The organism is Thalassoglobus sp. JC818, assembly GCF_040717535.1.
In the GTDB taxonomy this organism is placed as follows: Bacteria; Planctomycetota; Planctomycetia; order Planctomycetales; family Planctomycetaceae; genus Thalassoglobus.
The window spans coordinates 531371-589041 of record NZ_JBFEFI010000003.1; the positions used below are offsets into that span (position 1 = coordinate 531371).

The 57671-nt window shown below is 52.9% G+C and carries 47 protein-coding genes (2 of these 47 running past the window's edge); 23 read left to right on the forward strand and 24 right to left on the reverse strand.

All coding sequences use genetic code 11. The features are described from left to right. From AB1L42_RS09945 to AB1L42_RS09970, 6 genes are all read left to right on the forward strand, one after another. Positions 1-2566: the 3' portion of a hypothetical protein gene (locus AB1L42_RS09945; RefSeq protein WP_367054003.1), read on the forward strand. 92 nt of this gene lie to the left of the window's left edge; the window shows 2566 of its 2658 coding nt (coding positions 93-2658); its start codon lies beyond the left edge, outside the window; it ends in the stop codon at positions 2564-2566. A 216-nt stretch (positions 2567-2782) separates the two neighbouring features. Continuing rightward, positions 2783-3073, forward strand: a complete 291-nt coding sequence (locus AB1L42_RS09950) for a DUF4404 family protein (protein ID WP_367054006.1) — start codon at positions 2783-2785, stop codon at positions 3071-3073. 127 nt (positions 3074-3200) lie between these two features. Further along, a complete protein-coding gene (locus tag AB1L42_RS09955) occupies positions 3201-3920 on the forward strand; it encodes a methyltransferase domain-containing protein (RefSeq protein ID WP_367054009.1) in 720 nt (239 codons plus the stop codon). Positions 3921-4179: 259 nt separating this feature from the next. Further along, positions 4180-4881: a 5'/3'-nucleotidase SurE gene (surE, locus tag AB1L42_RS09960; RefSeq protein ID WP_367054012.1), complete on the forward strand. Its 702-nt coding sequence runs from the start codon at positions 4180-4182 to the stop codon at positions 4879-4881. Between the two features lie 209 nt (positions 4882-5090). Continuing rightward, on the forward strand, positions 5091-7790 hold the full coding sequence (locus AB1L42_RS09965; RefSeq protein ID WP_367054015.1) for a DUF1553 domain-containing protein: 2700 nt from the start codon (positions 5091-5093) through the stop codon (positions 7788-7790). Between the two features lie 77 nt (positions 7791-7867). After that, complete coding sequence (locus AB1L42_RS09970) at positions 7868-9307, forward strand: DUF1501 domain-containing protein (protein WP_367054018.1); 1440 nt, start codon at positions 7868-7870, stop codon at positions 9305-9307. Between the two features lie 39 nt (positions 9308-9346). Here the strand turns inward: AB1L42_RS09970 and AB1L42_RS09975 are convergent, their stop codons facing one another. The 4 genes from AB1L42_RS09975 to AB1L42_RS09990 form a co-directional block, all read right to left on the reverse strand. After that, positions 9347-10525, reverse strand: a complete 1179-nt coding sequence (locus AB1L42_RS09975) for a VCBS repeat-containing protein (protein ID WP_367054021.1) — start codon at positions 10523-10525, stop codon at positions 9347-9349. 66 nt (positions 10526-10591) lie between these two features. Then, positions 10592-10819, reverse strand: a complete 228-nt coding sequence (locus tag AB1L42_RS09980; RefSeq protein WP_367054024.1) for a hypothetical protein — start codon at positions 10817-10819, stop codon at positions 10592-10594. A 185-nt stretch (positions 10820-11004) separates the two neighbouring features. Next, on the reverse strand, positions 11005-13140 hold the full coding sequence (locus AB1L42_RS09985; RefSeq protein WP_367054027.1) for a BatA domain-containing protein: 2136 nt from the start codon (positions 13138-13140) through the stop codon (positions 11005-11007). A 44-nt stretch (positions 13141-13184) separates the two neighbouring features. Continuing rightward, the gene (locus AB1L42_RS09990) at positions 13185-14123 is read right to left on the reverse strand and encodes a DUF58 domain-containing protein (RefSeq protein ID WP_367054029.1); all 939 of its coding nucleotides are present in this window, start codon (positions 14121-14123) and stop codon (positions 13185-13187) included. 207 nt (positions 14124-14330) lie between these two features. Here AB1L42_RS09990 and sucD point away from each other — a divergent pair, with 207 nt between their 5' ends. The 4 genes from sucD to AB1L42_RS10010 all read left to right on the forward strand — a co-directional run bounded on the left by sucD (position 14331) and on the right by AB1L42_RS10010 (position 17270). Continuing rightward, positions 14331-15236: a succinate--CoA ligase subunit alpha gene (sucD, locus tag AB1L42_RS09995; RefSeq protein ID WP_367054031.1), complete on the forward strand. Its 906-nt coding sequence runs from the start codon at positions 14331-14333 to the stop codon at positions 15234-15236. A gap of 78 nt (positions 15237-15314) precedes the next feature. After that, the gene (locus AB1L42_RS10000) at positions 15315-15737 is read left to right on the forward strand and encodes an EamA family transporter (RefSeq protein WP_367054035.1); all 423 of its coding nucleotides are present in this window, start codon (positions 15315-15317) and stop codon (positions 15735-15737) included. A gap of 80 nt (positions 15738-15817) precedes the next feature. After that, positions 15818-15946 carry a hypothetical protein gene (locus tag AB1L42_RS10005; protein WP_367054038.1) on the forward strand — a complete coding sequence of 43 codons (129 nt, stop codon included), beginning with the start codon at positions 15818-15820 and terminating at the stop codon, positions 15944-15946. 4 nt (positions 15947-15950) lie between these two features. Further along, positions 15951-17270, forward strand: a complete 1320-nt coding sequence (locus AB1L42_RS10010) for a fatty acid desaturase (protein ID WP_367054041.1) — start codon at positions 15951-15953, stop codon at positions 17268-17270. A gap of 21 nt (positions 17271-17291) precedes the next feature. On the opposite strand, the gene AB1L42_RS10015 is transcribed toward AB1L42_RS10010, so the two are convergent. The 4 genes from AB1L42_RS10015 to AB1L42_RS10030 all read right to left on the reverse strand — a co-directional run bounded on the left by AB1L42_RS10015 (position 17292) and on the right by AB1L42_RS10030 (position 20392). Continuing rightward, on the reverse strand, positions 17292-17963 hold the full coding sequence (locus AB1L42_RS10015; RefSeq protein ID WP_367054044.1) for a hypothetical protein: 672 nt from the start codon (positions 17961-17963) through the stop codon (positions 17292-17294). Positions 17964-18013: 50 nt separating this feature from the next. Next, a complete protein-coding gene (locus tag AB1L42_RS10020; RefSeq protein WP_367054047.1) occupies positions 18014-18565 on the reverse strand; it encodes a hypothetical protein in 552 nt (183 codons plus the stop codon). A 53-nt stretch (positions 18566-18618) separates the two neighbouring features. Next, positions 18619-18804 (reverse strand): CPXCG motif-containing cysteine-rich protein, encoded by a 186-nt coding sequence (locus AB1L42_RS10025; RefSeq protein ID WP_367054050.1) that lies wholly within the window; start codon positions 18802-18804, stop codon positions 18619-18621. 97 nt (positions 18805-18901) lie between these two features. Next, on the reverse strand, positions 18902-20392 hold the full coding sequence (locus AB1L42_RS10030; RefSeq protein ID WP_367054053.1) for an alpha/beta hydrolase-fold protein: 1491 nt from the start codon (positions 20390-20392) through the stop codon (positions 18902-18904). A gap of 303 nt (positions 20393-20695) precedes the next feature. Here AB1L42_RS10030 and AB1L42_RS10035 point away from each other — a divergent pair, with 303 nt between their 5' ends. Next, positions 20696-21028, forward strand: coding sequence for a hypothetical protein (locus AB1L42_RS10035; RefSeq protein ID WP_367054056.1), 333 nt, complete (start codon positions 20696-20698; stop codon positions 21026-21028). Between the two features lie 648 nt (positions 21029-21676). Continuing rightward, positions 21677-22228: a sigma-70 family RNA polymerase sigma factor gene (locus tag AB1L42_RS10040; protein ID WP_146507405.1), complete on the forward strand. Its 552-nt coding sequence runs from the start codon at positions 21677-21679 to the stop codon at positions 22226-22228. A gap of 226 nt (positions 22229-22454) precedes the next feature. On the opposite strand, the gene AB1L42_RS10045 is transcribed toward AB1L42_RS10040, so the two are convergent. Next, positions 22455-22976: a hypothetical protein gene (locus AB1L42_RS10045; RefSeq protein ID WP_367054060.1), complete on the reverse strand. Its 522-nt coding sequence runs from the start codon at positions 22974-22976 to the stop codon at positions 22455-22457. A gap of 594 nt (positions 22977-23570) precedes the next feature. Here AB1L42_RS10045 and AB1L42_RS10050 point away from each other — a divergent pair. Further along, the gene (locus AB1L42_RS10050; protein WP_367054063.1) at positions 23571-24923 is read left to right on the forward strand and encodes a HEAT repeat domain-containing protein; all 1353 of its coding nucleotides are present in this window, start codon (positions 23571-23573) and stop codon (positions 24921-24923) included. 75 nt (positions 24924-24998) lie between these two features. Here AB1L42_RS10050 and AB1L42_RS10055 read toward each other — a convergent pair whose 3' ends face one another. From AB1L42_RS10055 to AB1L42_RS10085, 7 genes are all read right to left on the reverse strand, one after another. Continuing rightward, entirely contained in the window at positions 24999-25958 is a 960-nt protein-coding gene (locus AB1L42_RS10055) for an aldose 1-epimerase (protein ID WP_367054067.1), read from the reverse strand. A gap of 37 nt (positions 25959-25995) precedes the next feature. Beyond that, complete coding sequence (locus AB1L42_RS10060; RefSeq protein ID WP_367054070.1) at positions 25996-26976, reverse strand: hypothetical protein; 981 nt, start codon at positions 26974-26976, stop codon at positions 25996-25998. Between the two features lie 292 nt (positions 26977-27268). After that, a complete protein-coding gene (locus AB1L42_RS10065) occupies positions 27269-28384 on the reverse strand; it encodes a BON domain-containing protein (protein ID WP_367054073.1) in 1116 nt (371 codons plus the stop codon). A 346-nt stretch (positions 28385-28730) separates the two neighbouring features. Continuing rightward, positions 28731-29570: a uroporphyrinogen-III synthase gene (locus AB1L42_RS10070; RefSeq protein ID WP_367054076.1), complete on the reverse strand. Its 840-nt coding sequence runs from the start codon at positions 29568-29570 to the stop codon at positions 28731-28733. A gap of 791 nt (positions 29571-30361) precedes the next feature. Continuing rightward, entirely contained in the window at positions 30362-32302 is a 1941-nt protein-coding gene (locus tag AB1L42_RS10075; RefSeq protein ID WP_367054079.1) for a sigma-54-dependent Fis family transcriptional regulator, read from the reverse strand. 118 nt (positions 32303-32420) lie between these two features. Next, complete coding sequence (locus tag AB1L42_RS10080) at positions 32421-33152, reverse strand: RsmE family RNA methyltransferase (protein WP_367054082.1); 732 nt, start codon at positions 33150-33152, stop codon at positions 32421-32423. Between the two features lie 102 nt (positions 33153-33254). Beyond that, complete coding sequence (locus AB1L42_RS10085; protein ID WP_367054085.1) at positions 33255-34769, reverse strand: efflux RND transporter periplasmic adaptor subunit; 1515 nt, start codon at positions 34767-34769, stop codon at positions 33255-33257. Positions 34770-35404: 635 nt separating this feature from the next. Between AB1L42_RS10085 and AB1L42_RS10090 the strand changes: the two genes are divergently transcribed. The 4 genes from AB1L42_RS10090 to AB1L42_RS10105 all read left to right on the forward strand — a co-directional run bounded on the left by AB1L42_RS10090 (position 35405) and on the right by AB1L42_RS10105 (position 40235). After that, a complete protein-coding gene (locus tag AB1L42_RS10090) occupies positions 35405-36199 on the forward strand; it encodes a phytanoyl-CoA dioxygenase family protein (protein WP_367054088.1) in 795 nt (264 codons plus the stop codon). A gap of 53 nt (positions 36200-36252) precedes the next feature. Further along, positions 36253-37116: an ATP-dependent sacrificial sulfur transferase LarE gene (larE, locus tag AB1L42_RS10095; protein WP_367054091.1), complete on the forward strand. Its 864-nt coding sequence runs from the start codon at positions 36253-36255 to the stop codon at positions 37114-37116. Positions 37117-37340: 224 nt separating this feature from the next. After that, a complete protein-coding gene (locus tag AB1L42_RS10100; protein ID WP_367054094.1) occupies positions 37341-38702 on the forward strand; it encodes a hypothetical protein in 1362 nt (453 codons plus the stop codon). Then, positions 38703-40235 (forward strand): hypothetical protein, encoded by a 1533-nt coding sequence (locus tag AB1L42_RS10105; RefSeq protein WP_367054097.1) that lies wholly within the window; start codon positions 38703-38705, stop codon positions 40233-40235. Here AB1L42_RS10105 and nadC read toward each other — a convergent pair. The 3 genes from nadC to AB1L42_RS10120 all read right to left on the reverse strand — a co-directional run bounded on the left by nadC (position 40204) and on the right by AB1L42_RS10120 (position 45320). Next, on the reverse strand, positions 40204-41124 hold the full coding sequence (nadC, locus tag AB1L42_RS10110; protein ID WP_367054100.1) for a carboxylating nicotinate-nucleotide diphosphorylase: 921 nt from the start codon (positions 41122-41124) through the stop codon (positions 40204-40206). The genes AB1L42_RS10105 and nadC overlap by 32 nt on opposite strands. A gap of 188 nt (positions 41125-41312) precedes the next feature. Continuing rightward, on the reverse strand, positions 41313-42191 hold the full coding sequence (locus AB1L42_RS10115) for a B12-binding domain-containing protein (RefSeq protein WP_367054103.1): 879 nt from the start codon (positions 42189-42191) through the stop codon (positions 41313-41315). Between the two features lie 252 nt (positions 42192-42443). Then, positions 42444-45320 (reverse strand): serine/threonine-protein kinase, encoded by a 2877-nt coding sequence (locus tag AB1L42_RS10120; protein WP_367054106.1) that lies wholly within the window; start codon positions 45318-45320, stop codon positions 42444-42446. 656 nt (positions 45321-45976) lie between these two features. Between AB1L42_RS10120 and AB1L42_RS10125 the strand changes: the two genes are divergently transcribed. Beyond that, on the forward strand, positions 45977-46705 hold the full coding sequence (locus tag AB1L42_RS10125) for a metallophosphoesterase family protein (protein ID WP_367054109.1): 729 nt from the start codon (positions 45977-45979) through the stop codon (positions 46703-46705). A 127-nt stretch (positions 46706-46832) separates the two neighbouring features. Then, complete coding sequence (locus AB1L42_RS10130) at positions 46833-47834, forward strand: NAD-dependent epimerase/dehydratase family protein (protein ID WP_367054113.1); 1002 nt, start codon at positions 46833-46835, stop codon at positions 47832-47834. 40 nt (positions 47835-47874) lie between these two features. On the opposite strand, the gene AB1L42_RS10135 is transcribed toward AB1L42_RS10130, so the two are convergent. The 3 genes from AB1L42_RS10135 to AB1L42_RS10145 form a co-directional block, all read right to left on the reverse strand. Then, complete coding sequence (locus AB1L42_RS10135; RefSeq protein ID WP_367054116.1) at positions 47875-48462, reverse strand: metal-dependent hydrolase; 588 nt, start codon at positions 48460-48462, stop codon at positions 47875-47877. Positions 48463-48529: 67 nt separating this feature from the next. Next, the gene (locus AB1L42_RS10140; RefSeq protein WP_367054119.1) at positions 48530-48781 is read right to left on the reverse strand and encodes a hypothetical protein; all 252 of its coding nucleotides are present in this window, start codon (positions 48779-48781) and stop codon (positions 48530-48532) included. Continuing rightward, positions 48778-49236, reverse strand: coding sequence for a hypothetical protein (locus AB1L42_RS10145; protein WP_367054122.1), 459 nt, complete (start codon positions 49234-49236; stop codon positions 48778-48780). Before AB1L42_RS10145 ends, AB1L42_RS10140 begins: the two co-directional genes overlap by 4 nt. Positions 49237-49447: 211 nt before the next feature. Between AB1L42_RS10145 and AB1L42_RS10150 the strand changes: the two genes are divergently transcribed. From AB1L42_RS10150 to AB1L42_RS10160, 3 genes are all read left to right on the forward strand, one after another. Next, positions 49448-51373, forward strand: a complete 1926-nt coding sequence (locus AB1L42_RS10150) for a prolyl oligopeptidase family serine peptidase (protein WP_367054125.1) — start codon at positions 49448-49450, stop codon at positions 51371-51373. A gap of 128 nt (positions 51374-51501) precedes the next feature. Continuing rightward, positions 51502-52254 (forward strand): hypothetical protein, encoded by a 753-nt coding sequence (locus AB1L42_RS10155; protein WP_367054128.1) that lies wholly within the window; start codon positions 51502-51504, stop codon positions 52252-52254. Continuing rightward, positions 52251-53018 carry a lysophospholipid acyltransferase family protein gene (locus AB1L42_RS10160; RefSeq protein WP_367054131.1) on the forward strand — a complete coding sequence of 256 codons (768 nt, stop codon included), beginning with the start codon at positions 52251-52253 and terminating at the stop codon, positions 53016-53018. The genes AB1L42_RS10155 and AB1L42_RS10160 overlap by 4 nt, the downstream gene beginning before the upstream one ends. On the opposite strand, the gene AB1L42_RS10165 is transcribed toward AB1L42_RS10160, so the two are convergent. Then, complete coding sequence (locus AB1L42_RS10165) at positions 52943-54124, reverse strand: tetratricopeptide repeat protein (RefSeq protein ID WP_367054134.1); 1182 nt, start codon at positions 54122-54124, stop codon at positions 52943-52945. The genes AB1L42_RS10160 and AB1L42_RS10165 overlap by 76 nt on opposite strands. Positions 54125-54329: 205 nt before the next feature. Between AB1L42_RS10165 and AB1L42_RS10170 the strand changes: the two genes are divergently transcribed. Continuing rightward, complete coding sequence (locus tag AB1L42_RS10170) at positions 54330-56348, forward strand: hypothetical protein (protein WP_367054137.1); 2019 nt, start codon at positions 54330-54332, stop codon at positions 56346-56348. A gap of 139 nt (positions 56349-56487) precedes the next feature. Here AB1L42_RS10170 and AB1L42_RS10175 read toward each other — a convergent pair whose 3' ends face one another. Next, positions 56488-57671, reverse strand: partial view of a hypothetical protein gene (locus AB1L42_RS10175; protein ID WP_367054140.1) — the 3' portion only. Its footprint extends 379 nt past the window's final position; only the last 1184 of its 1563 coding nucleotides appear in the window; its start codon lies off the right edge, out of view; the stop codon is at positions 56488-56490.

The following is a 57671-nucleotide window of genomic DNA, read 5'->3' on the forward strand; positions in this document are numbered from 1 at the left end:
GACCCAAATGGATGAACTCGATCGAAAGGAGCGGAGCGTCTCGGAGGCGTTGTCTCTTCTGGCGGACCGGGAAAGTACGCTCGCAAAACGCACCCGAAGTCTGGAAGTCCGCGAACGCGCACTCATCACTGCGGAGCAGCGATCGAGTGAAATTCTAAAGCTCGCCAAAGTTCTACAGGCGAAAGAGAACGAGATTGCTTCCGAGAAGAAGAATCTTGAAATCCAGAAGGTTGAACTTCTCGATTCTCATAAGCGTCAGGTCGCAGAGAGTCTACGCGAACTCGAAGAGAAGTTTCAGCAACAACAATCGGCCGCAGAAGAGCAACTCGATCAACAGCGACGCCAGCTCAATGATCGTGAACAGTTTCTCCAACGTGAGCGCGAAGAGCATCTCAAATCGTCTTCAGCGTTTCGGCTCGAAATGGAGCAGCAGCGGGCTGACCTGCTGAGCGAACACGAGCGAATTCTCGCGGAAAAACAAAGGGAACTCGAAACCGAGTTTGGGCAGAGAGTTGCGAAACAAGAGCAAGAACTCCAACGCTCAAGGTTCGAGTGCGAACGAGACACGGCTGAACTGAAGCGACAGCAAGCAGAGCATCAACAGGCTGTTGAGAAGTTTCGGGACGAGTCTGCCTCTCAACGGGCCAAGCTGGTTGAAGACCACGAAACGCAACTCGCCCATCATCGTCGTCTTCTTGAAACCGAGTTTGCAGAGAAGCAGTCTGCTGCAACTCAAGAATTAGCCAAAGAGCGTGCGCGACTTCAGTTTCAACGAGAAGAGATCGAAGCGGAGTCCGATCGTCATCGACAGGCAGTCGCACAATGGGAGAAAGAATCTGCTGAGCAGCGAACTGCCTGGGAAGCAGCATGCGATCGCCAAATCGCTGAAGAGAAAGAGAAGCTAGAAAGCGAGTTCGAGGAACTTCGGTCAGAGTTCGCGAAGCGACACGGGGAAAAAGAGAGTCATCTCGCCGAGCGAGAACTTCAGTTCGAACGGGATCGTGAAGACTTTCAGAAAGCGGTCAGTGAGTGGGAAGCAGAGTCCGCAAAGCAGCGCGAGCAACTGGAAACGCTTCGCGCTCACCAACTCGAAGAAGTTCGTCAGGAAGTTGAAAAAGAATTCGAGCGACGACAACTGGAACTCGATCAATTGCAAGCGTCGATTGCCGACGAGCGTCAATGCTTCGAACAGGAGAAAACGCAGTGGGCTGCGAATCTCAAACAGCGAGGAAAGTCATTTGAAGCGGAACTGGAAGCACGTCGCCACGAACTGGAAGACTTTGCAGCCTCACAGCTGCAAGAGTCTCAGCTGCAACTCCAATTCGAACGAGTCCGATTGAATCAGGAGAGGAACGACCTCAACGCTGAGACAAAGAGGTTTCAGCAGACGCTCAATCAACAGCGCATGGAACTCAACGAAGAACTCAAGTCATTGCGAATCGAGTTTGACAAGAGTCTCGAACAGAAAGAAAGCGAGTTCAACGACCAGCAGCGAGCCCGTCGAGAAGAACTGTTTGACGAAGTGCGACGGCATAAGAAGGATGTCGAAGATCAGCTCAAAGCCGAACGAGAACAACTCGAACAGACCACTTCGAAACTCAATGCGGACCGTGAGCGATTCCGATCTCACGTTGATGAAGCGATGGCTCGTCTGGCAGAAGAGGAGCAACTTCAGCGAGTCAAGACGGAGCAGTTCCGAACTCAGAAAATTGCTGCCCTCGATCTGCGAGAACAGCAATTGCAGCAGCGAGAGATCGATTTCAAAAAGCGGACAACGCTTCACGAGAGCCACTTGGATCGCGTGCGAAGAGAGTTAGAAACTTCCAAAGCCAAGCTGGAACAGACCCGTCAGAAGCAGATGATCTGGCGTGAAGAAGTCGAACAGGGAATTCGCCTGCGTTTAAGTCAAATGCGGCGCTATCGCGACGTGATGTCCCTCAGAGAACAGTCACTCGATCAGGAACGGGAAGAGTTTTCGGAGAGTCGCAGGAAAGCAGAATTTGAACTGGCGGAAGGTCGCAAGATGTTGGCCGAAGAACGATTTCGGTGGCTGCAGCAGAAAGCGATTTCAACAACAAAACTTCAAGAACTCGACAGCGAAATTCACGATGAGTATCGAACCGTTCAGCAACTGATCAGCCAGTTCGTTGAGCTAACGGCTCCGGAATCGGAATATGGAGCGAACGCCTCAAGTTCTCTGTTCGCCGATTCTGTTACGAGTATTCAGATTTCAAACCTGTTCGAGCGGCTTCGCGAAACACATCAACTGATCCAGCATCGTATCGAACACTCAACAATTTCAGAGACCGACGAAACCGATCAGTCGTCGACGTTCGAAGCTGTGTTCGAAGATCTCTCACAGCAAGTGGAATCAGTTCGAATGCGAGAGGAAGAGTTGGCATCTGCTCGTGAGCAATGGCTGGCTGATCGTCACAAGGCTGAGCACGTCATTCGCGAGCTTGTGATTCAGCTGGAATCTGCACTCGATCAGATCGAGCAATTCGAACAGCAAGCTGAGGGTGGACAGCTTCACTTGGGGCCGGTGCGAGGCCAAAACGTCGCCTGATTTGCATACTCGGCGACTTTGCTTTGTCGTGAGTTCTCTTATCGCTGCCAATTCCGCTCGGCTGAGATGAATTCCCGAAGCTCGTTCGAAACTCCTTCGAATAGCCAAGCAACTGAGACGTTTCGACAATGTCGATGAGTTCGCAGCATGCCGAAACTCGACGAAATGATGATCAGTTCGTTACGATAATTTGACGGCATTAACGAGATTGGAACTATGGAACGCAAGCGACTGATCGAAACCCTGAACGAATTGCACCAGGAACTGGCAAATTCGCGGGAAGAGGTCGATCCCGAAACTCAGGCACTCTTGAAACAGCTCTCTTCCGACATTGATCGGATTTGTGCAGCGGAAACTGAGGAGCAACCGGAGCCTGTCAGCTCGTCGAAGCAGGAAAGCATGATCGACCAGCTTCTCGGTCTGACTGATGAATTCGAAGAATCGCATCCGCGCCTGGCAGAAATCGTGGGTCGAGTTGCCAGCGCACTGAGTCGCATTGGAATTTAGTCCTTTTGCGTGAACCCTCTGTGCACGTCTGACCTCTTTCGTTGTGATGAGTGTTCGATTGCTCACGCGAGGCTACCAATCGCGTTGAGAATTTCCTTGAATCACAACAACAGGGCAAGTGGAAGCCATGCGACCCAAATCTTCTGTCGAAGACATTCGTGCTCGTTTTGATGCTGATGTCGAGCGGTTTTCCAATCTTGAAACCGGCCAGTCTGCGACGGTCGATGCTGTTATTTCGCTCGACTTGATTGCGCAAGCTGCTGCGGCAGTCACACCGGAAGCATCGTCCCTGCTTGACTTAGGTTGCGGGGCCGGAAACTTCTCTCTGCGATTGCTCGACACAGGAGTTCCGATTCGCGAGGTCACATTGATTGATCTCAGTCAGCCGATGCTCGATCGAGCTGTCGAACGAATCCGGTCCTCTCACTCATCGCAGGTATCAACTGAACAGACTGACTTGAGAGAGTGGTCGTTTCCACAGCGGCAGTTTGATGTCGTTCTGGCAGCGGCGGTTCTGCATCACTTGCGATCTGAAGAGGAATGGAAAGCGACGCTCAAGAAGATCTTCGACTCGCTTCGCCCCGGCGGTTCGTTTTGGATTTTCGATTTGGTCAAGTACCAATCGGCTGCTGTCCATCAATTGATGTGGGCACGATACGGTGACTACCTGACCCAACTCAAAGATGCGGAGTATCGAGATCACGTCTTCGAATACATCGAAGTCGAGGACTCCCCCCGGTCTCTTCCCGAGCAGTTGTTCTGGCTCCGCGAAGCCGGTTTCGAGTCGATCGACGTTCTTCACAGCAACACCTGTTTCGCTGCCTTTGGCGGTGTTCGTCCGCTCTGAGCCCCATCAAAGTCACTGAGCTTGCGAAGCTTTTCCGACGCTCCGGAAGTGGTTTGTTGAAGAAGCTTCGTCTGACTGCCTTTTGGTGATCAAGACGACCAGTTCGCAGCTTCACTTCGTGTTTGATGAGGAAATCGTAAATGAACGGAATCGGATTCATTGAAGTGACGTGAAATTCTCGTTTCTTGTTCTTGTCCAATGAGCGGAAGCAGCAAGAATCGCGAAGAGCGATCAATGCAACAAACAGCTGGAGTGAGCGGTGAAGTTTCTGATTTCCAATGATGATGGTTTTGATGCAGAAGGAATTCTGGCACTTAAAGAGGCTGCGAGTTCTTTCGGGCAAGGGGCGATTGTTGCTCCGGATCAGGGTTACTCGGGCTGCGGACATCGCGTGACGGACAAGGCGCCGATTCGTGTCGATTCCCGATCAGACGACTTGCATGTCGTTTACGGGACGCCTGCAGATTGCACTCGCCTGGGATTAGTGAAACTCGTTCCGGACCCGGATTGGGTCCTCTCCGGAATCAATCATGGAGGAAATCTTGCTGGCGATATTTTCATGTCTGGAACTGCTGCGGCAGCGCGAGAAGCAGCAATCTCTGGAAAGAAGGCGATAGCCTTTTCACAGTACATCAACCTCGAAGTCAGTCCGCCGAACTGGGAACGGACAACGCTGTGGACCCGTCATGTGCTGAATGTGCTCTTTGACAAAGAATTGAAGCCGGGGCAATTCTGGAACGTCAACTTTCCCGCACTCCCTGCAGGGGATGTGACTCCTGAAATCGTCTTCTGTCGACACGATACAAGTCAGGTCGATCTGACGTACGAGTGGACCGCTGAAGGGGCAATGTATCGAGGAATATATCGCGAGAGAGGACGTCGACCCGGTTGTGATGTTGATGTTTGTTTCTCGGGGAAGATTTCGGTCACACGAATTCAATTGGATGCGAGCGCTGAGTAAGTGCTTCGCCCTGATCGTCAACGATCCCGGTTCGACCGGTCGATGGTTTGAAGACAATAGACCGCAGAGTCGGGAGAATCGTTGATGTCGAGCTGATTGAGGAATCGATTTTTGCGTTTGGGTTTCAATTCGACCGTTTCGACTGATAGAGTGGAACTAGCAATTTCCTTCGGAAGGCGCTCCCTCCTGCGACGAGATGGTTCCTCACCATGCGAAACTCCACGCTGTCCCTCCTGACGTGTTTTCTCTCACTGGTCTGCCAAGCAGCCTCCGCACAAGTTGATTACCTCGATGAGATCAAACCGATCTTCACTGAGAAGTGCATCAGCTGTCACGGTGCGTTGAAGCAGGAAGGGGGACTCCGGCTCGATACTGCCCGAGCGATCATTCAAGGGGGAGACTCCGGAGAGATCGTTATCGCGAAAGTTCCGGACGAGAGCGAACTTCTGGCACGTGTCGAAGCGGAAGAAGACTATCTGCGAATGCCTCCCGAAGGTGAAGGAGAGGCTCTGAGCGCGGAGCAAATCACCGCCCTGAAGAAGTGGATTCACGAGGGGATGCCAGCCCCGGAAGATGAACAAGGGCAAGCTTCTCCGGAGAGTCATTGGGCTTATCAACCGATTCTCCGACCGGACATTCCTGAAGCTGATACCGATGCAAACTCACATCCCATCGACCAGTTTCTGGCTGCGAAACGAAGCGAAGTCGGGGTCAAGACAGTTGCCCCTGCGGATGCCTTTACTCTTCTCCGACGCGTTTCCCTCGACTTAACCGGGCTTCCGCCGACTCCGGAACAACAGCAGCAGTTCCAGCAAAGCTTTTCTCCGGAAGCTTACGAGTCGGTCGTCAATCAACTTCTCGAAAGCAAACATTTCGGAGAACGTTGGGGACGTCACTGGATGGACGTCTGGCGTTACAGCGACTGGGATGGATACAAGAATCAACTGCGCGGAAGCCAACGGCATCTATGGCATTGGCGAGACTGGATCATCGAGTCATTGAACGCCGACAAGGGCTACGACCAGATGATCACCGAGATGATCGCTGGTGATGAGTTGTATCCCGAACAGCCTGAAATCCTCCGGGCGACTGGCTTCCTCGCGAGAAATTATCATGTCAGCAATCGCAACATCTGGCTCGACTCAACGGTTGAGCACACCGCGAAAGCGTTTCTCGGGCTGACGATCGCATGTGCTCGCTGCCACGATCACAAATACGATCCCGTGTCGCAGACGAGCTATTACTCGATGCGGGCGATCTTCGAGCCGATCAATGTTCGAACCGACCGTATCGCTGGCCAGCCCGATCGTAGCAAGAACGGGATTCCCCGCATCTATGACAAGGACCTCGAGGCTGAGACGTTCCTGTTCATCCGAGGCGACGAACGCCAACCGGATGAATCGACTTCGATCATTCCAGACGTTTTCAACTCGTTTGAGATTCCGTTTGATGTGACTTCGGTAAGTCTCCCCGCGACCGCTTCTGTGCCAGCTTTGATTGAAACTGTTGAACAAGAAGACATGGCGCGGGCCGATACAAAACTCGAGAAAGCCCGCGAAAGGCTGGAGCAGTTTGAACACATCGAACCGACTCCAGCGACGGCTGAGTCTCCTAGGATCGAACCATCAGTTCCCGAGTTCCCTCAGAAGCTTGACGATGACCATCTTGAGGCGAGCTACGCCGCTCGGGCTGCAGACTGGGAGCGACGATCACTGAAAGCACGTTACGACGCCGAGAAAGCCAGGATCGACGATGAATCATCAGAAGCTTTCAAGAGCCTCGCCAGTCTCGCTGCTCAAATTGAACGACGATCCGATGCAGCTCAAGCCAGATTAAAGACGTTCCTCGCCTGGCGGAAACTTCAAAAATCCGAGAAAGAAGAGAAGCAGGAAGCGAAGGACAAGCTCGTCAGTGAACTGAACAAAGCGAGGGAAGAAGAGCGACAGAAGATCAGCGATCTTGCGAAAACGGACGCGAAGTTCACTCCCGTAGGCGAACACTATCCGGAGACCAGCACCGGTCGCCGAACTGCTCTCGCGAAATGGATCACCCATCCTGACAATCCGCTGACCGCACGCGTCGCTGTGAATCATGTCTGGTTGCGTCACTTCGGATCTCCGTTAGTTGAAAGTCCCAGCGACTTCGGGCTGCGAGCACCTCTTCCGGTTCATGCAGAACTGCTGGACTGGCTGGCGAGTGAGCTGATTGAGTCCGGGTGGAGCATGAAGCATCTGCATCGCCTGATTGTCACTTCCGATGCCTATCAGCTCGCATCAACTGACGATCAGGATGTGTTGGCAGAAAATGCAGCGATTGATCCGGAGAACGCATGTTTTTGGAAAGCAAACATTCGAAGACTTGAAGCGGAAATCATTCGTGACTCGATGCTTTTCGTCTCGGGGCAACTCGATGAGTCTCTCGGAGGGCCGGAAATTGCACACGGTGAAGGTGAAGAAGTCTTCCGGCGCAGCGTGTACTTTCAGCATGCCTACGAAAAACAGATGTTGATGATGACGATTTTCGACGCAGCCAACCCTGCGGAATGTTATCAGCGCTCAACAAGCATCATTCCTCAACAGGCTCTCGCTTTGTCGAACTCGTCTTTAACACAGTCAGCGTCGAAGCATCTGGCGATCAAACTCCAAACCCAAGAACTTGATCGAGATGAATTTATCAACGCTGTCTTCGAGAGTGTTCTGTGTCGACCGTGTTCTGAGGAAGAACGCGAAGCGTGTCGAGGATTCCTCGAAAGACAAGCGAGCTTGCTCAGAGATCAAGATGCGCAATCCGATGATTCGGTATCCGAGTCGACTGAGAAGGAGAAGGCGGACGTCGATGTTGCTCTCAGAGCACGACAGAGTCTTGTCCATGTTCTGTTGAATCACAACGACTTCGTTTCTGTTCGATAGTCAGCCTGCAAAACCAGACACAGCAGTCGATGTCGCGCCACACTGATTGAGTCAATTTGTTTCCGGGAGCGTAAAGTATGAATGCCGAAACACTCGCTCGACGAGCTTTCCTGCAAGACATGGGGCTCGGTTTCGGGAGTCTCGCACTGGCAGCTATGACTGCAGAGGAAGCTTTGTCTGCAGAGAAGCTGACTCAACTTGCTCCGCGTGCGAAGAGTGTCATCTGGCTGTTCATGATCGGCGGGACGAGCCATATGGAATCGTTCGATCCCAAGCCGGCGCTCAACAAGTATTCGGGCAAGACGATCGATGAAACTCCGTATGCGGATGTGCTGAAGTCGCCGTTTCTGGACAACGAACGGGTCGTCGCTTTCGATCCGAACAACGGCTTTATTCGAAACGAGATTTATCCTCTGCAGGTCGGATATCAAAAGCGAGGCGAGAGCGGGCTGGAAATCAGCGACTGGTGGCCGCACGTGGCTGAGTCTGCTGATGACTTATGCCTCATTCGTTCGATGTGGACTGAAGACAGTAACCACGGGGCGCAGCTTCAATTTCATACCGGTCGACATCGCGTCGATGGATTCTTTCCAACCGTTGGAGCATGGGCCAACTACGGGCTCGGCTCGCTGAACGATAACCTTCCGAAGTTCGTGGTGATGGGAGATCCGGTTGCGGACTGCTGCGGAGGGCAGGAAGCTCACCGGGCAAATTACCTTGGGCCGCAGTACGACGGAATTCCGCTCAACATCGATCCGAATGACCCGTTGCCGTATGCGACGCCTCCCAAAGGTGTCAGTCCGGAGGAACAAAAGAGCGAGTTCGAACTTCTGCGACAACTCAATGGCTTAACGGCAGCGTCCTATCCGGGCGATGAAGCGATTCGCGCGAGAATGCGATCGTATGAGCTTGCGTTTCGGATGCAGACAGCTGTTCCGGAAGTCGTTCGATTCGTCGATGAAACCGAAGAAACTCAGCGTCTCTATGGATTTGAAGATCCTAAAGCCAAAGACTTTGGCCAGAAAATGTTGACAGCCAGACGGCTCGTCGAACGTGGAGTGCGCTTCGTTCAGGTTTATCACGGAAGCAACGGAGGGGCTGGCCGTTGGGATGCTCACAAAGGTCTGAAGTCGAGCCATACCAACTTGTGTCGAGAAGTTGATCAACCAATCGGCGGGCTCTTGAAAGATCTCAAACAACGCGGGCTGCTGGATGAAACGCTCGTCGTCTGGGGTAGTGAGTTCGGCCGGACTCCCGGTTCTCAGCACTCAGATGGCCGCGATCATCATCCTTATGGCTTCACGGTTTGGATGGCTGGTGGAGGAATTAAGGGCGGAATCGCACACGGCAAGACTGATGAAATCGGCTTCCATGCCGTTGAGAATCGCCACTATGTCACCGACATCCACGCGACAGTTCTCAGGCAACTCGGTCTCGACCATCGGTCACTCGAGATCCCCGGTCGAAAGCGGTTGGAGAAAGACTTCGGTCACGTCATTGACGAGGTCATTGCTTAGGACGTGCTTCGAAAATCTCGGGAGAAAACAGAGCGAAGCTCATTCGCTCATGCGGTTTTCGTACCAGACGACGTTCTTGCTCGCCTGACCAGCCACAACGAGATCGACGTCACCGTCTCCGTCCATATCGATGGACCGGATGTCGTAAGCTGCCTGGGCGTCGTCGAGTTGATGAGTTCGAAAACTTCCTGAGCCATCGTTTTCGAACCATGCTGTCGTCATGGAATCTTTCGCGCATGTCGCTGCATCAATGTCTCCATCCCCGTCGAAATCGGCGATCGCCAGACAATGAGGAGCGATTTGTTCATCTCCGAAGTTTGTACGTTTCATGTCTGGGCCAGCAAACCAGCACAGCCCGCTGCCGTGTCCGCGCGATGCCAACACGTCGTTTTTTCCATCTCCATTCACATCAACGACGAACAGATTTGTGGCGCCGGGTTCATCGTCTGAGATCAGATGCTTTGACCAGCCTTTGGTTGTCGGATCATCAGGAGCTTCCCACCATGCGAACCAGTCGCCAGATCCCGGTTCTGCCATTGGTCCCCCTTTTGCTCCAGTGAGAATGTCCGGTCTTCCGTCGTGATTGACATCGCCGAGTCCCAAATAGTGACTGAGGCCGGGGGCATCCTGATTTGCCGGGATGTAGCGCTTCCAGGGTTGACCTGTTTCGACTCCGATGCGGTCATACCAAACCACAGATTCCGGAAATTCTCCGACTGGTTGAGCGCTGTTCGCGATTAGATCAGCGTGACCGTCAAGGTTGACGTCACCCACGAGAAGGCCATGAATTCCATGAACCTGATCATCGACCAGATGCCACTTCCACTCGCTGCGAGCTTCAGCTTTGTTTTCGGAAGAACTGTTGTATCCGGGATTCTCAAGCCATGCAATGAGTCCGGGATTGTACCGGGCGCAGATGTAATCGAGATCGCCATCCTGATCGACATCCATTGCTTCTGAATGGATGCACTGCTGCATTCGATTTTCATAGAGAACGACGTGTGTCCAGTCGGGTGCGATGTGCAAGTGAACCTGGCCGCTGCTGTGGCTGATCACATCGACAAGTCCATCACCAGTAAAGTCGCCAGCGATGGCCGTCTGACAATTCCCGCCCTCGTAGATGGTGTGTTTGATCCAGGCAGTTGGATCGCCTGCAAGCACAGGTGAAAGAAGAGTGAGCCCGAAAACAAAAGAGACAAGAAGTGTCAAGAAACGCATGGATGTCCTCGCGAGCAGAAGGGACCGCACGCCGGCGAAAAGTTCGCCGGCGGGTCACCTATCTGACTACAGCGAAGAGCGAATTTCAACCATGGCGAACAGTGCGCTGGCAACTCCGGATGCAATCGTCAAGCTGGTTGCAATCGTTTGTTTGAGATAGCTGGCAGGTTCGGATTTGGTGATCGCTGGTCGTTTTGGAATACTGCGTCGAACGCGAGAGGGTTTACCGCGAAGGTCGTTGCATAGACCTTCCAGAAAAGGTAACCCCACATGGAGGTCAGGTGATATAGTCATCGGTCTCTCCGAGTTTGGTGAGTGGTGGAGGGGACGAACACAAACGCTTTCGTCCTACACTCTCAATCGGAATCCCGTGAGCTCCTGATGCAATCTTCAGAATAGAGAAGCGGCGGAATCTGCAGATCGCACGACGACTTTGATTGCTGGGGGCTTGCTGTCAATTGGACCAGCTGAACCACCACTTATGACTGTGTCGAGAAAACTGATCGTCCCGAACGGCGCTGCATCGATCCGGAAATAACGGATTCAAGGATCAGCACGATCAGGGCAGCCAGTAACAGCCATTGCCAGAGACGCTGTCGTGATTCAAGTTCCCGGTTCATCAGCTGACGACTGCTCTCCGGGTTCTCTTCTTCTGCAAGAAGTGCGATTGTGGCGGAGGATATCGGAAGACCGGCTGCTTCAAGAGATTCGAAGGCGACCAAGTCGATTCGCGATTCATCGGGATGCAGGTTGATCGCAATTTCGTGGGCGTTGCCTTCGTTGAGATCAGCTTCGGACTCGGCAAATTTTCCGATTCCAGCCTTTTCCAACACGAACGGAGAATCGTTGGTCACACGGATCGGAGCGTCTTCCGGTTCCTGAAACCAGATTTCAGAGTGTGGCGATTTCAGCAGCGCAGGAGTCAGCGAATCTCCGACGTACAGCTGCGGTTGCTCTTCGACTCGGTTCTCGAGATGTTCAAGAAGCCCATTCATGAGCGGAACGAATTTGCTCCACACAGCCAAATCACTTTCGTCTCTTCCCCAACCGGCAGTCATTAGAATGAGTTGCCTGTTGCCAATCTCCATCAGAAACGGTTCCCCGTCTTCAAAGCTGAGGAGTGCCCGTGCATCCGGAAACGAGTTTGGATCGAATGATCGAAATCCATAGAACCTGACTTTGGTGAAATCGGCGTAACGTGGATCATCGAACGGGGAGAGAGCAGGATGAGTCAGGTCAACTTCTCCAATCATCGCGTAGTCTTCGGGCGTGATCTCGGTGACCGGGCTGGGGGAAATTTCGAGCAAATCATAAATCTGCATCCCCTGCTCGACTGACGTGGCGACGAAGATTGCTGGACGCCCAGATTGAATTGAATCCCGCAGCCAATGGATCTGTTCTTCGTCGCAGTTGGTGCCGATGAGCGTCAGAGTGATTGCGGGATCGTTGACATCGGGAACAGCGTCGAGGCTGTCCCAGTCCGTGATTGTGACTTGTCGCGTCGACGTGGAAGGAAAAATCGGTTCGACAAAGAAGCTCAACCCTTCCGGGCCGCTTGCGTCCGGATCTCCGAAATACAAGATCTGGACATTCCCCGGAGCGACAGGCGCGACATAGCTGACGTTGTCGAACTCAACGTCGTCACCGGTGAGAAGCAGTCGATGCTGGGCGAGACCATCGGGGATTTCCGGAGCACGAACGACTTTCGACTGACCGGGCGGAACGTAAACACGAGTCTTCGACGGAGAGATGTCACTAATGGAAGCTTCCAAACTCTCGAGCTGATCTCGATCCCATTGGAGGTCGAACGTTTCACTCTGAGCGTTCTTGGAGGATTGAACACGCAGGCGAAGATCTTTGTCGGCGGTGTTCGTGGCAGAGATCACATGAGCTGTTGCGTTGGTGAGTGCGTTTTCGAGTTCAATGATCCGGGGCTCGATTTCCACACCTTCTGGCCATTCATAGCCGCGGAGAACTTCCCAGTGACTCCCTTCCTGAAAATCTGAAACGACGACGATCTGGCGTCGGGAAATCTTCCGCTCGCTGTTTTGAGCGAGAAGATCGGCCGCATAAATCAGAGCGTTCCCCAACTCGGTTCGTCGTTGAGTCGGTTTGAGTTCAGACAGCTTTTCTTCGGCGGTCGACTGGCGATTGCTGGCGGGCAGCTCCTGCCAGTCCTCGAAGCTGATGAGCGAATTGGCTTGTTGGTCAAACGCGATGAGACTCACCGAATCGCTGGCGGAGACTGAATTCAGGAGCTCGTTCACTTCTTCGACCGCACGCTCCCATTGATCTGTGTGGCTCATGCTGGCTGAGGTATCGATCAAAATCGCCACACGCCTGCCGACATCTTCCTGAGCGAGAGACTCCTGATGTGAGCGAAAAAACGGTCGTGCAAAAGCGAATGCCAGCAGGCACAGCGCAAGCCCGCGAAGCAGCAGCAGGAGTAAATTGTCGAGCCGGCTGCGCTTGGTCATCCGCGGAGGCGACTGCTCAAGAAACATCAGGCTTCCGAAAACCTGCCGACCTTGTGGAGTTCTCCGGATCAGATGAAACACGATCGGAAGCGTCACAGCCAATCCGGCCAGCAGGTAAAGCGGAGTCAGGAAACTCATGGAGACCTTCCGTTCAGTCTGTTCTCAAATCCGTCTTGGAATCGTCATTGCCGTCGAGTTTGAGTGACGCGCAACCGCGTTTCCAAAAAATCAAGCATCGCGACTTCCAATGGGGAATCTGTTGTGAGGCGAGAAACATAAATTCCGAGTCCGTCACAAATCGCGGAGACCTGATCGAGGTGTTCCTGGAGTCGTCGTTGATACTGCGACCGCGCTTGCTCTGGATCGACGAAAAGTTCCTGTCCGGTTTCTGCATCGAGAAAAACAGCAGGTTGATCGAAGTCGAAACTCATCTCGGCGGGATCGAGAACCTGAAAGACAACCACTTCATTTCCGCCCGCCCGTAAGTAACCGAGGCGAGACTGCAAAATGTCGACGTTCGTCAGGAAGTCCGACATCACAACGAAGAGCCCACGCTTACGAACTCGTTCGGCTGCTTCCTCCAAAGCTGCATTGATTCCTGAAGACGTTCCCTCGGGAGCAGATTCCAAACTGGTCAAGAGTCTGCGGAGTTGGCCCACTCGAAAACGGGCGGGGATGAATTCATCGACCTTGTCGGAAAACCGGAGCAGCCCAACAGCGTCTCGTTGCTGAGTGAGGAAGTATGCCAGCGTCGCAGCGAGTGTTTTGGCGTAGTCTTCCTTGGAGTATCCGAGCGATCCGTACGTCATCGAACGAGAGTTGTCGACGATGAGATGGCACCGAAGGTTGGTTTCGTCCTCGAACCGTTTGATGTAATACCGGTCAGAGCGGGCATAGAGACGCCAGTCGAGATACCGCAAATCGTCTCCTGAGGAGTATTGCCGGTACTCTGTAAATTCTACTGAGAACCCATGATATGGGCTGCGATGGATTCCGTTCATCAGCCCTTCGACGACAGATTTCGCGCGCAACTCGAGCGACTTGATCTGCATCAATGACTGGGAGTCGATATAAGACGGGGGAGGATACGGACGCGGCGCGGAACTCGAAGAACTGGGCATAGCCACACTCTCCTCGACAGGGCTTCATCAGGTCTTCACTATTGTAATGACTCCACAATTGATCCGCGAACCGATCGAACTCTTTCCGTCGCTTCCGTCCGGGTGATGACTCCTCTAAACTGCCAGTGCACTCGAGTTTCTGAGGAGCGTATTCTCAGGGATTAATCGCGCTGATTTGTATCCAGTACCCCAAGTTCAAGCGAATCCATGGCTATTCTCGTCGACAAAAATACCAAGATCATTACTCAGGGAATCACCGGTCGAGCGGGACTGTTTCATTCTCAGAAGTGTCGCGAGTACGCTACAGAACACCGTCCGGGCGAGTCTGTCCTCGTCGGCGGAGTGACTCCTGGAAAAGGGGGCGAGGAAGTCGACGGATTTCCTGTCTACGATTCCGTTGCGAAGGCAATGGCTGAAACCGGAGCGAACACCTCTCTGATCTTCGTTCCGCCTCCGTTCTGTGCTGACGCCATCATGGAAGCCGCCGATTCGGGAATCGAGTTGATTGTCGCCATCACCGAAGGCATTCCTGTGCTGGACATGGTGCGCGTGAAGAAGTTCCTGGCCACCAAACCTAACTCACGCTTGATCGGACCAAACTGTCCAGGAATCATCACTCCCGGAGTTGCCAAGATCGGCATCATGCCGGGCTACATTCATCAACCCGGTTCAGTCGGGCTGATCAGCAAGAGCGGAACCCTCACCTACGAAGCAGCCTGGCAGCTCGGAAACATCGACCTCGGGCAATCGACCGCAGTCGGAATCGGTGGCGATCCTATCATTGGAACGACCTTCATCGATCTGCTTGAAATGTTCGAAAACGATCCGGAAACCAAATCGATCTTGATGATTGGCGAAATCGGTGGAGACGCCGAAATTCAGGCGGCGGAATACATTCAAAGCAACGTCACAAAACCAGTCGCTGCGTTCATCGCTGGTAAGACAGCCCCTCCTGGCAAACGCATGGGACACGCTGGCGCCATTATCTCCGGCGGAAGCGGAACCGCTGAGGAGAAGATCAACGCTCTCGAAAAAGCCGGTGTCGAAGTGGCAGCCAGCCCGGCGGACATGGGATCTGCGATGAAGCGAGCCATCGAAAAGCACAACTCGTAGCATCGCTTCGGTTTCCAACCGAGAATCCCGGTCGTGAGTCGTCCACTGATTTTATTCAATGAGTGGAGGAGTACCGAATTGGATCGATGGGTTGTTGATGCGATTCTGGCGATGTTGTTTGCCGGTGTGACGGCAGTGATCGCAAAACAGGGACTCGAAGGCATCTCGAGTGAGCTGGGGCTTGTCGTTCGAACACTGTTTGTCCTAGTGTTCGTGATCTCGATTTGGTTTCTTCGCGTCCCGGTGCGGGATGTGAAGTCGATCACGTGGTCGCATGTGTCGTGGCTGGGGTTCTCTGCGGTCACGACTGCTCTTTCCTGGCACTTCTATTATCGAGCCATCCAGGACGGAAAAGTTTCGACTGTGGCAGTCATCGATAAGGGAAGTTTCATCGTCGCTGTGCTGCTCGCCTGGATGATTCTCGGCGAGCACGTTTCTGTGCAGACGATGATTGGGACGACGCTGATTTTCGCCGGTCTGGTCATCGTGGTACTTCAGTAAAAGTTTCACTTTCACGGAGGACGTTTGCATCTCCGTGGATGGAATTCCACGACAAGGCACTTGACGGACCGGGTTCAAACATGCAGACTCGGTACACAACACTCAATGAGGAAGTTGAGGCTGATTCCCTTGTTCCCAGCCTCTCCATGATCGCGACAGCGTGGGGCTTACCTGTTGCAGCGACATTAAAAAAGTTGCGTCGATATTGAGTCGATGCGTTCTCTCCTCAACAAACATCACCCCTTCGAGATCGGTCTAACTGACATGGAATCGGTGAGCGCGACGAAACCTGCGGACACAAACTTCAAACTCCGCTTTCATCCACGTGTCCTCGGAACTGCCGCCCCGGTGTTTCCCGGATTCGAAATTGACATCTGCGATCGGGTGACCGACGAGCAAAAACCGGATGCGGTCTGGCATCGAGATCGTGCGAAGAAAATGCTTGCTGCGCATCCGGAAATGAAGGAACTGTTCGGACCGACATTGTCGACAGGCTACTGGTGCGTCCTCGTGAGCAGTTTGCAAGTCGTCATGGCGTGGTTGGTCTGCAGCCAACCTCTCTGGGTGACCTTTGTGGCTGCCTACGTGATTGGATCGTGGATCAACATCAATCTGTTTTTGTTGGCACACGAATGTAATCACCATCTGGTCTTCAAATCAGGGAAGTGGAACCGCTGGCTGTACACGTTCACAACGTTGCCAATGTTTCTCTCGGGACATCATACGTGGTGGGTGGAACATCATGTTCACCACAACGACATGGGGGCGACGAAAGACTTCATTAAACGCCGGCGCAGCTTCTTTCTGGCGACCAAAATCAAAGACTCCATGCCCTACACTCGCGGTCCGTTGTACGACTTTTGTTCGTGGGCGCTGACTCCCCTCTTCTTCCCTTACTCAGGAATCATGCTGATCACTCAAGTCTTGCGTTCAGCGGTCGGCTTGGTCGTATACTTCGCGAGTCTGCCTTTCCGTCGCCGACTTGATCCAAGTGATAAGACCCTGGCGATCCTGGCCGATGAACATCTCGTCAGCGGCTATCAGAGATACGGAATCCGCATGTGGGGCGTGATCTATCCAATTCTCAGCCTAGGACTCGTCGCTGCTTTGTTCTTCTTCGGAGGATGGAAGGCAGTTCTGTATCTGTTCCTGAGCCAACTGTTCATGACAGGTTTCCTGCACCCATTGTTGTTCGGAATGATCCTCAGCAATTCACACTTCCACGGTCACAAAGAATATCAACCGTCAACCTCTTATTACGGTTGGTTGAACAAGATCAGCTTCAACTTTGGACTTCACACCGAGCATCACGATATCTCCGGAATCGCATGGAGTCGTTTGCCGCAGATGCGAAAAATGGCCCCTGAGTTTTACGACGATCTCCTCAAGACAAACTCTTACACGAAGCTCGCCCTACAGTTTGTCTTTTGCCCGCGAGATCAGTTCGAATTGCGGTTCGACAACGAAATTCACCGCAATACCGAGATCTTTACTGAAGAAACGGGTCAGACTCCGGCACCGGTTTCGACTTAGCAACCGAGTGACGAAAGCACTCTAAGGATGAATCCGCAGCGACTCGAAGTATCTGGTGAGCGCTGCGGAGTCGGCTTGCTCTTTCGGAGTTACCGCGATCAGTTGAACGAGGAAGTTGTCGATGCTCGCCAGCTTGGCGATGAAAACGTCTTCGCCATCCTCATAGACAACGTACTTTGCCGCTGATGCGTTCTCGATCTGAATGGATTGAGACGACGTGCGCTGCTTGTCGGCACTGATGGCCTTCCGCTCGAACTCTTCCAAGGCTTGCTCAGCAGTTTGACCTTCGATTTTGGGCAGAAACCCAATCACCACGGTGTACGCAATGCCTTGATGAGTGCATTCGAAAAGTGGTCCGTTCTGGGTCGGTTTCACAGGTAGCCGAACACTCGCATGGGGAATTTCAAGAAGGAAGCCTGTCGTAGACCCATCATCTTCCAGCACGGGCGAATCGTTTGTTTCCGGCAGCTGACTGCTCGCCTGCTGTTGAACTTGATGCTCGGCTTGTTGGGCGAGTTCAAAGATCGATTCAGAAGTTCCCGGAGTCGACGGTGCCGGAGCAGATGGGTTCGGCGTGAGTTGTGTTTTGTTCTCGAGTTCCGGGGATTGATTCTGGCATCCCGGAGTGATGAACAGGACTGCAAACATCAAGACCGAATAGATCGCCGCGATCAATTTACGTTGTGATCTCATGTCTCCGAGTCCTCGGCAACAGACAGCAACTGCGAAGAAGTCGACCCTGTTTAAGATTGGGCTGGGCTGTCTAATCCGCGTTCTTTGCGGACCGCCAGCACCTCCTGATAGACCTGATCCACAAGTTTTGTGTTCAGACTGATCGAATTGTACTGAATGACATTCACGATGAGATTGGCGAGGAGAGTCGTCAATGCCAGTGTGAAATGGATCTTGTCAGCGTAATCCATTTGCGTGTTCGAAGCGGGATCGGCAATCGCACCGAAGGCTCCGGTCGTCAGAATGAGAATCAGGCAGAGCATCATCCCCGGGAGGGCTTGATACTTCAGCTGAATGTTTCGTCGACGGGCAGCTTCGTTGAAGTGGTACGCATCGCTCGTTTCCTGAATCCAGCGACCTGTGCCCATGAAGTAGGTCAACACGATCGCGTGTACGAGCAACGCGAAGGATGCTGCTGCGAGAGCAAACAGGAAGTGAATCGAGACATGCTGGCGAGCGATTTCAGAGAGTGAGCCAGCGTCCTCAATTCGCCAGCCGAGAAAGAAGGTGACGAAGAGCGCACTGTTGCCCAGTAATGCGAGAAACAAAAAAATCTGGTTCACGAAAGTTCTCCAAAGGGGCACCTGCATTTCGAATGTTGAAATAATCAGGCGATTCACTCGCGGTCTGCTCGACAGGTGATCGATCCGTCCGGATGGATTTCAACAACGATCACCATGGGACAACAGCAGACCGGGCAATCTTCGACATACTCCTGATTCTGTCCCTGACTGACATCGATCGGAATCAGAATCTCTTCGCCGCAGCTGGCACAAAGATAAGTTGCTTCATCGTCCATCATGTCCCTCCCGAGACGGAAAGAGCATCATAGTCACTCATTGAGATTGCGATAGCAGTCTGCTCTCACGGGCTGCGTTTTCTCCGGTGAGAGAGAGCAATTATTGATTCTGGAACTTTCGGTACTGATCAGCGATCTGCTGTTCGATGCTCTCGTGAAGTCCGCCCTGAAAGAGATTCATGTGGTCACGACCTTTAAAGAGGATCACTTCCGCATCACTTCCGAGTCCATCGAGTGTTTCGTCGAGGAGAACAGTCGCCCCTTCGAGGTAGAAATTATCAACGTCACCCATCAAGACGTGGATCTTTCCGTTGAGATGCGGACCCAGCTCGGACCAGTTCTCTTTCAAGATGAGGCTGATGTCATACTTCTTCCAAGTCTCCGCGACGGAAGTGTCTATTTCGCCAGTCTTTCGGTCCCAAAGCGGGGCCGGTTTGCCATCGTCCCCACGTGGACTGAAGACCGCTTCGAAGCTGTGAAGCTGTCCGCCGGGGCCGAGCACGTCTTCCATATCTGAAAAGTCGTTGTACCAGATCAGGATTTGATCTCTCATGCGGGCGAGCGGACGCCGTTTTCCGTAGGTGTCCGTGAACATATTCTCCCCCGGTTGATAGAGGTTGATCCGCTGGAAATCGCGGAAGTCGACCGGGTCAGGCGACGTGCTCCAGACACCTCCAAACACTTCCGGATAAGCGACTTGCAGCCACAGTGAACTCCAGCCTCCAGAAGAATGGCCCGTCAGAAAACGGCCATACTCGCGTGCATCGGTTCGAAATTGACGATCGATTTCCGGAATGAGCTCTTCGACCAGAGCATCTCCCCAAGGTCCGTTGTTTTCGGAGTTTGCAAAGACATGGTGACCGAGGGGGCACTCCGGATCGAGCATCACTTTGATGAAAGAAACGTCCTCGGAGTTGGTTGGAGGCGCGAGCAGGCGATTCCATCCATAGCGATAGGTTCCCCCAAACCCCGGAATTTCGTAGATGACCGGATAGCGTTTGTTGGGCTTCTGATCGTAATCCTGTGGAACGACGACTGATGCCTTCAGTGAGACGGGGCGTTGATGGAAGTCGCTGACCAGTTTGGAGTTGAGTTCGACGATGTGGACGCGGTCGGTTTTCTCAACTTCCACGTCAGGATTGATTTGATTGACCGTCAGCGAGGTGACTTTGTCTTCGGCAACTGCAGAAACGTCGCTGTGAGCGTTGCCCGGACCGGTTCCGACAGTCCGCTCCCAAGGGTTCAGCCGAACGACCGCCTGTGCGGTTTGGCCGACGAGGGACGACAAATCGACATCACGAGGGAACCTGAGAAGCCCGGGCGTTTGTTGAGTCAGAGTGATCGTTTTTTCAGGTGTCCAGTTTGAAACATCCAGAGAAATGATCGGTTCCGGCCGAAACCAGTTCGGTCCATTTCTAGGCTCTGACTGACCTGCAGTGAAGAAGACGTAGACCCGTCCGGAAAAATTCTCGACTCCGAGGTTCGGATCGAGCTTGATTTGAATTTCCTGGGTGCGGGCTGCATCGGGCCACAGGAGGAAGAGCCCGGAGATCGCGATTAAGCATAGAACCAGTCGAGAGATACGACGCATGGAGTTCGTTTCCATTGGGGATGAAAATCCGTCTCTGGAGCAGTAACGAACTTCGTCGCTGTCCAGCTACGTTCAGAAATTCTCAAAATTCCTGTCAGAATTGACGAACCTTTCCAGGTGGGAATGAGTCACAAAGCGTAGAAGAAAGTATACACCTTCGCACGGGACTCGTCTTTCTTTCGAGCCCTCGAGCAAGTACTCTTTCACCACTGCTGATGATCATCTCGTTCGATGTACTCGTCGGCGAGTTATTCTGTTTATGTGTTTTCCAGAGACTGCGACACGTTCGCAGGAGGTGCAATTATGACACAGCACATCACCACAACCGGCAATCAAGTCCACGGAACCACTGGCAACGTCCATGTGCAAGCCGTTACAGCCGTACGTGAAGAGTGTGTCGTCGTACGCACCGATTCAGGAAAACGGCTATCCAAACGCCCCAAGGACTGGTCTCGCTTTTATCGAAGCGACGACGGGTCCGAGTGTTCCATTCAACGCTCACAGATTGGGGAAGCTTGTCGTTTTGCCGGGGCACTCCCGGCACCCGCGTGGGCGGCGATCTCAATGTCCCGAATGTCGGACATGCCGAGGTCGACCTCGCGGAGCATGAATGCCAGTAGCTCGATTTCCTTATGAGGATGAGTTGAACCCTCGCCGGATTCGTTCCGGCGGAATTTGTTCAGCCGTTTCTCATCGGCCTGTGATTGGAAATCAGCCTGAGCGGTCCATGTGACCTTTCAGACTTGAAGCCAATTGCTGTCCGTCCGGAAAACTGTCGTCGACTCATTCACGAGCCTGTGTTCGAGAATGGGACATCCAACAGCTCTTCGGAATGGCAATCTCCCACTGTTGTTCACCTCAGCGAGTGCCCCAGCCTCCGCTATTCGGAGTTATGGACATTCGTTGACGCCGTGGGTCGACTCACTCTGTGTTCTCGCAGACCGGACAGATCGGAAAACTGCGTCGACCATCCTTCTTCAATCCGAGTGTTAATCGCTCATTCACCCTTAACGGACTCCCGAGCACAGATGACTCGTGTGGGGAGCCAATACAGATAGGAAGTAATCATGGAAATCGTCACAGCCAAAGTACAGGTCCCGCACATGCTGAAATCATGGCGACTCGTACGACGATATGAACGCGCTTCCTTTAAGAGAGAGCGCGATATCAACAAAAGGTTCGACATCTTCTACTAACAAACACGAGAGACTCTCCAACTGTTGTCTGTTCAAACGGACCGACCGGAAAGTCTCATGACGCACCCATATGATGGGGAGGCGATAAATGACCGAGACGTTGAGATTGGATTTGGTGACCCGCGCCCAAACGGGCGATCGCGATGCCTTCGGAGAACTCGTTCAAGAGTATCAGGGGATTGTTTTCGCAATCATCTTTCGTCGATTGCGAAACCATTCCGAAGCTCTTGAAGTGACTCAGGAAGTCTTCATGCGAGCTCTTCGAAAGATCGATCAGCTTCGTGAACCTGAACGATTTGAAGGATGGTTGAAGCGCATCGCGGTGCGAATGGCGATTAATCGAGCTGTTCGTCGACCGAAGGAAACCATGCAGACTCCCGAAGCTTTCGGTGGGTTGACTGGTTCCCGACAGGCACCGATCGAGGATGTATTGAAATCTGAACAGGCCGGACAGGTTCGTTCTGGCTTGTGTCAGCTGCGACCCATGGATCGGGAAACGCTGTTGGCGTTCTACTTTGAGGGTCAAACCTTGAAGGAGATGAGCGAACGGTTCTCGAGTCCAATCGGAACGATCAAGAGACGGTTGCACACAGCCAGAAATCGTTTGAAGGAAGCGCTGTGTGATTTACAACCTGCGTAGAGGAATCGAGAGTGTGTTGCCCGATTAAGTCCTGCTCTTTCGGGCGCGCACCTTGATTCTGACGCGAGTCATGTCAAAGAGAAAAGCCCGTCGAACTAAGTTCGGCGGGCTCTTTTTGTTTTCAGGTCGTGCTTTCGAAGACAGGCAGCAATTGTTTGTATGAAGCGGTTAATCCAAACGCTCTATCTATAACCGCAATTCTGAGTTATTGATTCTAATGCTGCGACTACGAGCAGCCGGTTCGCGGCAGCATTTCCCACTCTTCGCGAACTTTGCGAAGTCCTTCTGAACAGAGTTCAAACTCCTGGCTCAGTCTTCTAAGAACTCCCGAGCGCGGTTCTTCAGGTTCACCAGAGAGTTGGCTGGCCAGGTAATAAGATCGCTTTCCCTGGGCCTGATAGTCGATCATCGCATCTTTGCGATCGAGGGACTTCAGTCGCTTGAGCCCTTCGGGGTAAACGCCGGTCCAGAACAGCGTGAAGTCTCCAATGTGCCGGTGAATTTCCGCTTTCGGTTTGGAAGTACACTGCTCTGCTTCCATCATCATCTCGGCCACTTCTTCGAGCCGCCTTCCGACGACATCGCGAACCTTAAAGATGACATCCACTCGAGTGAACCGAACAAGCATGTCGGAGAGATAATCGATCAGCGGGGGATCTGCGACGCCAAACTCGACTTGAAAAGTCTGCTCGGTGACCGCAGCAAAGAGGTTTCGCAACTGATCACTACCGGAAAGTACACGTGGCATTGTGTTCCTCCTCTACCGTAATTCGTCGGATTCGACTCCCGTAACAGGTCGGTGTTTCAGCGAGGCGTGAATCGTTTCGAGGTGAAATCGTTAGCATTTCTGACGAAATCGACCAAGCTCAATTCTTCGGAGTTGTCTGCTCAGCCCAGAATTGTACGTCTCGTGTTCCGCGCGGTGGCAATTATTGCCGAGAGAAACATCATTTCTGAACACATCAACAACATTGCATCTTGACCTGCCATAAGTGTTTGCGCCATCGATTTCATCCAGCGAGACGTTACAACCCGCAGTGTTTCGTTGAAGCGGTCAATCCGAAAGCAGCACGATGATTGCGCAGATCCCTTTTCTCGTTCGACAGGCATTCCTCAGTTCTCCCACTCGTTCGACGATATCAAAGTGGGGATTTCAAGTTTTTGTTTGAGATGACATTCCTGCCTCCATAGAATCAAGAACGTGTTGCTCTTGCCTGTGCATTCGCATTGGTCTGTTTGAAATGGATTTCACCCTGTTCATTGGTGCAGACACGGGAAAACTGTTTCCAAACCAGCACTCAATGTTGTCATGAAGAGCCGGTATCAGCATCGACAGCTCGTTATGAAAAAACTCCTTCTGCAAAGCTGCACTCCGTTCCGAAGAAATGGCCGTCGATCAGCCAAAGCGGAACGCGTGCATGGCTCTCATTCGATGACAGGGTTTCTCTTCATCCTGTTTCTGGGTGGCGTATTCTCTCTGTTCGCCGAGCAAGTTTCCGCTGACGTGATTCGACTGAAGTCTGGCGGCGAAGTTCGAGGCCTGCTGAGTGAAGGACAAGCGGACGAGGCAGAACCCATTTCGATTCGCTCGCTGAGCGGCGCACAGATTCTCATCGATCGTGACGACATCGATTTCGTCGAACGGCGTTCGGCTGTCCTCGAAGAATACGAAACTCGAGTTCGTGAACTCGATGGTTCCGTCGAAGCACACTGGCAGCTTGCCGAGTGGAGTCGAAGCCATTTGCTGAATGAAAAGCGAGAGGAACAACTGCTGTCGATCGTCAGCATTGATCCCGAACATGCGGAAGCCCGGCGAATTCTCGGCCATCAAAAGCATCGTGGTCAGTGGATGACTGAAGATGAGATCATGTCTGATCGCGGGTATGTGAAGTACCAGAACAAATGGATGACGCCTCAGGAACTCGCGTTGATCAAAACGGATGTCAAACAGCGAGAAGCTGAGATTCAGTGGTATCCGAAAATCCGTGTCTGGCTCAGCTGGCTCACCGGGTCTGATCCGCAGCGTCAGCGTAAGAGCCTTGAGTTGTTTGCTGAGATTACAGATCCCGATTCGATTCCCGCTCTGCGAAAGATGATGGAGCCCGACGAGAACACAAACGTCCGCTTGCTGTACGTTGACGTTCTCGGACAGATCGCTGGCTCGTCAGCGATCCCTGCTCTTGTCGATCGATACCTGTTTGATGATTACGAACCAGTCCGTCGAGCTGCGATGGATGTGATCTTCAACTCAAAGTCAGACGCAGCAGTTTCGCTTCTGATTACCGCCCTCGGTCATCAATCCAATCTGATCGTTCGACGGGCTGCGAGAGGGCTCGAGACGATCGGCGATACGTCCGCTGTTCCAGCGTTGATTGACGCTCTCGTCACGACCCATCGTGTGACCTATTCGAAAACAGAAGTCGCAGGCAATGGATTCTCCATGTCTGGCGGACAGGTCTCGTTCTCAAACGGCAATCCCTACTCAACATGGTCGCCGGAACTTTATGCAGCTGCGATTACGGGACAGGTCAACGTTGAGCCGAGTCCGTATCTTCCTCGGACGACTCGAACGTTTGCAGTCAGCGTTCCAGTGAAGAATGCCGACGTCCTCGCTGCCCTGGAAACTCTGACCGGGCGTAACCTCGGTTTCAACGAACGCGACTGGTACGTCTGGTGGTCCGTTCACAAGAGCTAAGCTCACTCAACGGCTCGTTCTTACTTGCGTCGAGTTAGCACACTCAAGCGACTTCAGAGCGTCTAAGCAGATCCCTCAGGCGTAAACCGGGCTGACCTGAATCGCAAGCCATGTCTGGAATTGCTCTCCCGGATCGAGAATTTGCAGGCCGGTGTTGAGGTCCTGGCCATTCAGATTCATGGCATCCGTTACGCATGAATATGGCTCCAGACAGACGGCGTTGCGATCCTTTGGGGTGAAGATCACTGCTTCGCGGAAGACTCGTCCGTCGCACACCTGATTGATTTCGAGTCCACCCTTTTCGTCAACGACAGATGTGCGAACTGTTTCTCCGTCAGTTTCCCATCCGGTGTAAACGTTGTCGAAAGATCGCGTTCCAAAGGTGACAGCTCGCGGCCGATCGGCACTGGATTCCAGTGGCAGGCGACGTCCGGTCGGCAGGCTCTCTTCGAGTTCCCACTCTTCATGAACATCGACACCGAACGTGCAGTCTTCGGGTTGGCTGTTCGACGACAGCGGGAGCCGGAAATAGGCGTGTGTTCCCAGTCCCCAAGGGAGTGCTGTCTGTGAGGGATTCTCAATTCGGAATTGAGTCTCGAGCCGATTCTCCGCGACTCGATACCGCACACTCAAAATGAAGTCGGCCGGCCAGCACGCAGCCCGTTGAGGATCATCGATGGAAAGTTGGAACTGCCCGGTGACTGAGTCTTCCGACTGTTCGACAACACGCCAGGGACGGTCGTAGCAAAACCCGTGAATCGCATTTGGATGTCCCGGAGAAAGCGGAACGTGGTAGTCCTTGCCTTCCCATTGAAACTGCCCAGCACGAACCCGGTTAGGAAACGGGAAGAGAACTGGAATTCCGAACGAACTTGGTCTCGGCGGATTGGTAAGAACATCCTCGGGAGAGTCGATGACCTGAATTGTCTCTCCGTTGAGATCGACCTGAAACTGGAAGCAGTTGAATCCAAGGTGAGGAGCAATACTGGCACGGGCGCCGCTTTGCTGATCATGGATCGTGATTGCGTTCGTCATGATTCGCCTGGACGTTCACGTCGAAATCCGAACAGCGTTACTTCACGCCTGGACCGGATTCCGCCTCTGATGTTCGAAAGATCCCCGGAGCAATCGCGTTGCGTTGTTCCTGCATCGGGAGTTGATCGGGATCGGCTTTGATGTCTGCGATTTTCTTCCATGGAGGCAGAAGTGTCACGCTCCAGGGAGCTTTGAAATTGTTTTCGATAAGATTCAACGGCTCTGGTTCGTGAAAGATGTACGTCGTTTCCTGGTTTCCAGAAGGGTCCCACAGCTTCACAGCTTGAGGCATGAATGTCTTTGGGTTGAGCATAATCTCTGCACGAGAGAATTCACGTCGCAGAGCAGCCACCATCGGAATCGCAACGATGTGGATTTGCGAATCCAGGCTGTGCTTCTTTCCGAATGTCATAGCGTAACGCTGTTTGACAGAGTCTGCCTTCATTCCGAAGAGAAACGGCATCGGGCCATCGGTGATTCGTTGACCGCGATACTCGGCGGGAATCTCCATCTTCGAATAAGTCTTCGGCTCGTGATCGAGTTCCAGAATCTCTTCGCCGGTGCAGATCCACGATTTGAGTTCGTCCGCCGAGACTTCGAAAGTGGTTCCGGAGACTTCGTGGGTCAACTTTTGGCCTGCTGGAAGCTTCTTACTGTATTCCACAATCTGTGGATCAGGATGAAAGTCCATACGGGCTTTGTCCGGAGCACCGAACCAGTACTGCCCAACAGCTCGTTTTTCCGTCAGAAAAACGTAGTCGTAGGTGTATCGGACAAATTGCCCTTTGAGCGATTTAATCCCCGCGGTCTTCTGTTCCCACGTCTGGAGAACAGGATTCATTTCTTCGGGGGTTTTCAAGTAGATCTGAGCGGATTGCCCTCCGCTTTGCGCATTCGGACCCTGTCTGGGGGTAGATGGGCCAGGGAGTTCCTGAGCGATGGCTGGAGAGACCAAAAGTGTTGAGAGAACGGCAAGGCTCTTCAGGTGAATTCTGAATTGAGAACCTGGGAGCGTCATGAGGAGTCCTTCCCTGAATTCTGGCGTCTGCAGTTGGGGTGTCGTGAAAAATCGACGCCGTGTCGCGCGGATCGTCCGCTCCGCCTTTCATCATGTTGGGCGGAATGCCGGAGGAGTCTATCCGCGAACGAGATCTCTGCAAAGGTCATTTCGGGCTGGCCAGAAACGGAAAAAATCCGCTTTCAACTCGATACTAATAGAAAACGGTTCATGAGAGAGTGAGTCCCCCATGAACCGCTATCATTCGAATCGAAGTCGACAACGGATTTTCCGCGGTCTCGACTTACCAGACCTACCAGTTCTTAGGATTCATGAACCACCACCAGCGGTCAGTCCGTGAATCAAACTCAAGGTTCCAACTTCCATCTTCCCAAGACAGTGTGGATTTTCTCCACCCCAGAGGAACTTGGGGATATGGGTAGTATGGACCGATGTACGGCCAGGCGCTGGCATCGTACTGGCTGGGATAAGTCACAGCCGAGTAGTTGTCATACTGAGCGTATGCTGGCCATGCGTTGCTTGGCATGTTTGGTGAATTGTAGACCTTGTGGCCCATTTGCTGGACGTTTCCAGGATTAGGACCGTAAGCCTGTGGTGCACCTTGAGGACCAGGGGCGTAGCCTTGAACCTGCTGAATTGGTGCTCCCTGAGGAGGACCGTAAGGCATCTGGCCAGGACCGCCAAATTGAGGTTGTCCAGGACCTGTTGGGCCAAACTGTGGTGCTCCACCTGGAGCGCCCGGTGCTGGCTGACCAGCAACTGTCAGGCGGTTCATGACCTGATGGACACCAGGCACGCTTGCAGCAGCCTGATGTGCTCGCATGGCCTGTTCTGGACCGTCAACTGTTCCGATCAGACTCGCGACACCGTTCTTGTAACGGATCTCGATGTCGTAACCGCTCATTCCAACAGAAGAAAGGGCACCAGCGATGTTCTGGGCGACTTCCTGATTGTTCTGTGCGCTTTGAGCGTACGAAACCGGTTGGACTTGAGATGGTGCCCCAGCTGGCTGTTGAGCCATTGCTGTCTGAGGCTGGCTGACTGGAGCAGCAGGAGTTGAACCCATCAGGCTCAACTGGTTTTGAACGTTTTGAACACCGTCAACGCGTCCAACGATTCGTGACACAGCTGCTCGCTGTGCTTCGTCTTTAATCTGTCCGCTGATTGTTGCCGTTCCGGACTCGAACTGAATGGCAACGTCTTTGTGTACGAGGTTTGCTCTCTTTAGAGATTTCGCAATCTCTTCGGCAACGCGCTGATTCTCGGTCTTCGAAGAACCTTCTGCCGGTGACGAGGCTTGCTCTGCACTGGATTGAGGTTGCAAAAGATCGAATGGGCCAGCAACTGAAACGGTCGGGATTGCTGCCAACAATCCGAGACTCAGCGCCCATTTCCTTGGCAGAAGCATGGACTCACTCCTTTAGGTTTTGAGTGTTCCGCGACCGTTTCCCTCTTGGAAGCGGCACGTCCGGTTGTTCCGGTGCGGACTCGATCGAATGATAGTTATTCCACTCATCGGACTCGTTGGGGCGCTGAGTTCAATTATTCTGGTTATTTCGTGGAGAAAGACATTTTTGATCGAGAACACAGGGAAACTGGAACTTTTCACTCAAGTTCAAACAGGAGAGGTTGAGCCAATTGGCAGAGAATGGGCAGATACGCATTTGTATGAGGTCATTCGCACTCGCAAGTGACGAATGGATCACACGGCGCGGGCAGAAGGATTTCACGAATTCGGCTGAAACCGATCGAGATCAGGTCGATTCTGCCGGACTTTCGACATTCTGGTTCTGAACCCACTCAATCGCTTCTCGAACCAGATGGGCCATTTTGGGATGCGAGGGCTCCATGCAGGGAGAAAGATCAAACTGCCGCAGCCGTTCAGAAGCTGTCGGGCCAATACTCGCGTGCGGAACTTTTTTCGCAGCAGCGAACCAATCCTCTTCGAGATTCATTTCCTGGGCGACCTGAATGACGTGATTGATCTGCTGTGCACTGGTCCACATCAGTAGGTCGAATTCGTTGTTAATGAGCTTTCGCACCGATTCCTGCAGAGGACTCGTATCGTCGGGCAGAGTCCAACGATAAATCGAAACGGAAATGACTTCGGCACCTTGCGAAGTCAGCCACTCATGAAACTCGGTGTTTGCGACTCCATATTCCTGCACAGCAACCGTTTTCCCAGACAACTCAATACCCTGGCGAGACATTTCTTCTGCAAGATCGTGCCAGGTATTCGGCTCAGGTGCCCGCACAGCTGGTTGAAGTCGCAGTTTAGACAACACAGCGGCTGGTTTCGGTCCCCGCACAGCGATCAACGTCTTGCGGATTTCTTCCGTCAATTCATCTGTAGAAATTCGACTCGCCACAGCGTCGTAGAGGGCCTGAGTCCCCACTCCGGTCATGAAGACTGAGATATCGACTTCACCAGCGAGCAGCTTCTCGACATATAAGAGTGGTTCAGAATTCGATTCGAGCGGGACTTCCTGCATCGAAGGAGCCAGTGTCGGGATGCCGTTGAATCTTTCGATCAAGCGACGCATCTCGGGAGCGCGGCGGCTTTCAAATGCACAAACTCTGACTTTCGACGACATAATGCTCGACTCACAAACTTGAAACTTTGAACAGTCACACAGTTATAGACGATCCGACGCAATTGTTCGCATCCAATGATAGCTGCCAACATGCTGAAACACTCAAAGTCTTCAGCGAAGAGATCTGAGTTGGCAAATGCAGAACGCCCATCGAGCGAATTCGGTCGAACGCCATTTTCACTTTGTGTTCGACAGCCAACATGGATTTACGCCAGAGAGTCGCTTCAAGCATCTCGATCCAGCCAGTTCGCCCAGTCGCTGGATATTCGATCGTGAAGCGTGGTTGAATCTGTTTCTCTGCAGCGAGATGGCAGAGTGCAGTAGTACGAGAGCGGATTATTCGACGGCACGAAGCACGCTTTATGAAATAGTAAAAGCGAGTGAAAATGGCTGGGGGCGTGGGCGCTCGCCCGGAAGAACTCCAACGAGGAGAACCCCGGCCACACCCCCAGTCAGTGAACACTCGCTTTTACAATACGCCTATTGGCAATCCGCGTGCCACGCGAAGAAGTTCTCTCGTGGAAAGTCGTAGTTTCTTATGGTGAAAAGAGTTGCGCTGTTACGTTGGTCGTGAAGCGGTCTGCGCGATGCCACCAGATCGGGCATTGCTGCAGCGACGCTGCGTAAATGCGCATCAGCTTTGAGAGAAGAAGTGCGAGTGAAACTGGAACCTGCCGATCCCAAGCACCTTCAATGGTCGGTCGACAGGGTTTCTCACGAGCGAGCAACTCACTCTGGAAAGAATTGAGTGTAGGTCTCAGTGCGAGAGTCAAACGGGAGGTGAGCTATCGTTACGGCTTCACTTCCTCGACTTCCATGCCGAGCTGTCGCATCTTCCGATAGAGGTTGGACCGGTGCAGACCGAGGAACTCGGCGGCGTCGCTCATGTTCCCTTGCATCCTCTTGACTGCTCGCTTGATGTATTCGCGCTGAAACTTGTTCGTCGCATCGGCGAGTCCAACGCCATCGGAGAGATCTTCGTAGGGATCGTGTGAAGGGCTGAGGATGAAGGCGAGGTCTTCGACTTCGATTCGATCTCCCCCAGCGAGAAAGGCCACGCGCTCCATGAGATTTCGCAGCTCACGCACGTTGCCGGGCCAGCCGTGAATCCGCAGTCGCTTTTCTGCTTCCGGGGTGAATTCCAGAGTTCGACGTCCCGCGTCACTGCAGAATCGCTTGAGGAAGAAGTGGGCGAGCGTTGTGACATCTTCTGGACGCTCTCGAAGCGGAGGAATCTCCAGCGTGACCACACTTAAGCGGTAGTACAAATCCTGTCGAAACTTCTTCTGTGCCACCATGTTGGTGAGGTTCACGTTCGTCGCTGCGACAATCCTCACGTTGACGGGAATTTGCTGAGTTCCGCCGACACGCGTAATGACCTTTTGCTCCAGAACTCTCAAAAGTTTCGCCTGTCCGCCGAGGCTCATGTCTCCGATTTCATCGAGAAAGAGTGTCCCACCTTCGGCCAGTTCGAACTTTCCGATGTGAGTCGACTGTGCGTCGGTGAAGGCCCCTTTCTCGTGTCCAAAGAGTTCACTCTCAAGCAGTGACTCAGTCAGCGCAGCACAGTTCACTGCGACAAACGGTTTGGCGGCTCTGGGGCCATTGTGATGCAGTGCTTGAGCGGCGACTTCTTTTCCCGTCCCGCTTTCTCCGAGAATGAGAACGGGAAGCTCGGTCGCTGCGAGTCGGTCGATGGTCCCTCGAAGAGCGACAATCGATTCGTTCTCGCCGATGATCGTGACCCCGCTGGAGACACGTTCAGTGAGATTCTGGTTGCTGCGAACGAGGTTTTCGAGTTCCAGCGTGTTCTTGATTGCAATGGAAGTGTGGACAGCAAAGTCCTGAACGGCAATCAGGTCGTCATCTGTAAAATCGCCGTCGAGTTTGTTGATCAATTCGAAGGCGCCAATGCACTCCCCTTCCGCGTCAAAGAGCGGGACTGACAGCAGATTCCGTGTCTTGTATCCGGTTTGGCGGTCGACTGTTTGATCGAAACGAGAATCGGAGTAAGCGTTGTCAACGACGACGGGCGACTGCGATTCGATCGTTTCGCCGATAATCCCTTTGTTGTCGGGGAGAAAGAGTTTGCCGCCTTCAACACCCAATGCGGGACATGCGATGAGCATTCGCTGATTGCGATCCCAGATGAAGATACTCGCACGGTCGGCACCAAGCAGCCTCGAAGCTTCTTCAGCGATTCGTTCGAGGAGGTGTTGAGTGTCTGTTTCTCCAGCGAAAGTGTGGGCGAGTGCATTCGTGGCACGTAAGCGTTGAACGGTCTGCTGGGCTTTGTCGAACTTTGCGAGGTCGTTGATTCGCGAGCCGACAACTCTGGCGATCGCGAGTCCGTCGGTGAGTTGTGAAGGATCGAGTCGAACACCGGAGAATGCCAGGACATGTTGCTGCAACGATCCTGTTGCGACATACATGTGGGCATCTTCACCGCTTGGACGTGACCAGACTGCGGCATTCTGATCGACAACATCATTCAGGAGCGGACCGGGAAGCAGATCGATGGGTTCGCCGCGGGCTGCGATCGTTTCCCAGCCTTCTCTTCGTTCCAGAATGGAACAACGCGGGACGCCGAATTCGGCCGCGATGTCAGTCACGATCTCCGGCAGAGATTCAAGCTGTAAGATTCGCTCACACGCTCGAATCAGTGATGCGTGAGAATTGGACCGTTGAAGCCAGGGAAGATCTCTCCATTTGAGCCAAACCGATTCCTCCATGATGCACTCCGAACGACAGTCTAAGTAATCGCGTTAATCTGACGACGCCTCTCCGGCAAAGTAGATTATTTCGCGACACATAGGCGTGATCAAGCCGACGACACCAGAAAGTCCGGTTTCATTCAAAATGAATGTCAATTTGACTGATCAAAACGGCTGCCAGAGCGATTGCAGCGGTCTCGACCCTCAAAACGTTCGAGGAAATCGATACCGGACAGGCACCGGAATCTCGGAGAAGTTGCCGTTCCTCAGGGCTGAATCCCCCTTCCGGGCCGATACAGACGGTGACTGAACTGTGAGGGCCGGACAGCTTGATGGCCTGCTGGGCTTGCTCTTGTTTGTCAGGCACATCGCCGAATAAGAGAGGAGAGTTTTGGTCTTGGGAGTCCTTGATCAGATCCGGAAGTGAACTCGTGGGCGCGACTTCCATCAAATGGTTGCGGCCTGATTGCTTGCAGGCTTCGACGACGGTCGACGACAAGCGTTCCAGTTTGCCCGGTCTCGGTTTGACGACGCTTCGCTCGGTGATAAGAGGAATGAAGCGATCGACTCCCAGTTCCGTCGCTTTCTCAACGAGCCATTGCAGACGGTCCCTTTTTGGAGGAGCGACCGCAAGTGTCAGCTTTGTTATGTTCTTCGCTGACTGAGAAGGGGCAGAAGTCAAACGAATGCGAACGCTGCGTTTCGCAACTTCGGTGAGCTGACCAGAAGCGCTTGTTCCAAGGCCATCAAACAGTTCGACTTCCTCACCGGCTTTTCTTCGCAGAACGGTGCCCAGATGATGAGCTTCAGGGCCATCCAGAGTGACCTCATCTTCCCATGGCCCGACATAGTAGAAGCGATCTGCCATTAGAGAATCTTCAAATTTGGTTTGCACTCTCTCGCACGAGCAAACACAGCCTTTTAATTGATGAAACAGTACAAGGGAGTGCTCAGAAAAGAGCAATTTGCTCTAGTTCTGTCCGCTTTCCTCTGCTGCGGCTGCTTGCGAATTGGGAAACTCTAGGTACGGAATGCGAAGCCGGGCGGTCTCGTCCTGAAGCGTTCGAACTTGTCGCACTTCGAGAAGAGATCCAGCTGACAGAATGTCGAGATTGGACGTGACAATCTGGTCACCGGGAGATATTTCGCCGTCGACCAGAGCGAACGACTGCAGCTTTTGCAGGATGCGAATCTTTCGAGGGCTGACAGTCAGTGGAGTGTCGTCGGAAGTTGATCGTTCGCTATTGACGACGAAGACAGTCTCTCCGTTGATCGCTTCCCTCGGAATCAGGAGTCCCTGTTCGGTGTCGAGATTTCCGCCATCGATGCGGGCGTAAACGAATACTCCCGGCTTGAGAGGAGTCGCTTGCTCTCTGTTGTCGACTTCGACAAAGACCTGCACTGTCCGGGTTTTCTCATCAGCTTGCGGATTGATGCGGCTGATGTATCCGGACCACGAAGGTCTGGCTGGGTTCAGCAGATCCGTTTCACGCGTCGCGAGTCGAGCCTCTGCTCGTTGTCCCTGACTCAACATTTTGCCAAGGACAATGGCGTCTTCGAGTGGAAGTCCAATCGGAACTTCAACGCGGTCGGTTGAAGTCAGTTCGACGATCGGATCGCCTGCTCGGACGTATTGACCTTGTTCAACGTGAACTTCACTGATGATTCCGGAGATCCCAGCCCGGACAGTCGCTTTCTCAAGGTCCTGTCGGGCCAGGCTGAGTTCGCTCTCTTGAGCTGAGCTTTGTGCGGACAGTTCTTCGATTTGAGGAGAAATCAAATCGATCGTGTTTCTCAGTCGTTTCACTGTCTCGTTCTGGCGAGCGAAGTCGAGTTCTTCCTGATCGACGGTTGCCTGGCTTCCAGCACCGCGCGAGAGCAACTCTCTCGCCCTCTCTAACTCTCCCCGAATCAGAGCGAGTTGCCTTTCCTGCAAAGCAAGAAGCTCTTCGCTGAGTTGTTTCTCTTGAACGAGACGATTCACGCGGGCGTGTGAGACGCGGAGTTGAGCTTCCGTCTGAGCGACACGCTCCTGATAGACCTGGTTGTCGATTTGAACGAGGACATCTCCTTGCGTTCGATGGGAACGGCCATCAGGTAGGGTTTCCACCGTCGGTCCTTTGACCTCGACTCCAACTTCCAGATGGCTCTTTTCGGTGATTCGTCCGCTGACCTCAGCTGAGATGGTTACTTGTGTGTCGGGCTGGACGGTTCCGAATCCCGGAAGGAATCGCCGGACGGGAGTCCGTTCCGTTTCGAATGTTTCGACCTTGAGGACAACCGGAGGAGGATCTTCGCGCGGAGGAGCCGACTTCAGTCGTGCCAACGCCATGAAGACGTTCATCGCAAAGAAAATCACCAGTGCTCCGCAGACGACGGAAATAATCGCTCGCCGCCACATGTGGTTCGGCTTGCCACTTTTCGGGGCAGGACTTCCCTTCGAACTGGTGGTGACTGGTTGTGGATGCGTTTGCACTTCGGGCATTGTCAGCCTGTTTTAAGAATGATTCCAGATTGACTACAATGACGTTTCAGGGAGAGTCAGCGATTCGCCACAAAGTGACTGATGACTGGATCTTCTGTCGAGGGATTATGCGATTTTTGAAACACTTTCACGATGTGACCTCGACCAGTTCAGACGTTTCGACCGAGTACAGTACGTCAGATGGTTGCAGTGCGATTGCCTCGATTTCAAGTTCGCATCAGCATTCCCATTCTTAAGGAAAGTGATGGGTAAATATCCATTTCTCAGGCAGCCATGAACCCGGACGCTCAACGCGATGTCACGAACCATTCGTGATATCAAGATCGAGTGTTTCGGTTCAAACTGTTCGACATCAACTTTCCTCAGCGTTCACGTGTTTGCTCGTTCTCACTTTCGAACTGGTTTTCCAGAGTTGAGGCGAGCAAACGGGCTGCAAACAATGTCAAATAGTCCGAGCAAAAACAATCAGAAGAGCAGCGTGCTCTCGAAGTGATTCCGAAACCTGTAAGACGAGTGCTTGTTCGAAACATTCATTCTGGAAAAACAGATTCAGAGCCAATTCATTGTCGAATTGTTTCTGAATCTCATTCCATGAGCAATGCGACTTTCCTGGATTCCTTAACGAAGCAACATCGATGACGGATTCATCAAAAGAGGTTCTCAATTCCATTCATGACTTTCCGCTGGAACAGCAAGCACTTTTTGAACAGAACGGTTTTCTTGTCCTTCGAGAATTTGTTGACAGCGATGTTGTTGCTGAGATGCTTCAAATCACACAAGACCATCGTCGTCTGGCGATTGAACCTGTCGAATATGAATCGGATCTGCACTACCCCGGAGCACCGACGTCCCGACAGGAGAGTGGAGGAGCGACAATACGTCGTTTGAAACAGGCGCATTGTCGCGGCATTGTCTTCACTGATTGGATCAATTCAGACGCCCTCAAGTCGCGACTTGAACGTCTGCTCGGCCCGCGGCTTGTTTGTCCGCTGGCTCATCACAATTGCATCATGACTAAAGAGCCAGCGTACAGCAGCGACACAGGCTGGCATCAAGACATTCGTTACTGGTCGTATGAACAGCCGAATCTCATCAGCGTCTGGCTGGCATTGGGGAAAGAGTCTTTGGAAAATGGATGTCTGCAGGTGATTCCGGAATCTCACCGGATGAGCTTCGGGCAACATCAGTTCGACAGCGAATTGTTCTTCCGAGATGATCATCCGGAGAATCAAAAACTCCTCGAGCAGCGGCAACCTGTTGAACTGAATCCGGGAGATGTTCTGTTGTTCCATTGCCGGACGCTGCATGCTGCGACTCGCAACTATTCCAAGACCACCAAGTTCTCCGTTGTCTTCACGTTTCGGGCAGCGGAAAATTCTCCCCGCCAAGGATCGCGTTCAGCATCCATGCCGGAGATGCTTCTTCCATGACAAATTCGTGGGGGACGTCCTCCAATGATCCCTCCAACAGCAGAGGTATCCACGTGAGTGGTTCGCAAGAAGTCGAAGCTTCGATCGACCAGATGAAGGAGTCTTTGTTTGGCCAGATCATGCAATATGGACCGACGGTAATTGCGTTTTCTGGAGGTGTCGACAGTGCAGTCGTGGCACGCGCCGTTTACGAAGTCTGGGGAGCACAATCTCTGGCAGCGACCGCATCGAGTGCGTCTCTCGCATCCGGTGAACTTGAAGAGGCGGAGCAAATCGCAGCGTTGATAGGGATTCGACACGAAGTTGTCGGCACAGAAGAGTTTCTCGTTGAGGGATATCAACAGAATCTCGGCGACCGCTGCTTCTACTGTAAGTCCGAGTTGTACACCGTCCTTCGATCAAGATTCCCCGAAGCTGAGTATCCGACGATTTGCAACGGAGCCAACCTCGACGACCTCGGTGACCATCGTCCGGGAATGCGGGCAGCTTCAGACCATCAGATTCGCAGCCCGCTCATTGAAGCTGGGCTGAACAAGAACGACGTGCGGACACTCGCCCGTCATTGGGATCTTCCCATCTGGGACAAACCTGCGATGCCCTGCTTATCGAGTCGCATCGCCCACGGGCTGCAAGTCACTCCCGAGCGAGTAAAGCGAGTCGATCAGGCGGAGGCATATCTGAAGTCCGCTCTGAACGTGAAGAACCTGCGTGTCCGACATGAAGCCAACGAACTTGCCCGCATCGAAGTGTCGATTGACCTGCTTCCCCGATTTCTCGACGAAACCTTCCGGACTCGCCTTACTGAAGAATTCCGCCGGATTGGATTTCTGTTCGTGACGTTGGATCTGGAAGGTTTTCGATCCGGGAGTATGAATCAAACGCTGGAACTTGTCGAAATCCAGTTGGAAAAAGATTGAGAGGGCCGACCGACATCCGTTTTCATGCAGTGCGGGTTACAACGCACAGGCGAGATTGATTTGTCTGCCCGAAAAATTCTGAGGGAACGAATCTCACATCTCCGTGTACAAATGCGTATTATTGGAACCGGCCAGTGTTGATGGTGAATTCGTCCGCGAAACACCAAGAGAGTTTCTGAATCGTCAGGCGCGACTCACGAAACGAATCATCCAGTCAACAACACTTGAGAGCAGAAACCAGCAATGGGCGAATTTGGACGAGCTCGGATGGTGACTTTGAATCGACGGGCGGTGCCCAGGAATTCGATTCAACGGGAACCGGATCGCTCTTTAAGACTCGCGGAGAAAATTCCCACGCAATGAGTAGTGAGTGGTTATCACGAGCGGTCAACGTTTTCAAAAGAGACGTTCCAGATACACCGCAACCGTTCGAAGTCGAGTGCGAATGCGGACAGCGTCACACCGGGCTTCGACGTGTTCGCTTTCAGCATCTTGTTTGTAAGTCCTGCGGCGGTTCTCTCTTCATTCTTCCTCGTGATTCCTATCCCCCTCCCCTCGATCCAGCGAAGAGAAAAAAGAAACGCAGCAAGCGTCGCTCGAAAGAGAGCAAGAGGCCAACTCCGCTCGACTTCTCGCAACCGGATGAAGCCGTCATCCCAGCTTCTGAGGAGGCTTCACCGAATCAATCCTCGAAACAGAAACTCCCCAAAGAGGTCTACGACGAAGATCCCGGCCCTGGCTTTATCGGTCGGAAGATTGAAGCGACGGTTGATTTCGTGGCAGCCTTTCGAGATGCCTTTCTGGGGTTCTGGTCTCCACATCGAAAGATAGGGCTGTTGATCATCTGTCTTCTGGCAGCCACAGTGTTCTATTCCATTCGACGGTCTTCACTTGCTCAGGCTGAAATCGACGCCAGGGAGAAACTCGCAGCAGCGATAGACTTGATCGCTGAAGAGCAATGGACCGATGCGAGAGGAGAATTGAAGGACGCCGTTGACGCTGTCGATCGACTCGGAAGAACGGATCGCGAAGCGAGTCAGATCCGCCAGATGCATCGAGAGATACAAGCCTTCACCGCGCTGTCTCAGTATACACTTTTCGAGCTGACCGAAGATGCCGAAGCGACTTATGTCTCGGAGGGTATGGAAGCCTGGCAGGAGCGGTTCCGGATTCGATATCAGGATGAGTGGCTGATCATCGAAGGCAACCTGCGTCCTGTTCAGTCCTATCGGTCAGAGCAATCTTCTCTTCCTCTCGAATTGGACTTTCCATGGGTGGTTGGAGATCGACCGCGAGAAGTGAACGTTGTCGTTGACTTCCCCCTCGCTAAAGGATTGCCGGTTGTTTCTTCTGAACCGTACGATGACAGTCATGGTCAGTATTCGATCTTCGCTGCTCAACTCGAAGATTGTTCGCTTGGCCTCAACGGCAATTGGGTCATTCGATTGAATCCTCGAACTGCCTTCTTTTGGTCCGATGAGAAGACTTACGCTCAGACGAATCTGAACGTCGGTTCGATCCTCAGCCGGGAAGAGTTGGAACACATCCTCGCCCAACAGGCAAAATGGATGGGGGTACGAGATTAAATGAACGCTATTCGAATCGTCTTGCTACTGTTCGTGCTCGTGCTGGGACTCCAGAGAGATGGAATCTGTGAAGCACGATCGATCCAGTCATTCAATGCAGTCAAAGAGAAGTGGGGTGATCTTGTCGGGACGACGTGGCAGATCGAAGGACGCTACGCGCTGATGGGTTCGACGTCCCTGAAGTTCGTGAATTGCGACATGCCCTTTCGCTTTTCTTCGAATGTCAGTCGCCCGTCCGGGCAGTTCAAGAATCTCGAAGTGATTGGAAAGATCCAGAAGAATAACGGTCGCCTCTTCTTCGAAGTGAACTCGCTGCGCAAGGTTCCCAGCGATGACGAACAGTACCTCGCTCGACGAGCACGCGTAGACAGCGATGATCCAAAAGCAATGTACGAACTGGCAGACTGGGCTGAGGAGCGAGCCCGGTTTTACGGTGACGAAGACCTGCGGATGAAGGCGCAACAGCTCAAACAAAATGGTTTGCTGATTGAATACAGACAGCTCGAAACAATCGATCAGCGCGCTCTCGATCATCTCCTCAAGAAGGCCAGAGAGTTCCAGTTGGATGAGAGTCTCGTTCAGGAATTCTTGCATCGAGGGTACTGGGAACAGTTCGATCAGTTGAACAAGCTGCGTGATCGCGTTGATCGTCTGACTGAACTACATGTCTCTGTGGCCAGAAACCTGCCGGGAGCGTCGACTCCTCTTGAGCAGTATCCGCAAGAGCTCGCCGACAAATACTTCGCCGGTCCGATTCAATTATACGACGAGTCCAAGAATCCAGCGCGACGGCAGCTTGATCGACTCTTCTATCTGAAAGTCTCTGTCGACATGATTCTGGCTCAGGCGGATGCTTCCGGAGCCAATGGATTCGCGATCGCCAAACGTCTGAAAACGGACGCTCCTGAGCGGGCAGACCTGATTCGAGAATATGAGTCGAAGGAACTCGCCTACGCCTCTAAGCGACTGGACACAATGACTCGCGCGGAGATGTTGAATTTGTCGAATCGATACGTCGACTTCGGTGATGCATCTCAAGCTGTTGAAACTAAACGGAATTGGCTCGCTTCTCGAGAGTCGCTTGCGAGAGGTCAGGGCGCGCGAGGATTGGTCGACTACGCGGAAGATTGGATTCAACTTCTTGATGACCGAGAGGCCGCCGCCCGGTTTTACATTGAAGCCTGGAAGATCAATCCCCAGTACCCGCTGGCCACGGAGTGGCTCGACAAGAATGGGTATGCTCTGCACGAAGGAAACTGGACGCCCAAAGATTTGATTCCTGAAACTCGAGAGTCCCAAATCGAAACAGCAATTCGAGAAGGACGCATCGAGGAGGGAATGACACAACATCAAGTGAAATCAGCGATGGGAATCGCTCCGGACTCGATCGTTCGATTTGCGAGTTCAGGTCGCGTCTCTGAACTCTGGATCTATGATGCTGCGGGAGTGATGATTCGATTCGGTTGGAAACAGGGCGATTCCAACGGGCAGGTGAATTCGATCAGCTCGACGGTCCGTCGGGGGACGAACTGACAACTCCGCTCCAGTCGAATCCAATGTCAATCGCAGGAGCTGAGTGAGTCAACGCTCCCACACTGATTCGATCAACTCCAGTTTCGGCAATTGAACCGACTGTCGTCAGGGTGACTCCGCCGGATGCTTCGAGAAGCACGCGTTGATTCAGTTCATCTCGAAGCTGAACGCCTTCTCTCAATTGCTCATTGGACATGTTGTCCAGCAAGACGATGTCTGGATCGGCGGGCAACACGCAGCGAAGCTGTTCGATTGTGTCGACTTCGATTTCCACAATCACTCCTCTCGGAGCGTTGTTTCGTGCTTCGCGGACTGCGTCAGCGAGATAGTCGTGTGAGCGCGTCTTCAGCCAGGCAAGATGGTTGTCTTTGATCAACACGGCATCGTAGAGCCCAATTCGATGATTGGTGCCTTCACCGCAGCGGACTGCAAACTTCTGAGCAGCCCGAAGACCCGGAAGCGTTTTGCGGGTTTCTAAAATCTGACACTGAGTCTGTTTGACCGCGTCAACAAACCGCCGCGTCAAAGTCGCTGTCCCGCTGAGCAGGGTCAGGAAGTTCAAGACCGTCCGCTCCAGCGTGAGAATGCTTCGCATCGATCCGGAGACTTCTGCGATCACAGTGCCGGGGATGAGTGCATCCCCATCTTGGAGCAAGGGAGTGAAGTTAACGTCATGTCGCCCTTGAAATGAAAAGACTCTCTCCGCGATCGAAACTCCTGCGAGAGTGCCCTGCTCGCGCCCGACAATTTGAATCGTGCCTTGTGCTGATTCCGGGACGAGAGAGTCAGTCGTCAAATCAATTTGGCTCTGGAGATCTTCATCGATCGCTGTCTCGATCAGGCGATCAATCTGTTCCAACTCGCTGGGGGTCAAGCAATATTCAGGCATGAGAATTCGCTGCTGGAGAAACGTGGAACCACTTATTGAAACAATGATTGTCTCAAGAAACAATCCGTTCCACTCATCGAGAGCAAGTTGGCACTTTCCAGTGCACTCGCTTGCGCGCTCTCACTGATTAAGAAGCTGAGTTCGCTCGTTCGAGGCAGTGTGAACCATATTTGAGAATGTTCTGCTGATCAATTCGAGTGAACTTTCTTCAGCGATTGCTCAGCGACTGTTTGAAGGTGGCGAAAGTTATCACAGAAGGCTGAGTACTTCATTTCTCGGCGAATTTCTTCGACGAGAGCTTTGCCTCCCACAGCGAGTGTCGCATCTAGATTGAATGCGAGAGTCGACAGCTCTTCGAACTCAGCCAGGAATTCTTCTTTGTCACGAATCGACGAAACACTGACCCACAAAAATCTGGCGTTGGTGTCTCGGAGTGCCTGACGCATCGATGCAAACGGAAGCATGTTCCCCATCGAATTCGCGTTCCATCCGGTATCTCGAAGGACAAGTTCGCTCATCGAAGAAGCGAGTGTGTACGGATCTCCGTCGAGTGTGCCGCCGATCGCAATCGGTGCAGAAGAAGGCAGTTCGGGAAGTGCTCGTCTCAATTCGTGAATGATTCTCAAACAGAGTTCGCAAGCTCGACGTTCCTGATAGACAGCAACGTCTCCACAACCCCACCGATCACCGATTTCATGGAAGGTTGTCGCCAGTACTTCATCACAGATCGTGCTGACTGGACAATTTGCCAGATACAAATTGAAGACGATCTCAATACAGACCTCTTCACTTCCCGAAATCATCGCGGAGACAAGTCGTTCCTGCTCCGAGGAAATTTTCCGAGCCTGTCCGCCCGTAGTAGCTGGGGGAAGTCCGAGAATTTCAGGATGCTGAATCTGCAATCCACGTTCTCGGAGGTAACTCAAAACCCCGTTCACTGGAATCCGTCGGTGTCCCCCAGCAGTGTAGACTGCGGGGATCACTCCCTTGTCACACCACCGCTTCAGCGACGATTCGCTGACCGAAATCGCCTGAGCAAGCTGTTTTGGAGAGACGAGTTCCTTCACAAATCTAACTTCCGAAGAGGACAAGAGATCGAGCGTTCGCCACTGCCTTGGCAGCGAAAACTTCGACGACGATCTCAATTGAGACCATCGATTTACCTGGAGATTGTAGCTCAGTGGTCTAAAAGACCAACTCACTTTCGAAGAGGCGAGATATCGGCTGCTTCGGCTTCCAGAATGAGTGCCGTCATTGGTTCATTCATCGGGCAGTCCCATGACAGCAACCGGCGAGTGGAGAGACATTGAGCGATTGGTTTACTCAGAGATTTCAAAGCTGGAGCGGGGAAGAACTGACGGCAGTTGTGACTGGGTCCAGTCGACGCCAACATCCCGTCCATCGCTGGCTGCTTTCACGGCTGGATTGGTGCCGAACGCTCCGGTTTCGAGATAGAAATCGATGGGCTGAATCAGATGTGCCGAATCGAGAGACTGAACGGATGAAGAATCGAGGGTGATGCCTTCCCCGACTCGTGTCAGATCCATCCGAAGCTCGCTGGCTGAAACTTGTTCCGGTTCCAGCAGGAAGCTGCTGATCGAATCGATGAGACAAATGTCTGTTGTCCCGATCAAGAAGTTCGGATCAGAATGGTCAATCCAGGTGAAGCGATCAAGCAGTTCACTGCTGTCGAGGTGACCTTCGAGGAATATGAGGGGAGCCATATCGTCCGCAACACGGAAGATGTTGTTGCGAACGTTGAGTTCCCAATGTCCAAGTGTGCCATGATCGCCAGCGGAGGCAGAGAACAAGCCCTCGCCGGTCAAAGCTGTGACGTGGTTGATTGAGACGGTCGAAGTAATCGAAGCTGGGTCAGTATCCATACTCAAGTTGTGGGCATTTTCGCCATCAACTCGAAGGACTGCTCCGGTCACGTTCATCGCTGTCTCTTCAAATCGAATGTCTGCCGGGGCAAGACTTCGCTGAGAGATGACATCGGCCTGACCGCGAAGAATAGAATCTTGAACAGAGATCGACGTCTCGCGAGTCACCATGCGGTCGGGCATCAGCGTCGAAATGTCCGCCGAAGCAGTGGCAGTGATTTCGAAGAATGTGGCTGGGCGTTGAGTCGGATTGATCAGTGTCATCGTCGACCAGCGAGTGACAACTTCCGATCCCGAACCCATTTTGAAGAACGTCCAGAGGTCAACACTCGTTGCGGAGTCGACGACCAATTCGAGGTCAATTTCGTAGATCTCGATCGCTCCGCCAGTGCCCAGCTCAATGGCTGAGGCCAAGCTCTCATAGGGTTGTCGGGCGAGCGAATCGCGGAGATCGAATCGCACAATCGGTTGGAAGCCATCGCTCGAACGCAGACGTACCCGTTTGTTGGAGATCTGAACGGACTCGGTCTGAAGTTCAACCAGGCCATTGACTCGAATTTCGACCACAGAGTTGTTGTCCGCGACCGCGAAGGCTTCGGTAAGCGTCGCTGCCCGCTTCGTTTTGTCGCTGCCGGGAACACGGATCAAATAAGGTTCGTTTACAGCAGGTGAAGCAGCCACGGCAGTTGACTGTTGTGATGATTCGTAGGTCCTCTCGCCCGAGTCGAGGGAGTCGTCGTCGCGATTGACGGGTGTCGCTGAAGCGTTTCCGGTGCTCCCGATTTGGTCCCATTGCTGCCACGCACTCGTCGAATCGACCAGATCGGACGGAAGAGTTCCGAGGCTGCTGGTAATCAACTCCGGCATCGTTCCGGAGACAGCGTCTGTGAGCCCTTCAATCTGCGTGGGGAATGTCAAACGAGGGTTGAGTGTCTGGCTGGTTGGGGTTTCAATTGGTTGACTCCCCAGTGCGACACCTGTTCCATCGGGAATGATGACGCGTTTCGTCTCTGTCTGAGAACCTCCAGATTGTGATTCCGTTGGCTGTTGATCGAGAGGATCGCTGGGTGATTCAAGATTCGAAGCCACGCTTTCGGAACCAACTTCGCCATCGCGGTTCGGTTGCAAACGATCGACGAGAAAGACAATCAGCAGCAGTACGAGAGCGACCGCCATCCAGGTTCGAGTCCCGTCCCAGTACGGATTGCGAGCTTTATAGAGAGGAGTTGTCCAGACCGTTGTGTCAGGGTTCGTCGGTTGAAGCCCGAGGTGTTCCGCGATTTGAACGAGATCGTTCACGAGCGCGTCGGCTGATGCATACCGCTCGTCTGGATTGCTGGCCATCATGCGCTGCACAACGCGGGCCAGCTGTGGAGGGACCATGCGATTGCGATCAGCGGGATTGGGAGCGACCGAACCGTGGTGGCTGACCACTTTCTGGAACATTGTTCCCGACGGATAAGGGGGCTCGCCTGTAAGCATGTGGTAGACAGTGCAGCCAAGCGAATAGATGTCGCTGCGCACATCAACATTTCTGGCATCGATCGCCTGTTCCGGCGAAATGTAATCGAAGGTTCCCAACGCTGTTCCAGCGACTGTCAAATCTCTCTTGCCGCTGGCCGACTGGTGTCGGGCCAGCCCGAGGTCGACGAGTTTCGCACGCCCGGTTGGGGAAATAATAATGTTCGACGGTTTGATATCTCGGTGGACGACATTTGCTGCAGAAGTGTGCCGAAGTGCTTCTGCGATTTGCAGCGTGTAGTTGACCACGTCCGGAATTCGAAGTCGTCCCTTTTGAAGAATGAAGTCGCGAACATTTGTTCCGGTGACGAACTCAAATGCGATGAAGTGAAGTCCGTGCTCTTCACCGATGAAGTGAACTCGCGAGATGTTGTCATGATCGAGACGAGCGGCTGCTCTGGCCTCATTTTGAAAACGCTGGATTGCTTCGCCATCCGACGAGAGTGACGGAGACAGAACCTTCAGTGCGACGACGCGATCGAGTCGTTGATCAATCGCACGGAAGACTGCTCCCATTCCGCCGCGGCCGATTCGTTCTTCGATAACGAAATGACCGAGCTGCATTCCCGTGACAGAGGGGAGAGATCCCGAGTCATCATTGTTTGCTTGAGGGAAGAGGCGTGTCTGAAAGCTTGAACCAGTTGTCGACCAAATCGGGGCCAGCGATTCGCTACCGATCTCCGGAACGTTCGCTGTGGGGGAAGTTGACGGTCCCCGAGGGAGCGGTCGAACGAATGTCAACTCGCCACCAGAAGGATCAGAAGTCGGGTTTCCGGGATTGGAACTGGGCATCAGACCGATATTGTGTCACATACGGAAGATCACAAAATACTGATTCATTGATGTGCTGTTCGATTCGGTCCTGAAGGACCGGGTTTCAGGGTATTCGGTTCGGGTGAACTGAGCAATCAGCAGAGAGATAATGCAACAATGGTGCCGCTCTTCCGATTGCAGCCATGTTGAAGAACGCAGTGTCGTCCGTTTCTTCTGTTGATGGCCTCTTCAGTTCCCGATGACTCGCCTGAGGTCGTCGTCGATGGACTCTAGATACTGTAGAAGTGAAGTTGAAAGTTGTTGGGTAAAATCGTCCGATTGAAGGGTTTTTTCGACAGTACTCCGAATGGTCTTGTCTGTAATTTGATCTTGTTCGCGAGGATCGTTCCCGTGCCTGGCGGTCCTGCGCAATGTGTGGACCTTAGGAATAAATCCGTGTTCGATATGATGAATGAGTTCTCGTGTCAGTCGTTCTGACTCATTCAATTTGTTCCGCAGAGTGAGATTTTGTCCAGGCTGGCTCATATCGCAGAACTCCACGTGGTGAATCAAACTGAAGATGTGATCATACTGACTGTCGGTGTCGCCAAATCGATTTGGCGGGTACAAATGAGATGTGCAGGTATTGTAGTCTTCTGTGAGTCCGATTAGTCAATCTTAGTTCCCGGAATCCGATGCGAATCCTCGTTCTTGCTGATATTCATTCGAACTGGGCAGCGCTCCGCGCCATCGACGAGGAATTCGACCATTGCGTGTTTGTTGGCGATCTTGTCGACTACGGAACCAATCCACTCCCGTGTATCGACTGGGTGCGTCGCAATGTCGATGCCCATGTCCGCGGAAATCACGACCATGCTGTCGCTCAGCGTGTGCAAGCAACCTCTGGACAGGGATTCCGACAGCTTGCAGCTGCGACGCGGCCATTGCACTGGGATCTGCTGGATTCTCGCCGCATGAAGTTTTTGGGACGAATGCCGGTCACCACTCACTTTCGAGTTGAAGATACCCTCCTTTACCTTGTTCATGCCACTCCGAGAGACCCGATGGACGAATATCTTGGACCGGACGAAGCTGCCTGGTCAGCGCGGCTGGCGGGGATTGAATCCGATTTTGTATGCGTTGGACATTCACACGTTCCGTTTTGTTTACAGCTCGACGGAAAAACTGTGTTGAATCCGGGAAGCGTCGGACAGCCCAGAGATGGAGATCCGCGGGCTTCTTATGCCATTATCGAAGATGGAAAGCCGTCGCTGCATCGAGTCGAATACGATATCGATGAAGCTGTCGCACAACTCCGAGAATCCGGCGTTGAAGACTGGGTCGTCGAAATGAGTTCGAGCGTCTGGACTTCAGGTGGTCGATTGACGCGGGAACAGCTTGAACGCTATCGGTCTCCGCGTTAATTCTTCGATCGCTGCAACTAGCGTGTCGGAAGTTGTGGCAAAACAAACATAAAACAAACATCCTGAATCGCGGTCCGCGAGACTGCACAGACAAGAGCTTGACACTCTCAAAAGATTCTGATCATCAATGAAAGCACTTGTGACAGGCGGCGCTGGATTCCTCGGACGGCATCTCGTCGATCAACTTCTCGATTCCGGAAACGACGTCCGAATTCTTACACGAGGTGAATATCCGGAACTCGCCGATCGAGTTGAGATCGTTCGCGGGGATGTTCGAGACAAGGAGACTGTCCAATCCGCGTGCGCGGGTGTCGACGTCGTGTTTCACGTGGCCGCGGTTCCGGGAATTTGGGGACCGTGGAAAACGTTCCATGGGATCAATACGCAAGGGACTCTCAACATCATCGAAGCGTGTCAGCGACACGGTGTTCCGAAGTTGGTCTATACGAGTTCGCCCAGCGTCGTCTTTGACGGGCAGTCCCACATCAACGCGGATGAAAGCCTCCCCTACCCTTCGAAATACCTTTGCCACTATCCGCATTCTAAGGCCCTTGCTGAGGCAGCAGTTCTTCAGGCCAACAGCGATTCGCTCGCGACAGTTTCTCTGCGTCCTCATCTGATTTGGGGACCGCGTGACAATCATCTGATTCCGCGACTCATTCGACGAGCGATGGCTGGCCGACTCGTGCGGGTCGGAGATGGGGCAAATTCTGTTTCATGTGCCTATGTCGAAAACGTCGCTGCCGCTCACAGACAGGCTTGCGACGCTTTGTCGCCGGGAAGTGAAGTCGCTGGGAAGGCCTACTTCATCAACGAACCTGAACCTGTCAATCTGTGGGAGTGGGTCGATCAATTGCTCGATCTGGGCGGGTTGCCTCCCGTGAAACGGTCAATTTCTGCGAAGCTGGCGTCCTCGGTGGGAGCTGGTTTTGAAGCTGTTTATGGAGTTCTGAGAAAGAAGGCAGAACCGCCGATGACACGTTTCCTCGCTGCCCAACTGAGTCAGAGTCATACCTATTCCATCGAAAACGCACGGCGCGATTTTGGCTATCAACCTCAATTCAGTTTCGAAGAGGGAATGGCTCGACTTGCACCGGAAATCAAAGCGATCGCTGAACGGGAATCTTGAGAACAAATTCCAATTGTGCCAGCCATCGAAGTGGCGAGAGCTACGCATTCTGCTCACGGACTTCAGACTGCTTTTGGCGTGACTGTTTCCAAAACATGTATGCCAGGAACAGAAGCAAACCGAGATCGAGCCATAGCTCAAATTGAGAGAACTCTCTGCCGAAGTGTCGGGAATCCCAGTAGCTGACCGGGCTTGCAAAACGGGTCGACCAGTCGAACGGAAACCAGATGAGCGGGCCGTCATCGAAGTGAGTGAAGATGTCGATCACCGAATGAAACAGGCACGAAAGAAAGAACCAGAACCACCAGCTCGACTGAAGCTTGGGCAGTGACGGGTTTCTGATCGCGATGCATGCGAGAGCTGATAGCAGAATTAACGGTGCATGCAGAAAGTTGTGAAGCACGATCCAAACCGGATTTTCGAAGAACCAGTGATCGAAAACCGTTCGAAAAATCTCACGCGGCTCCCACCCTACGACGTTTCTCATCCATAGAAACGAACCCAACGTCAGGAAGTAGAGTGGCAAGTCAGGTGCGATCGAGCCCAGCAGAATCGCTGATGGAATCACTTTCAGCCCGGGAATCTTGCCGATGGCGGCTGTCATCAGAAAGTGAGAAGGAGTCTTCATCAGCGCTCGACGTTGTCCTTCATTTGAGCGGAAATCAGACCAACAGGCTGATGATCACATTTGATCGTTACTCATCTTCTGGGGCATTCTCTTCGAGATATCGAGTCAGCCACTGGCCCCAAGTGAAGTAGTGGAGCACGATAAAAAAGAGAAAGCCTGCGACCACCAGCACGAGGCCGAGAATCTGCGGCATGATCAACGAAGTGATCCCGATCAGACTTCCGGCGATGAGCAGCAGGGCGATGAGTGCAACCCACGTTCCTCCGTTTTTGCGAGGGGAACCGGAGCGTTTTGAGGACCCCGGAAAGCGAGTGGTCATACGATCGCGCCTTGTGAAATGAGTTCTTTCAGACGTTCTTCACGGTAGAAGAATCCGTTTTCCAATTGGTCGATGACTTTATCTTCAGTCAGGAAGAAACCGACCAAGCCACCCGGAGGTTCGAACTCGACGACATCAATTTTCCGGCATCCGCCGTCTGCCGATTCGTATCGATGGGAGTGCTTCCACGATTTCATGGGGCCTTCGAGTTGTTCTTCGACCACATGTGATCCATCTTGGAACTCGATGATCTTGTGTTTCAGGGTGTGAACTTGTCCGAACGAGACGATTTGGAACTCGAGTTCCACACCTTCTTCAATTTCGTCGGGCGCATTGACAAAGGTGACCTGCAAATTGGGGTCGCTGACTTTGGAAATGTTGGCCGGACGAGTCAAGAAACTGAATAGACCGGTAGGTGAACAGGAAAGTTCCGTCTGGTGTTCAAAGAGTGCCATCGTGACCTCATCAATGGGGATTATGCGTCTCGGCAATGGTAGTCGAGTCGAGCTTCGAATTGAATCGAACAACTCAAGTGGCGAGTTCGATCCATTCGAGATCGCGTCAACCGTTGCGAGACAACAGTTCCTCGACGCTTTGTTGCTCTCCTCTCTGCTTCCCGCCACAATCTGTTCTCAGATTTCTGATCAATGTGAAAGAGATGGACGGATGAAGATGTTACGCACCGGACTCGCAATCCTGATGGCATTCGTTGTGGTCAGCTCCAGTCTAAGGGGGCAAACGCCTGAGGAACTGAACGGGCTTCAGAATTCCCTGCAGGATCTTCAGTCTGAACTGCAAGACGTCTCGCCTCAAGAGCGAGTGGACGCTGAAGTTTGTGCCAAAGCTGTCGAATGGATTTTGCGGCATCAGGAGTTCTACAAACCGCAATACGTTGAGTCAGCCAAGCAAACACTGGAACTCGGACGCAACCGCCTCGCCAAGTTGAATGATTCGAATGATCGCTGGTGGGAGGCACCCGGTGCCCACGCACTGGGATATCGATCGAGAGTCGATCAGTCGGTCCAGCCATACATCGTCATTCTTCCTCAACAGTTCAAACCCGATCGCACAGTCCGTTGGCCACTTCACGTCGTGCTGCATGGGCGCAACGGAAATCTGACCGAAGCTCACTTCATCGCATCACAAGATGGGAAACCCGCACCCGAAGATCAGGACTGGATCGAGTTGCACGTCTTTGGACGAACCAATAACGCTTATCGCTGGGCCGGTGAGACGGATGTGTTTGAAGCGATGGATGACGTGATTCGTCGATTTCCGATCGATGAGACTCGTGTCACGCTTTGGGGATTCTCGATGGGCGGAGCGGGTGCCTGGCATCTCGCCGTTCATCATCCTTCGCGATGGGTTTCGGCTGGTGCTGGGGCGGGGTTTGTCGATTTCTACAAGTATCAAAAGCGAGATGAAAAACTGCCCGAGGTCCAGGATCAACTGCTGACAATCTACGATGCTGTCGACTACGCAGAGAACTTGAGCGTTGTTCCCATGATCACCTACGGAGGTGAGGACGACCCGCAACTGCTTGCGAGTCTAACAATGAAGTCCGCTGCTGAAGCGGCTGGCGTTCCGCTGACGGTTCTCGTCGGACCAAAGATGGGGCACAAATTCGACGATGCCAGCAAAGCATCGTTTATGGAGTTCCTTACGCAACACAATGCCGAGGGACGCAAGCGAGTGCCCGGGAAGAAGGAGTTCCAATTCGTTACCTACACTCTCAAATACAACCAGTGCGAGTGGCTGACGATTCACGAACAGCAAACACCATTCGAGCGAACAAGTGTCGTTTCCGTTGTCGATGATTCGGGAGCACTACTACTCGAAACGGAAAACGTGGCGGCGCTTTCGATTCGACGTGACATTGCTGACTTGGTCATGATCGACGATACGGAGTTCGATCTGACTGGCGACCTCGATCCGAATTTGACCGACCTTTATTTCGTTCAGGATGAAGACACTCAGCAGTGGCAGATTCTCGATTACGAAGAAGCCATCGAATTCGAAGACAATCCGAATCAGCACAAGCGTCAAAATCTTCAAGGGCCTGTCGATGACGCTTTCATGGAGGCGTTCGTCTGTGTGACCGGTTCGGCGAGTCCGTGGAGCGATGAACTCTCTGACTACTCAAGCTGGGTGCTCGATCGATTCTCAGGCGAGTTCGACAAGTGGCTGCGAGCGATCCCCGAGCAAGTGGATGATCAATCTGTCACCGAAGAATTGATCCGAAAGAACAATCTCGTGTTGTTCGGAGATCCCGGTTCCAACGAAATCCTTGGTCGAGTCCATGAGAAGCTGCCGGTTCAATGGAGCCGCGATGAGTTCACATTCGACGGAGAGACTTACTCCACGCGCGATCACGCGTTCGTTCTTGTTTACCCCAATCCGCTCAACCCGCGGAAGTACGTTGTCGTCAACTCCGGGATGACGATGCGAACGAAAGACTTCAAAGCATCGAATTCGTGGCTGTTCCCGAAAATCGGTGATTACGCGGTCATCAAGTTTTCGAAGAAGGAAGATGGGAGTTTTGACGAAACTGTAGTGGAGACAGGGGTTTTTGACGCTCAGTGGGACAAATGATCAGGTTTTGAAGAAGCTTTGAATTCGGATTGTGACGACCAGAGAGGATGGGGTAACCTCCCGGCCGTTCAAGCGTCGATAGATTAACGATAGCGGATTCTGTTGATCTTCAATGAAGGACGAGAATCATGTCTCGCCACCTGATGAGTATGAAAATTCTGGGCGTTCTGGCGCTCACGCAAGCAGTCGTTTTCGGAAGCGATCCCGGAAATCGTCCGCTCGTGGAGCTTTGGTATCTGGGCGACAGCACCCCGTCGCATCCGGAAGTTGTCGTTCTTGGTGATGGTCGATTGCAGATCATGTCACCAGAAGGACCTGAACGTTCTCAGCTCAGCCAGGACGCACTTCAGGAATTGATTCACGGACTTGTTGATCTCGACGGACTGAAGAGCGTCGAAACGTCTCAGTTGGAGACTCAGATCAGCCTGGCTGAAGCACGTTCGGGACTGAAAGCACAGATTCCTCATGCTGGTGATACGGTCATTCGACTGCGAATTGGAGAGGAATACAGAGAGATTCGCTGCCATGCTGTCGGTGTGTTGGCCAATCGATTTCCAGAACTGGAATGCGTTCGAGCTGTCGCGGCAGCGACTCGACGACTGGAGAATCTTCGGGCTGTGACGACCGTCGGAGGACATGACGAAGCGAAATACATCGCGGATCTGGCGACTCGCCAGGTCGAAGACTTCTACGATATGAAACTCGCGATCTCGGTTCAGGATCTGTCGATGGTTCGGGCTTTGCCAGATGGAAGCCGGTTCAGCCAGTTTGTCGTTGAGTCGAACGCCGGCGGAGAATCGATGATTCGCATGGTCTCTGTTACCGAAACGCCCGGACATCATCCACGAGTGAGCATGATTGGTGGTCCGACGATTCGATGAGTGATTTCGAGGAGTTACCCGATCCGCTGGAACGCAATCTGTGCTGGCGGACAATCCAAGTCGCTCTTCAGTTTTTGTTCGCGATCTGGTTCGGCTACAGGGCCAAGGGCATCGAGCATCTTCCGAAAGGCGGAGCACTGTTCCTGGTCAATCATCAGAGTTTCCTGGACCCGCTTCTCGTCGGGCTTCCGCTTCGACGCCCGGTCAGTTTTCTCGCACGTGACAACCTGTTCAAGGTGCCTGTCGTCGGTTGGGTCCTCCGCAATACTTACGTGATGTCCATTCGCAGAGAATCCGCAGGCACGGAGAGCATTCGAAAATCGATCGCGCGAGTGCAACACGGCTTCTATGTTGGCCTCTTTCCGGAAGGGACACGCACGCTTGACGGTCAACTGGGGGAAATCAAACCCGGTTTTATCTCGATCGCTCGTCGCGGCGGAGTTCCAATCGTGCCTGTGGGAATTTCCGGAGCCTTCGAAGCGATGCCGAAGAAGTCATTCTGGATCCGTCCGACGCGCGTGCGGGTCGTCTTCGGAAAACCGATTGCCGCTGAGCGAGTGGCAGAGCTGAGTCAGAAAGATCGACAGACGGAGTTTCTCTCCGTCATCAGTTCCGAGATTGACGAATGTCGCAAACAGGCTGAAAAGTGGCGAAATGGTGAATCTCTGGACGATTCTCGTGTTGCCGCTCACTCGGTTGAGGATGAATCAACTGCTTCTTCGGAATCTTCCGGAAGAGACGGTTCGTCCACAGATTCGATGTAGGGCTGACTTTCGCGATAGCTCTGAATTCGCGTTTTCAGCTCTTCGAGTTCTTCTTCATCTTCAACCAGTTCAATCGCGGTCTCGCAAGTTTGGATCGCTTTCTCGAATTGACCATCTGCTGCATAAGCGGCAGCGAGTGTGTCGATGAACCCGGGATCCCGGTACTCCGTGGAACGATTGGCAGCGAGAGCGAGTTCGATCGCCCGTTTCGGTTTTCGGAAGTTGGAGTCGGAGCATGTCGCGAGCATCCAGGCGAAGTCGTTTTGAGCTGCGGCGGATTCGTTGTCGACTGTCAGCGCGAGTTCGTAGTCCTTCTGCGCCAGATCGAATTGCTCAAGCGACTTGAGAGCGTAAGCTCGATTCAAAACTGCTTCCAAGAAGTGCGGGTCAGCATTGATGGCTCCATTGAAGGCGATGACTGCTTCGTCGTACTGATTCTGGAGGCTCAGCGCAACTCCTTTTCCGTTATATGCTTCGGCGTTTCCTTCCTGGAGTGAAATGACCTTCTCGAAGTCTCGAATCGCGGCGGAGAAGTTCTCGATGTCGAGGAACAGATTGCCTCGAGCGAGCAGAGCCACGACTTCATCTGGATAAGTTTTCAGAACGGACGAGTACTCTTCAAGGGCCTTTTCACGCAGGCCCAAACCAATCAGCGACTGGCCGAGATTCAGGTGAAGCGAAGCGGAACTCTCGCCGAGGTCGTAAGCTTTCTCGAGATCGTTGACCGCCCTTCCCCAGTCTTCTGCGGCCATATAAGCAATTCCCCGCAGGTGATACGTTTCGGCTGTCGGCTCTTGTTCGATTCGTGAGCTAAACTCATCTACGGCTCCATCGAGAGGCACCAGATCTCGCATGTGAACCCAACCGTTGATCGCCTTCGAATATCGCCATGGACCTCGCTGAAGAGTGGCTTCAAACAGTGTTCCGAGAGCGACGGTATTAACGCGTTCGCTGCCGTGCATGACCGCAGCAGACGTCGCGTGCACGATGAATTGCTCCGGCGGTTCAACAGTTACGACTCCATCGTCCGCCACAATCGGCATGGATGTTAAGAACCCGGTACCCAGTAAGATCACCGGGAGTATCATTTTGATCAGAACAATCATCAGAAGTTCCCTCGTCGGCAGCATTTCTGAAAACCTCCCAGTCTTTCTTGCAAAAGGCTCACCGCTGCGTATCTTGTCTAGTATGTCTATTCGTACGTACTTCGCCATTTGCGATGACCATTAGGTTTTGACTGCGGTGGATTTGCACGTCCACATTTCACACTCATCATTGTTTTAATGAAGAATAACGGGGGGAGGATTTCGAATGAAACGTCTAGCCATGTTATTGCCAGCTTTGGCAATGGCAATCTTTGTTGCTGATGTCGATGCGGGAGCATGCGGGAAACACCGACGACGCTCTTGTCCGGCACCATGTGCGGCGACCACCGCATGTGCGACAACAGCAGCTTGCGGGGGAGCTCCTTGTGCCACAACTGGTGGGCCATGTGCAGTTGCTGGTGGCCCGTGTGATGCAGTCGTGAGTGGCGGCCAGGATGGTGCGACTCCGGCAGCTCAGCCTCAGTTCATCGAACGGACCGTTATGGTCCCTGAGATGACCACTGAAACTCGTACTGTGACTGTGACCGAGTACCAGCAGGAACAGCGTGAGCGAACCTACACTGTCAACAAGCAGGTTCCTCGCACCGAAACTCGTTCACGAACTGTCGTGTACTACGAGAACGAACCACGCACTCGCACCGAAACGTACACCGTGTACGAAACTGCTCAAGAGCAGAAAGAAGTCGAGTACACCGTGAACGTTCCTCAGACAGAAGAAGTCGTCAAGACTCGCACTGTCCACGATCAGGTCTGGGAAGACAAAGAAGAGACCTACACAGTGATGGTTCCTCACACCGAAGAGCGAACCGGAACTCGTACGGTCACTGACATGGTCGAAGAAGAAAAGACCGACACTTACACAGTGATGGTTCCTTACACCGAAGAGCGAACCGGAACTCGTAAAGTCGTCGACTACGTCGATGAAGAAGTGACTCAGACTTACACCGTCATGGTTCCACGCACTGAAGAGCGCACCGGAACTCGTCGCGTTGTTGACTACGTCAACGAAGAAGCGACTCAGACTTACACAGTGATGGTTCCTCACACCGAAGAGCGAACCGGAACTCGACAAGTCGTCGACATGGTGAACGAAGAGAAAGAAGTCGCTTACACCGTCATGGTTCCTCACACTGAAGAGCGAACTGGAACTCGACAGGTTGTTGAGTACGTCGACGAATCCGTCGAGCAGACTTACACCGTCATGGTTCCTCACACCGAAACTCGGACTGGAATGCGAAACGTCTGGGACACTGTTCAAGAGCAGATGACTCGCACCGTTTCACGCACTTCCGGATCATGGGTCACCGAACAAGTCGCAGATCCTTGCAACCCAGCTTGCACACGATGCGTTTGCAAATGGGTTCCACAGGTGACTTGTGAAGAAGTTCCTTACACAGTCTGCAAGCAGGTGTGTCGCCAAGAGCCTTACGAGTACGAAGTGACTGTCTGCAAGCCAGAACAGCGATCACGCACAGTTGTTTGCCGTAAGCCTGTCACTCGCACCGAAGAGTACACCTACAACGTGACTGTTTGTCAGCCAGAACAGCGCACTCGCACTGTCACTGTCTGCAAGCCTGTGACTCGCACCGAAGAGTACACTTACAACGTGACTGTTTGTCAGCCAGAAGAGCGAACCCGGACCTACACCGTCTGCAAAGCTGTTCCACGTGACGAAGAGTACACCTACAACGTCACTGTTTGTGACGCTGAAGAGCGATCACGCACTTACACTGTCAAAAAGCCAGTGACACGTGACGAAGAGTACACCTACACCGTGTGCCTCCAGCGTCCAGAAGAGCGAACTCGCACTTACACTGTCTGCAAAGCTGTTCCTCGTCAGGAAGAGTACACTTACAACGTGACAGTCTGTAAGCCAGAAGAACGCACTCGCACTGTGAAGGTCTGTAAGACTGTTCCTCGCGAAGAAGAGTACACTGTTCAGAACCAGATCTGGGTTCCTGAAACACGCACTCGCACCGTCACAACCTGCAAGCAGGTTCCTGTCGAAAAGACTCGCGAAGTCAACTACGTCGAATGCGTTCAGAAAGAACGAACCGAAGAGTACGACGTGACTCTCTACGACACAGTGGCTGAAGAAAAGACACAAACTTACACCGTTTGTGTTCCAGTTCAGGTCGAAAAAGAGATTCAGGTTCAGGTCTGCCGCATGGTTGAGAAAACCATCCAGGTTCAAGCACCAGCTTGCAATCCTTGCTGCAACTAAGCACTTGAGTTGAGCTGAATGAATCGGCAGCCTTCTGAAATTCAGAAGGCTGCTTTTTTTGTGCGCGGAGTTCAACCGACCTTCATCGACTTCAAGGCGATGAAGCCTTTGAAAGGACCTTGTGACATGTCATGAGAACCTAAGAGGCTCTTTCTCGTGAGCGTCGCTTCTGGAGTTTTCTCATTCGACGACGTTCACTCTTGCTGAGCTTACTGAGGTCGACGTCTTCGTCATCCAGATAGTCACTGTCGGTGTTTGCCTCGGACGGTTGGATATGTGCTTTGGGAATCGACTCCGCCTGATCGGTGCGGGCAACTTTTCCGAGGACTCGAGGCTTCTTGCGGTTTGTGCTCGTGGCAGGTGCTGGCTTGTCGTCTGTATTGCTGCGATCAGTCGACTTAGTTTTTGTATTGGGGGCCGTCTGCGTTGAATTCTCAGCTGGCTGCTCCGCTTTTACTGCAGCTTCAGCCTGAACGGTTTTGGATGACTTTCGCTTGTTCGCGGCAGCTGCTTTCTGCTCTGCCTTGGCTTGTTCGCGTACAAGGCGTTTCTTGCTGGCCTCTTCCTGAGCGAGTTCTTTCTGACGCTTCGCTTCTGCCTTCTTCTGCTCGCGCTCTGTCTGCTTTTGCTGATTGAGCGCAGCTTTCTTTTCCTGCTTCTCGTGTTTCAACTTCTCGGCAGCATCGCGTTTTTCAGCGAGTTTCTGCTTCTTAAGCTCGTCGCGTTTCTCTTTTTCCACGAGACGCTGGGCGTTCTTCTCGCTTCGGAGTTGTCGACGTTGTTCCTGCCGTTTCGCCCACCAGGTTCGCAGTGGTGCTGTCTTCTCGAAGACGCGAACTTTCATCCGCTGCAGAGCTGACTTGCCTGAAGGAGCTGCCTCATTCGTGACATGAACGACAAAGCGGACGTGCAGCAAGAGAGTCATCGTGATCAGGTAGTGCCAGAACGCGACGGTCCCGTCGAGGACGACATCACGCAGTTCCATCGGAAGAAAGCGAGTCATACCGACCGTCAGAGATCCGCCCAGAACCCCAATTGCCAATGTGAGTCGCCACAACCAGCGACTTTGCGGTGACCATCGCATTTCGCGTGCGAGCATTTGATGCAGCGACAGGGCACCGACGGAGAATGGAACAAACCAGTACCAGGTTTCTGCCTGCCAGCAATAGATTGGCCATTGCTCAAAGAGCAGACCGGCCACGGGGCGATGGAGTTTCAATGCGATCGACAGACAATTGATTGCCCAGAACGCAGCTGCCCATCCCCAGATGCGGTAACGACCGCTGAAGTCTTTGCGGCTGCGGGAGCGATACCAGAAGATCA

Bases quoted from the DNA above. Each gene is read 5' to 3' on its own strand.
- AB1L42_RS09950 (WP_367054006.1), top strand. From the start codon at position 2,783: ATGGAACGCAAGCGACTGATCGAAACCCTGAACGAATTGCACCAGGAA.
- AB1L42_RS09955 (WP_367054009.1), top strand. From the start codon at position 3,201: ATGCGACCCAAATCTTCTGTCGAAGACATTCGTGCTCGTTTTGATGCT.
- AB1L42_RS09965 (WP_367054015.1), top strand. From the start codon at position 5,091: ATGCGAAACTCCACGCTGTCCCTCCTGACGTGTTTTCTCTCACTGGTC.
- AB1L42_RS09970 (WP_367054018.1), top strand. From the start codon at position 7,868: ATGAATGCCGAAACACTCGCTCGACGAGCTTTCCTGCAAGACATGGGG.
- AB1L42_RS09975 (WP_367054021.1), bottom strand. From the start codon at position 10,525: ATGCGTTTCTTGACACTTCTTGTCTCTTTTGTTTTCGGGCTCACTCTT.
- AB1L42_RS09980 (WP_367054024.1), bottom strand. From the start codon at position 10,819: ATGACTATATCACCTGACCTCCATGTGGGGTTACCTTTTCTGGAAGGT.
- AB1L42_RS09985 (WP_367054027.1), bottom strand. From the start codon at position 13,140: ATGAGTTTCCTGACTCCGCTTTACCTGCTGGCCGGATTGGCTGTGACG.
- AB1L42_RS09990 (WP_367054029.1), bottom strand. From the start codon at position 14,123: ATGCCCAGTTCTTCGAGTTCCGCGCCGCGTCCGTATCCTCCCCCGTCT.
- sucD (WP_367054031.1), top strand. From the start codon at position 14,331: ATGGCTATTCTCGTCGACAAAAATACCAAGATCATTACTCAGGGAATC.
- AB1L42_RS10005 (WP_367054038.1), top strand. From the start codon at position 15,818: ATGCAGACTCGGTACACAACACTCAATGAGGAAGTTGAGGCTGATTCC.
- AB1L42_RS10010 (WP_367054041.1), top strand. From the start codon at position 15,951: ATGCGTTCTCTCCTCAACAAACATCACCCCTTCGAGATCGGTCTAACT.
- AB1L42_RS10015 (WP_367054044.1), bottom strand. From the start codon at position 17,963: ATGAGATCACAACGTAAATTGATCGCGGCGATCTATTCGGTCTTGATG.
- AB1L42_RS10025 (WP_367054050.1), bottom strand. From the start codon at position 18,804: ATGATGGACGATGAAGCAACTTATCTTTGTGCCAGCTGCGGCGAAGAG.
- AB1L42_RS10030 (WP_367054053.1), bottom strand. From the start codon at position 20,392: ATGCGTCGTATCTCTCGACTGGTTCTATGCTTAATCGCGATCTCCGGG.
- AB1L42_RS10035 (WP_367054056.1), top strand. From the start codon at position 20,696: ATGACACAGCACATCACCACAACCGGCAATCAAGTCCACGGAACCACT.
- AB1L42_RS10040 (WP_146507405.1), top strand. From the start codon at position 21,677: ATGACCGAGACGTTGAGATTGGATTTGGTGACCCGCGCCCAAACGGGC.
- AB1L42_RS10045 (WP_367054060.1), bottom strand. From the start codon at position 22,976: ATGCCACGTGTACTTTCCGGTAGTGATCAGTTGCGAAACCTCTTTGCT.
- AB1L42_RS10050 (WP_367054063.1), top strand. From the start codon at position 23,571: ATGAAAAAACTCCTTCTGCAAAGCTGCACTCCGTTCCGAAGAAATGGC.
- AB1L42_RS10055 (WP_367054067.1), bottom strand. From the start codon at position 25,958: ATGACGAACGCAATCACGATCCATGATCAGCAAAGCGGCGCCCGTGCC.
- AB1L42_RS10060 (WP_367054070.1), bottom strand. From the start codon at position 26,976: ATGACGCTCCCAGGTTCTCAATTCAGAATTCACCTGAAGAGCCTTGCC.
- AB1L42_RS10065 (WP_367054073.1), bottom strand. From the start codon at position 28,384: ATGCTTCTGCCAAGGAAATGGGCGCTGAGTCTCGGATTGTTGGCAGCA.
- AB1L42_RS10070 (WP_367054076.1), bottom strand. From the start codon at position 29,570: ATGTCGTCGAAAGTCAGAGTTTGTGCATTTGAAAGCCGCCGCGCTCCC.
- AB1L42_RS10075 (WP_367054079.1), bottom strand. From the start codon at position 32,302: ATGGAGGAATCGGTTTGGCTCAAATGGAGAGATCTTCCCTGGCTTCAA.
- AB1L42_RS10080 (WP_367054082.1), bottom strand. From the start codon at position 33,152: ATGGCAGATCGCTTCTACTATGTCGGGCCATGGGAAGATGAGGTCACT.
- AB1L42_RS10085 (WP_367054085.1), bottom strand. From the start codon at position 34,769: ATGCCCGAAGTGCAAACGCATCCACAACCAGTCACCACCAGTTCGAAG.
- AB1L42_RS10090 (WP_367054088.1), top strand. From the start codon at position 35,405: ATGACGGATTCATCAAAAGAGGTTCTCAATTCCATTCATGACTTTCCG.
- AB1L42_RS10105 (WP_367054097.1), top strand. From the start codon at position 38,703: ATGAACGCTATTCGAATCGTCTTGCTACTGTTCGTGCTCGTGCTGGGA.
- nadC (WP_367054100.1), bottom strand. From the start codon at position 41,124: ATGCCTGAATATTGCTTGACCCCCAGCGAGTTGGAACAGATTGATCGC.
- AB1L42_RS10120 (WP_367054106.1), bottom strand. From the start codon at position 45,320: ATGCCCAGTTCCAATCCCGGAAACCCGACTTCTGATCCTTCTGGTGGC.
- AB1L42_RS10125 (WP_367054109.1), top strand. From the start codon at position 45,977: ATGCGAATCCTCGTTCTTGCTGATATTCATTCGAACTGGGCAGCGCTC.
- AB1L42_RS10130 (WP_367054113.1), top strand. From the start codon at position 46,833: ATGAAAGCACTTGTGACAGGCGGCGCTGGATTCCTCGGACGGCATCTC.
- AB1L42_RS10135 (WP_367054116.1), bottom strand. From the start codon at position 48,462: ATGAAGACTCCTTCTCACTTTCTGATGACAGCCGCCATCGGCAAGATT.
- AB1L42_RS10140 (WP_367054119.1), bottom strand. From the start codon at position 48,781: ATGACCACTCGCTTTCCGGGGTCCTCAAAACGCTCCGGTTCCCCTCGC.
- AB1L42_RS10145 (WP_367054122.1), bottom strand. From the start codon at position 49,236: ATGGCACTCTTTGAACACCAGACGGAACTTTCCTGTTCACCTACCGGT.
- AB1L42_RS10150 (WP_367054125.1), top strand. From the start codon at position 49,448: ATGAAGATGTTACGCACCGGACTCGCAATCCTGATGGCATTCGTTGTG.
- AB1L42_RS10155 (WP_367054128.1), top strand. From the start codon at position 51,502: ATGTCTCGCCACCTGATGAGTATGAAAATTCTGGGCGTTCTGGCGCTC.
- AB1L42_RS10160 (WP_367054131.1), top strand. From the start codon at position 52,251: ATGAGTGATTTCGAGGAGTTACCCGATCCGCTGGAACGCAATCTGTGC.
- AB1L42_RS10165 (WP_367054134.1), bottom strand. From the start codon at position 54,124: ATGATTGTTCTGATCAAAATGATACTCCCGGTGATCTTACTGGGTACC.
- AB1L42_RS10170 (WP_367054137.1), top strand. From the start codon at position 54,330: ATGAAACGTCTAGCCATGTTATTGCCAGCTTTGGCAATGGCAATCTTT.